Origin of the sequence: Psychromonas ingrahamii 37, from assembly GCF_000015285.1 — a bacterium.
GTDB lineage: Bacteria > Pseudomonadota > Gammaproteobacteria > Enterobacterales > Psychromonadaceae > Psychromonas > Psychromonas ingrahamii.
The window spans coordinates 3,979,333-4,037,003 of sequence record NC_008709.1 but is presented as its reverse complement, the minus strand read 5'-3'; the positions used below and the strand labels follow the sequence as shown (position 1 = coordinate 4,037,003).

Genomic DNA, 57,671 nt, shown 5'->3' with positions numbered 1-57,671 from the left:
GCTCTATCAAATTGAATCACAGTTACCCGCATTGCTGGAGACATAAAACGCCGATTATTTTTCGCGCTACGCCACAGTGGTTTATCGCCATGGATCAAAAAAGTTTACGCGCTGATGCGCTCGCTGAGATTCAAGCTGTTAAATGGATCCCAAGTTGGGGTCAACAACGTATCGAAAAAATGGTTGAGAACCGTCCTGACTGGTGTATCTCTCGTCAACGTACATGGGGTGTCCCTATTACCCTGTTTGTACATAAAGAAACCGATGAACTGCACCCAAACAGTGTTGAAATGATGGAGCTTATTGCGCGTAAAATTGAAATCGATGGCATTCAAGCATGGTGGGATTTAGAGCCGGAAACCCTGTTAGGTTTTGAAGCTGAAGAATACCGCAAAGTAACAGATACCTTAGATGTGTGGTTTGATTCCGGTACAACCCATGCTTCGGTTGTAGCAAAACGTGAAGAGTATACGTTAGAATCGGGTGAGCAAGCGGCAGCTGATATGTATCTTGAAGGTTCAGATCAACATCGGGGCTGGTTCCAGTCATCGTTAATGACCAGTATGGCAATTAACAATAAAGCACCTTACAAAGAAGTATTGACCCACGGTTTTGTGGTTGACGGCAACGGCAAAAAAATGTCCAAGTCGTTAGGCAATGTGATGTCTCCACAAACCGTTATGAATAATCTTGGCGCCGATATTCTGCGTTTATGGGTTGCTTCAACGGATTACACCGGTGAGATGACGGTTTCTGATGAAATACTTAATCGCAGTGCAGACAGTTACCGTCGTATCCGTAATACATCACGTTTCTTACTGGCTAACTTAAACGGTTTTGATCCAACCACTGATTTAGTGCCTAATGAAGAAATGGTTGCGCTGGATCGCTGGATTGTAGCGCAAACATTAATATTACAAAATGACGTTATTGAAGCCTACGAAAGTTATAGTCTGCATGCGGTTTATCAAAAGTTGACCCATTTCTGCTCTATCGAATTAGGTAGCTTCTACCTGGATATCATTAAAGATCGTCAGTACACAGCTAAAGCGGACAGTAACGCGCATCGCAGTTGTCAAACCGCATTGTTCCATATTGCAGAAGCGCTGGTACGTTTGATGGCACCCATTCTAAGTTTTACCGCCGATGAAATTTGGGCGCGTCTGCCGGGCGCACGTGATGAATTTGTATTCACCACGGTTTGGTATGATGGTTTATTTAGCCTGTCTGATAATGAAGCCTTGAGCAGTGCTGCATGGTCGAAGTTAACGTTAGTCCGTGCCGAGGTGAATAAGGCCTTAGAAATCGCCCGTAAAGAGAATGCTATTGGGGGTGGTTTGGAAGCCGAAGTTATCCTTTATGCGTCCGATGAAATAGCGACTTTATTAACCACCTTAGAAGATGAATTGCGTTTTGTTCTAATCACATCGCAAGCGCAGGTTAAACCCTTAGCAGATGCCCCGCAATTGGCTCTTAAAACTGAAGTGACTGGTTTATTGGTCTCTGTTGTTAAGAGTGCGGCGCCTAAGTGTGAGCGTTGTTGGCATCACCGGGAAGAGGTTGGACAAAATAAACAGCATCCTGAATTATGTGGTCGCTGCGTGACCAATATTGAAGGGCAGGGTGAAATCCGTAAATTTGCGTAATCGCATTATCTAACATAGACCCAAACTATTTGAATCTGCATCTTCGAGCAGTTTGGGTCTAAACGCCTTACTACTTTAAGGCGTTTTTTAATTGGGATTTAGAATGGCAGAAATAATAGAAAAATCAGGTTTGCGCTGGTTATGGCTCGCCGCAATCATGTTAGCGCTTGACCAAGTAACTAAGTATTGGACAATACAATCATTAGATTTATATGAATCTTATGAGATTTTTTCATTCTTTAGCTTTACCTACGCAAGAAATTACGGTGCAGCGTTTAGCTTTTTAGGTGATGCAGGAGGGTGGCAAAGATATCTGTTTACGGCCATTGCAATCGTCGTTTCAAGTTATTTAGTTTACTTATTAAAGAAAAATGCTTCGACAGATCGTTGGATTAACTGTGCTTATGCATTGATCTTATCGGGTGCGCTTGGCAATGTAGTCGATCGTATGATGTTTGGTTATGTCATCGATTTTTTAGATTTTGATTTAGGTTTTTATCGCTGGCCAACCTTTAATATTGCAGATAGTGCTATTTTTACGGGGGCTGTAATAATGATTTTTGAGTCTTTTTTTGCCAAACAGGCAAAACCAATTAAACAACCAAAGGGAAATAAAAATGTCTGAAGTTAAGAACCTGTCTATTATAGAAAAAAGTGAAGTACTGATGCATTTTTCGATTCGTTTATCCGATGGATCTGCCGTTGACAGTACTAAAATTTCCAACAAACCTGCAAAGTTTGTTATGGGTGATGGCAGTTTAACGGCTGGTTTTGAAGATTGTTTGCTTGGTTTACAGGTTGGGCAATCAGAAACCTTTACGCTGGCGCCTGAGTCTGCCTTTGGGTTGTCTAATCCGGATAATATTCATCACCTTGAATTAAATAAATTCAGCAGTGATGTGCCTGCAGAAATCGGTTCAATTATTACCTTTACGCAGCCAAATGGTGAGGAACTTCCTGGTATTATTCGTGAAATTATCGCCGACAGTGTTACTGTTGATTTTAACCATCCACTTGCCGGTCAAACGGTTACCTTTGAAGTGGATGTATTAGAAGTTTTAAACTAAATAGCTTTGAGCTTTGAGCTTCGAGCTTCTTAAATAAAGGTTATTTATGGAAATCATTTTAGCGAATCCGCGTGGTTTTTGTGCGGGTGTCCATCGTGCTATTTCAATTGTTGATCGTGCCTTAGATATTTTTACACCCCCCATTTATGTGCGTCATGAAGTTGTTCATAACCAGTATGTGGTTGATGACTTAAGAGCCCGTGGCGCCGTATTTGTCGAAGAGTTAGATGAAGTACCTGAGAACAGTATTGTTATTTTTAGTGCACATGGTGTCGCACAATCGGTGCGCGCAGAAGCCAAACGGCGCGATCTTAAAATCTTTGATGCAACTTGTCCGTTAGTAACTAAAGTGCATATGGAAGTGACGCGTGCCAGTCGTCGCGGGCAGGAATGTATTTTAATAGGTCATCAAGGCCATCCTGAGGTCGTTGGTACTATGGGGCAATATGATAACCCACAGGGTGGGATTTATTTGATTGAATCGCCTGAAGATATCAAAAAATTAGAGGTTAAAAATCCCAACAGTCTTTGTTTTAGTTCTCAAACGACTCTGTCGGTTGATGATACCGCAAATATTATCAAGGCATTGCGCGAGAAATTTCCTAAGATTGATGGGCCACGTAAAGATGATATCTGTTATGCAACACAAAATCGTCAGGATGCCGTTAAAGCGCTTGCTGAAAGAAGTGATCTTGTTTTAGTGGTTGGCTCGACCAATTCTTCGAATTCCAATCGTTTACAGGAAAAAGCAAGTTGTGTCGGTGTGAATGCCTATCTTATTGACAGTGAAAAAGATATTAAAACTGAGTGGCTTGAAAATGTAAAAGTGGTTGGCGTTACTGCGGGGGCCTCTGCCCCGGAAGTGCTGGTGAAAGAGGTGATTGCCAGGCTCAAAAAACTAGGTGGTACTGTGGTGACTGAAAATTTGGGTGTTGAAGAAAATATTATCTTTGAAGTGCCCGCCGAGCTGCGCATTAAGCAGATCGATTGATTTTTATAAAATGACTTTTCTTTTTTAGAGTGGAATACATTTGAAAATACAACTGGCGTAGCATTTTTTGCATTTTCTATCTGTATATTTACCGTCATTAGTATTAAAGTGGTGGGATATATTTTCGTTTAAAAACAACATAAAGAGATTTCGATGAAAAAAATAGAAGCAATAATTAAACCATTTAAAATGGATGATGTTCGTGAAGCGCTTGCTGATATCGATATCACTGGTATGACTGTTTCTGAAGTGAAGGGATTTGGTCGTCAGAAAGGGCATACTGAGCTTTATCGCGGTGCTGAATACATGGTTGATTTTTTACCCAAAGTAAAAATAGAGTTAGTCGTTAAAAAAGAAGACGTTGACCGCTGTATTGAAGCCATTATGGGTACTGCACAAACAGGTAAAATAGGCGATGGTAAAATTTTCGTTATGCCGGTTGAACGTGTTATTCGAATCCGTACTGGTGAAGAAGATAACGAAGCCGTTTAGTCTTATAGGCCGAATATAAAAAAAGGAGAACTTAGTTCTCCTTTTTTTATATTCGTTACATTGATATTTTACAGCTATAAGGCATTTTTAGCCACGCACCTTTTTCCAATGATAATGTGTCAGGATAAAATTAATTCTAAGGTTTAACATCTATCAGCGTCAGGTTTTTCGGGTAGTTTAATTTTAATACGGCCAAGGCATTCATTTTAGGCTCTTCAATACCTAAGACATTATAACTTGCAATCATAATCTCTAGCGCCTGTTCAACAGCCGGCATATCGGGGTAATTATTTAAGACTATTTTGCAACGATTAATGGCGGCAATATAAGCTTCACGTTTGAGATACCACTGCGCAATCCCAATTTCATAGCGTGCTAAACGATCTTTTAGATCTATTATCCTTTGTTGCGCATCGACAGCATATTCGCTGCTTGGGTAATATTTGATAATTCTTGATAAGTCTTTGAAGGCTTGGATTGCATTGTTTGGATCTCGGTTATAACGATCGATACCAAACAAGTCCTGGAAAAATTGCTGATCTGCGCTGATATAGGTTAAACCACGCATATAATAAATATAATCAAGGTCGGGATGTGTTGGGTTCAGGCGAAGAAACCGGTCAATGTTGGCCAGTGTAAAGGCTGTTTCACCACGTTTGTAATAAGCGTAAATAAGATCCAATTGCACCTGATCTGAATGTGGGCCAAAGGGGTAACGGGTATCCAAGGCCTCTAAAATATCAGATGCTTTTTCAAAACTTGCAGACTCTAATGCTTGTTTTGCTTGTTCATAAAGTACCATGGGTGGTTTATCATCCACTTTAGGTTTTTCAGCTTTTTTAGATGAACAACCGGTGCTTAATAAAACAATCATAAGAGAGGAGGTTATTAGTCTGAGGATCTTTTTCATAAGTGTTATAATGCCAATGCAGATAAAGGGACAGTATCTTCTATCAATCCATAAAAGAAAAGTTAAAAAAGATAAAATGTGACTGTATCACAGCTAAATAAATTTTATTTATAACGGTTTGATTAAATTACTCTCATCCAGGGAAAAGAATTAATCCATTTGCTATCAAACAATAGTGTAGAAAAAGAGAACAATATATGAGTCAAGAGTTAAACCTTAGCGCAGAAGTCACTGATCAACAACTCGGCTTTCGATTAGATCAGGCAGTAGCGTCACTATTCCCTGACTATTCCCGTACGCGAATTAAAGAATGGATTTTGGCTGATATGGTCAAAATTGATGGCGAAGTCATTAATCGTCCTCGCGAAAAAGTTTATACCGGGCAAACGGTAGGAGTTCAAGCTGTACTCGAAGATGAAGTCGTTTTTAAAGCGCAAAAGATCAAATTAGAGATCGTTTATGAAGATGACGATATTTTAGTGATTAACAAACCGGCCGGTTTAGTTGTGCATCCCGGTGCAGGTAATCCCGATGGTACTGTTCTAAATGCACTGTTGCATCATTTTCCGCAAATTATTGAAGTACCTAGAGCGGGTATTGTGCATCGTTTAGATAAAGACACAACTGGACTGATGGTTGTGGCCAAAACGGTACCGGCACAAACACATTTAGTGACCAGCTTACAAGCGCGTGAAATTACTCGTGAGTATGAAGCGATTGCCATGGGAGGCTTTACTGCTGGTGGATTTGTCGAAGCTCCAATTGGGCGAGATAAAGTACATCGTGTTAAAATGGCGGTTAATTCAACGGGTGGTAAACATGCTCTGACTCATTATCGTGTCTCTGAGAAATATCGTGCTCATACACGGTTGCGATTACGCCTTGAAACCGGTCGTACACACCAAATTCGAGTCCATATGATGCATATAGGTCATGTACTGACAGGTGATCCGGTTTATGGTGGTCGTCCTCGTCCACCTAAAGGTGCTTCCGAGGCATTATTAGCAACGTTACGTGGTTTTAGACGTCAGGCATTACATGCAACTATGTTACGTTTAGCGCACCCTATTACCGGTGAAATAATGGAATGGCATGCGCCACTGCCTGCAGATATGGCCGAATTAGCAGAGGCGTTACGCCAAGATATGATTCTGCACGGTGGTTAATAAGGATTCTGATGTGCAGTTGCTAAAACCAAACTGGTCTGCTCCTGCACATATTCAAGCATTTTCCAGCACCCGTCTTGGTGGAGTTAGCTCAGGCCTTTATTCTGAGCTGAATTTAGGTTTACATGTTGGCGATGATCCCCTTATTGTCGGCAAAAATCGCAGCACTTTAGCCAATACTTTGTCCTTAACCGGGGATATTTGCTGGTTAAATCAGGTTCACAGTACTATTTTACTCGAGCTTAAAGAAAACACTGCAGGTCCTCTGACCGCTGATGCGGCATGGAGTCATTGTAATAACACCCCCTGTATTATTATGACGGCAGATTGTTTGCCGGTGCTTATTACCAATAAGCTGGGTACTTTTGTTTGTGCTATCCATGCCGGTTGGCGAGGTTTATGTGATGGTATTATTGAAAAATCAATTAAGATTATTTGTGCTCAGTTAGCCGTCAATGCAAATGATTTACTGGTTTGGTTGGGGCCCTGTATTGGTAAAAGTGCTTTTCAGGTCGGTAGTGAGGTACGGGCTGCGTTTATTGCTGAAAACGGACAAGCTAGCTTAGCCTTTAGCGCTTTTGGGGATCGTTGGTTGGCTGATTTACAGCAGTTGGCGCGTTTACGTTTAGCCCCCTTTAATGTCTTTGAAATCACAGCCAGTGAATACTGCACCTTTAACCGAGCCGACCTTTTTTATTCCTATCGTCGCGATGGTGTCACGGGGCGAATGGCCACCTTAATCTGGATTAATAAGTAGACAAAATAGTAGGGCTCTTAAAAAACCATCCTTTTCATCAAAAATTGCAGCTGTTTTATCTTTCCTCCTTGAAATTGTTCAATTAACCACCATTCTTTATGTCTATATTATTATTGAGGGTTTTCCTATGCGCATGGATAAATTAACCAGTAAGTTTCAATTAGCAGTTGCCGATGCTCAATCCTTAGCACTCGGGCATGATAACCAATATATTGAACCCATTCATATTATGCTTACTCTCCTAAATCAAGATGGTGGTTCACTGCGGCCAATATTTGCAGATTTGGAGGTGAACCTGAGTGCCTTACGATTAGAACTTTCCACTGAGCTGGATCGCCTTCCAAAAGTAACCGGTATCGGCGGTGATATTCAGATATCCGCTCAACTTAATACGTTGTTTAATCTGTGCGACAAATATGTCCAAAAATCCCAGGATAAATTTATTTCTTCAGAACTTTTTTTAGTCGCGGCTTGTGAAGATAAGGGGCGTTTAGGTGACATTTTAAAAAAATTCGGTTTGAATAAACAAAAAGTTGAAAAATCGATTGAAAAAATTCGCAATGGCCAAAATGTCACGGATCAGGATGCTGAGGGGGTAGAGAAAGCATTAGTTAAATATACGATTGATTTAACCGAGCAGGCTGAGCAGGGCAAGTTGGATCCGGTCATTGGTCGCGATGATGAAGTACGTCGTATGATTCAGGTGCTGCAACGCCGGACTAAAAATAATCCGGTTATTATCGGTGAGCCGGGTGTGGGTAAAACCGCTATTGTCGAAGGTCTGGCCCAGCGTATTATTAATGGCGAAGTGCCGGAAGGTTTAAAAAATAAACGGGTATTGTCACTGGATATGGGGGCATTAATTGCCGGCGCAAAATACCGCGGTGAATTTGAAGAAAGATTAAAAGCGGTATTGAGTGAGTTATCTAAAGAAGAGGGAAAAATCATTCTCTTTATTGATGAATTACATACTATGGTGGGTGCGGGCAAAGCGGATGGTGCGATGGACGCGGGTAATATGTTAAAACCGGCCCTGGCGCGGGGAGATCTGCACTGTGTAGGGGCAACTACTCTGGATGAATACCGTAAATATATTGAAAAAGATGCCGCCCTTGAACGCCGTTTCCAAAAAGTGCTGGTCGATGAACCAACGGTTGAAGATACTATTGCCATTTTACGTGGTTTAAAAGAGCGTTATGAACTCCATCATAAGGTCGAAATTACCGATCCTGCGATCGTAGCGGCAGCGACACTTTCCCATCGTTATATTGCCGATCGCCAGCTCCCCGATAAAGCGATTGACCTGATTGATGAAGCGGCATCAAGCATCCGTCTGCAGATGGACTCTAAGCCAGAAGAGTTAGATAAGTTAGAGCGGAAAATCATCCAGTTAAAGTTAGAAGAAAAGGCGCTGCAAAACGATACTGATGAAGCCAGTATTAAACGTCTAGCTGATTTAGAAAGCGCTCTAGCGGAAAAAGAACAGGCATTTTTGGCCTTAGATAAAGTATGGCGCGCCGAAAAAGCCGCTCTGTCAGGTACGCAGAATATTAAACAATCCATCGAACAGGCACGTTTAGATCTTGAAGTTGCCAGCCGGGCAGTCGATTTAACCCGAATGTCTGAATTGCAGTACGGTGTAATCCCTGCATTGGAAAAACAGTTAGTACAAGCAGCACAAGCTGAAATGCAGGAGACTACCCTATTAAAACATGCGGTAACCGAAAATGAAATTGCTGAAATCCTTGCTCATTGGACGGGTATTCCGGTGGCTAAAATGCTTGAAGGGGAACGCGATAAACTCCTTAAAATGGAAACGCATCTGCATTCCCGGGTGATAGGCCAAAACGAAGCCATTGACGCTATCGCTAATGCTATTCGCCGCAGCCGAGCGGGGTTAAGCGATCCCAATCGTCCGATCGGCTCTTTCCTCTTTTTAGGGCCAACGGGGGTGGGTAAAACTGAATCCTGTAAAGCATTAGCTAATTTCCTCTTTGACAGTGAGGACAATATGGTGCGCATTGATATGTCTGAGTTTATGGAAAAATTTTCAGTGTCCCGTTTAGTGGGGGCACCTCCCGGATATGTAGGATATGAAGAGGGTGGATATTTAACGGAAGCTGTGCGTCGTAAACCTTATTCAGTGATTTTATTAGATGAGATAGAAAAAGCCCACCCAGACGTGTTTAATATTTTATTACAGGTATTAGATGACGGACGTTTAACCGATGGACAAGGGCGTACCGTTAGTTTCCGTAATACCGTTATTATCATGACCTCAAATATCGGTTCAGATATTATTCAGGAGAAGTTTGATAAAGTCAGCTATGATGAAATTAAATCTTATCTGCTGGATATATTAGCGAGCCAATTTAAACCCGAATTTTTAAATAGAATAGATGAAACCGTGGTTTTCCATCCATTAGGCAGGGAGCACATTAAATCGATTGCAGAGATTCAATTACGATCTTTACAAAAACGTCTTACTGATAAAGATTATCTGGTCACCTTTACTGACCAAGCTATCCAATTGTTAGTGGACGCGGGTTATGATCCCGTTTATGGCGCCAGACCTTTAAAACGTGCCATTCAGCAATTGCTGGAAAACTCCTTAGCGCAGGATATCCTGTCTGGACGTTTGCAAACGGGTAAAGAGATACGGGCGGAGGTTATTGATGGAAAAATTGAATTTGTGCAATAAATAGCGCAGGCAGATGCAGCTTGAAGTACATAGAAAACCACCGCCAATTTAATTAGCGGTGGTTTTCTGGTTTATGCGTTTAGTTTAAAAAGGCACAGGGTAGGTTTTAAAGACAGACTCTATATCAATGAGCGCTTGTTGGTTTAAGGGCATTGAAAATGCCTTAATATCGTCCTGTAATTGGTTGATATTTGTCGCGCCAATAATAGTTGAGGTGACACCATCAACTTGATTGCACCAGGCGAGCGCTAATTGAGCGGGCGTAAAGCCGTTTTGTTTCGCTATCTCGGCATAGGCTGAAATTGCTTTTTGTGCCGCCGGTGTATCGCGGAATAAACCATTACGCTGCTCCAATGTCCAGCGACTGCCCTCTGGACGGGCACCATTGAGATATTTACCGCTTAGCATCCCACCCGCAAGCGGGGACCATGGTAAATAAGCAATATCTTCATGGATACAGTTTTCTATTAAATAAGGCCAGTCCTTAGCATGCAGTAAGCTAAATTCATTTTGTATTGAAACCATTCTTGGCAGATCGTGTTTTTCGCTTAATTTAAGGTAGGTATTAATGCCCCAAGGGGTGTCGTCAGATAATCCGCAATGACGTATTTTCCCGGCTTTAACGCAGCGGTTAAGCCCTTGTAAAATATCTAACATTTGTGCAGTGTGATCCTCTGCGCTGACCTCACTGAATGTTAATTGATTTGGCCAGTGTTTGTTAAAATGGGGAGAAGTTCGATTTGGCCAATGCAGCTGATAAAGATCGATATAATCAGTCTGTAAACGTTTCAGAGAAGCATCTACCGCTGCCACAACTGCATCACCCGTAATAGGTCCACCATCACGTATCCAGGGCACACCGGCACCGGCTATTTTAGTGGCAATGATCAGATCTTTACGCTTATTTTTATTTTCCGCCAGCCAGTTACCCAGAATGCTTTCTGTTTTTCCATAGGTATCGGGCGAGGGCGGCACTGCATACATTTCAGCTGTATCAATAAAATTAATACCCTGGCTAATGGCATAGTCTATTTGCTGATTTGCATCCTGTTGATTATTTTGTAATCCCCAAGTCATCGATCCTAAACAGACTTTTGATATTGGAAGTCCACTGCTTCCCAACGTTGTAAACTCCATACTGATTCCTTAAATAGATGTTAATATCACAAGCTAAAAATAAATTATATTGGTTGTCGTAAATAACAGTATTCAAATACTATACTGTTTAAATGACTGACGAAGTAAAGCTACCTTATATAAATTAATAAATCTCACAATTTTTAATGTTTTTTTGAATATTAATAAACCTGTAACGGTGAAGCTGTGATTGAAGAACAGCCAATAATTGTCAATAATAGTCCAATAAAAGCGGATCTGAATAAAGATTTAAACGACTATTTTTATGCTGGTGGGCATTCTAAAAACCGCCGTTTTACGATTCTTAAGGACAGTTTTTTATGCGAATGAGGCTGCGGGATAGTGATATAGTTATGCTATCAATTGATCCGCCATTGCAAGGGAAAATATGTTAGATGCAATTTGTAATTATGATCCTGACAATCCTAAAACCTATTCTATTTTTGAGTTTAAGATTTTAGCTGCGAGTGAGCTTGATAAATTACGCCATTTTCTAATCTGCCCTGTCTGTCAACAAAAAGCTTACTTTCGCAAAGCCTCTATTGATGGCAGACAAGCTTGTTTCGGCTCCCGTTACCATAAAATTGATTGTGCCGAGTTTAACCCCTCAGTGCGTAAAAAAGAGGAAGAAAAGCAGCTGCTTGAAGTTGAAAAAGTACTGCTTGAAAGCGATTCCTTAGTGATTGATTTTAGTGCTCCACTTGTTAAAGCTAAAAATATTCCAGAAAAAGCATCGAAGAGCGTCAAAAAAATCCCCAATAAAGTACTTAATACACAGCCTGCAGAAGTTCAAGAAGCTGCTAAATCAGAGTCAAAAGTCAGTAAGCAGGGGTTAAAAAAACTGCTGATGAGTTTATTGCGCGGTAGTTCGTTGGCGGATTCTGATCTTTGGATTTATACCAGTGAGAAACATAAATGGCGTGCTAAAAACCTGTTCGTCAATATTAGAGATGCGCAGCCCATGGAAAATAATGCTCCGCGTATCTATTGGGGAACTATTTCTAATGCGGATAAAACCTTAAATTGGCTTAATCCTGTGGAAAATTCCAGTGCTGCTTTACCGATTTCAAAGTATCGGGATGAGCTGTTAAGCCATTTTGATATTAAGGAGGCGGTTGATCTAGAAAGTGCAGGTTTTATCTTATTTGGAAAATGTGTATTAAGTAAGGACAAAAAACGTCGCTTTATTCATTTATGGGGTAATGACCTGCAGTATCTCTATTTATTAAAAAAGTAAGCTGATCATGTCATTCCATAACAACAAAAAAAGGGCACTAGGCCCTTTTTTTAATGCCCATGTTTTGCATGGGAGATTATATTAACCCTATTAAGCGGATACAACACCTTGGCTATTAAGGTATTCACTGTAGGTGCCGTGGAAATCAATAATTTTATCTGCTTTGATTTCGATAATACGCGTTGCTAATGAAGAGACAAACTCACGGTCATGACTGACAAATAAGAGTGTTCCTTTATAATTATCAAGCGCTAAGTTTAACGACTCAATAGATTCCATATCCAAGTGATTGGTGGGTTCATCCATTAATAGTATATTGGGCAAGTCCATCATTAATTTACCAAATAACATTCTGCCTTGCTCACCACCGGAAATGATTTTCACGGATTTACCGATGTCGTTTGAGCCAAACAGTAAACGCCCTAATGTACCGCGGATAGATTGTTCGTCATCGCCGGGTTTCATCCATTGACTCATCCATTCCATTAAAGTTTGGTCTTTTTCAAAAGCGTAAGCATGATCCTGCGCGTAATAACCTAAGTGCGCATTTTCAGACCACTTAAACTGACCTGAATCTAATTGAGTGTGGTCCATTAAAGTGCGTAATAATGTTGTTTTACCTACACCATTTTGGCCAATAATAGCAATACGTTCACCCACTTCAACCATCAGGTTAAAGTCCTTAAACAGGACTTTATCAAAAGATTTACAGGCCTTAGTGACTTCCAGTGCAGTACGAAACAGTTTTTTCTCTTGTTTGAAAACAATATAAGGATTAACACGGCTTGATGGTTTAACTTCATCGAGTACGATTTTATCCATCTGTTTTGCACGAGAGGTCGCTTGTTTGGCTTTTGATGCATTGGCAGAAAAACGGCTAACAAAATCCTGTAGTTCAGAAAGCTGCGCTTTTTTCTTGGCATTATCGGACAATAGACGATCACGAACCTGTGTTGCTGCCGTCATGTATTCATCATAGTTGCCGGGATATAAACGCAGTTCGCCATAATCAATATCGGCCATATGAGAACACACTGAGTTTAAGAAATGACGGTCATGTGAGATGATAACCATAGTACATTGACGTGCTTTTAACTCGTCTTCCAACCAGCGGATAGTATCAATGTCCAGGTTATTGGTTGGCTCATCAAGTAACATAATTTCTGGATTTGAGAATAAGACTTGTGCAAGCAGTACACGCAGTTTCCAACCCGGTGCTACTTCTGACATTAAGCCGTAGTGCAAGTCCAGCGGGATACCAACGCTCAGTAATAATTCTCCGGCGCGGGCGTCGGCAGTATAACCGTCCATCTCGGCGAATTCAGTTTCAAGATTGGCAACTTTCATGCCGTCTTCTTCGCTCATTTCAGGCAGACTGTAGATGCGATTACGTTCAGCCATCACAGCCCACATCTCTTTGTGACCCATTAATACGGTATCAAGTACCGAGAATTCTTCGAAAGCGAACTGGTCTTGATGCAGTTTTGCAATACGTTCGTTAGGATCTTTGGCAACATTACCGGCACTTGGCTCTAAGTCGCCAGTTAAAATTTTCATGAACGTTGATTTACCACAACCGTTGGCACCAATCAGGCCATAACGGTTACCATTACCAAATTTAACTGAGATATTTTCGAATAAAGGTTTTGCACCAAACTGCATGGTGATGTTGTTCGTACTTAACAAGGCGATTTTCCTAATTCAAGGCGAGGTTTATTTGTAAACCCCGCTATGTTTATATGGTTTGTGTTAGGGCTGTTAACCCTACAGTTTTATAGTGATACCATTATACAGAAAACGTGAGGTTAATCACGTTGCATTTGTACGAATTTCACACATTAATTTGCCAACTGGGTTGTGGCACTTAATCTAGGCTTACTGTAAGCTACGCCCTTTTCCAACTTTCCAACCAAGAGATTAATTATGAGCTTTGATTTATTAGGTTTACCCGATTCGCTGCTTAAGGCGGTCAAAGAGCAAGGTTATACAGAGCCTTCGCCGATTCAAGCTCAGGCCATTCCCGCCATATTAGAAGGCAAGGATGTGATGGCCGCAGCACAAACGGGGACAGGTAAAACCGCCGGTTTTACGCTGCCGTTATTAACCCTGTTAGAAAAAGGTAACCGTCCAAAACCGAATCAGGTGCGCGCACTAGTGTTAACACCAACGCGTGAACTGGCTGCCCAAGTTCATGCCAGCGTGGCAACTTACGGTAAAAATATGCCATTACGCAGCGCAGTCGTCTTTGGCGGGGTGAAAATTAATCCGCAAATGCAAATCCTGCGTCAGGGTGTTGATGTCTTAGTGGCTACTCCAGGTCGTTTAATCGATCTTTACAACCAAAATGCAGTGAGCTTTAAACAATTAGAAGTCTTAATATTAGATGAAGCCGACCGTATGCTGGATATGGGATTTATTCACGACATCAAACGTATTTTGGCCGTATTGCCGAAACAACGTCAGAACTTACTGTTCTCCGCAACCTTCTCCCCCGATATTCGCCGGCTGGCAAAAGGGTTAGTCAATAACCCTGTTGAAATTTCAGTCAGTCCGCGTAATACCACTGCAGAAAATGTGACTCAGACTGTTTATGAAGTCGATAAAACTAAAAAATCAATTGTCCTGAGTACCCTGATAAAACAAAATGACTGGCAACAGGTATTAGTTTTTGTAAAAACAAAACATGGCGCTAACCGCTTGGTCAAAAGCCTGGAGGGACGTGGTATTACTGCTGCTGCTATTCATGGTAACAAAAGCCAGGCAGCACGCACTAGAGCTTTAGCCGGATTTAAAGAAGGTCAGGTACGTGCTTTAGTCGCAACAGATATTGCCGCGCGTGGTATTGATATTGATCAATTACCACAGGTTGTTAATTTTGATTTACCCCATGTATCAGAAGATTATGTCCACCGAATAGGCCGTACGGGTCGTGCGGGTAACGAAGGACAGGCGCTATCATTGGTGTGTAATGAAGAGTTTAAACTGCTTAAAGACATTGAAAAATTAATTAAAAAAGTGATTCCGCGTAAAATCCTTGCAGGTTTTGAACCGGGAGAGCCGTTGTCGCCTTCAGTCTTAGATGGTCGTGACCCTAAACCTCAAAAGCCGAAAAAACCACATTCTGATCATCGTGATGGTCAACGCTCTGCAGCCAACACAGCGGCTAACAAAAAACATCGCTCAGCACGCAGCAATTTTGTTAGCGGCAAATAGTGACTGCTAAGCTAAAAAATTAGTTTGATAAAAAACCTTAAGTAATTAAGGTTTTTTTTTGCCGGTTTTTTACACCGCCGGGCAACAACTCGATAAGGTATACAAACACGTGAATAAAATTGCTGTATTTGCCGATGTGCAAAATATTTACTACACCACCCGCCAGGCTTATGGGAAACAGTTTAACTACCGCAAATTATGGCAACAGCTCGAGCAGCAGGGAGATATTGTCAGCGCTTATGCCTATGCTATTGAGCGCGGGGATAACCAGCAGAAGAAATTTCAAGATGTATTAACGCACTTAGGTTTTGAGGTGAAACTTAAACCTTTTATTCAGCGCAGTGATGGCACCGCCAAAGGTGATTGGGATGTGGGTATTACCATCGATATTATGGAAACCGCGCCGCAGGTAGATACTATTATTTTACTTTCAGGTGATGGCGATTTTGCGATTTTATTCGATAAAGTGAAACAGGCTTACGGCGTTAAAACAGAAGCTTATGGCGTGCCTAAATTAACCGCCAAAGCATTGATTGACGCATCTACTGTATTTCACCCGATTGAGGGTGAATTGTTGTTGTAGGGTTGATACCAAGTAGACTCTTCACGCCCCAGCTGATGGTTATTTATTTGCTTCTAATAAGCTCGCTTGTTTAACCGGCAAGGGTTTTGATTTAGATGAAATAATTAATTAAAATCCAATAGGGCAAATAAAATCAGTAAATATTTCGTTTTGCCGACAAATTTAGTAAAGTTAATTTTTTATTATTTAAAAGGGTTTTATTGTGTCAAAAATCATTCTTCTTATCGTATTTTTAGTGGCTGCATTTTTTGTTTTTCAGCGTATGAATGCCGGAAATAATGCACCAAAAAATATTCAAATAGGCTCCGCCTTTCTGGCTGCTAACGAAGCTGAAGATGGCATTTTCAGCACAGCCTCTGGTCTGCAATATAAGGTATTAGAAAAAGGCGCTGGTCAAGTGCATCCAACGGCTAATAGCGAGGTAAAAGTGCATTACCACGGCAGTTTAATAAACGGCACTGTTTTTGATAGTTCGGTGGAGCGCGGTACGCCAATTTCATTTGGTTTGAATCAAGTTATTCCCGGTTGGACTGAGGGAGTACAGTTGATGGTGGAAGGTGATAAATTCCGTTTTTATATTCCCAGTCGTTTAGCCTATGGTAACCGTGCTACAGGGAAAATCCCAGCGGGCTCATTATTGATTTTTGATGTTGAGTTAATTGCGATTAACTAATTTTAAATATAACTTCGACAATCTAAAACGGCCACCATTAACTTATCAAGGTGACCGTTTTATTAATGCAGAAAACTATTTAAAACTATTTAAAACTATTCACAGGGTGGGCCCCTGTGAATCATCGCTAACCCGCCCAGTGATGTTTCCCGGTAGTTTCTGTGCATATCTTTGCCTGTCTGATACATAGTCTCAATAACATTATCTAAAGAGATAATTGATTTGCTGTTGCGTTTTAATGCCATACGGGACGCATTAATGGCTTTCATTGCCCCCATTGCATTACGTTCAATGCAGGGGATCTGTACTAAACCACCGACCGGATCGCAGGTCATGCCCAGCGAATGTTCCATGGCAATTTCAGCTGCCATGCAGATTTGCTCATTACTGCCGCCTCGAATAGCCGTTAGACCCGCTGCCGCCATCGATGATGAAACCCCTATTTCTCCCTGACAGCCGACCTCGGCACCAGAAATTGAGGCATTCATTTTATAAAGCACGCCGATCGCCGCTGATACACCGAGGAAGTCTTTTAATTGTTTGGTATCTAATTCATGGATAAATCTATGGTAGTAGGTTAAGACCGCTGGAATAACACCCGCAGCACCGTTGGTTGGCGATGTAACTACCTGACCGCCAGCTGCATTTTCTTCACTGACGGCGAAAGCAAAGAGGTTAACCCAATCAATAATAGTCATCGGATCGCTATCGGTTGCCTGGTTCGCTTCCAGTGTTTTTAATAACGCCGGTGCACGCCGTGTGACGTTTAATCCTCCTTCAAGTATGCCTTCGGTTTGCAAACCGCGTTGTAAACACAAACACATTACTTTCCAAAGTTGATCGGTTTTTTTATCTATCTCTTTTTGGCTGCGAAAAGCTAATTCATTTTTCTGTACTAAGCCGCCAATACTTAAACCTTGTTGCTCTGCTTTGTTTAATAACTCCTGCGCAGAATGAAATTCAAAAGGCAGTTTAATTTTATTCGGGGCGTCACCACTGGTTAATTCTGCCGCTGTTTTAATAAATCCGCCACCAATAGAATAATAGGTTTCACTGCACAGCATGGCCCCGTTAATATCAAAAGCACTGATCGACATACCATTCTCGTGCAGAGGAAGATTTTCAAAATGGAATTTAATTTGTTCTTCAGGATCAAAGTCGATTAATTTTTCATTCGAAAGTGGCATTTTTAATGTTTTTTTCACTTTTTCAATAAGTTGATTCGCACTTTTTACTTTAATCGTTTCGGGCTGAAATCCTAATAAACCTAATAATACCGCCTTGTCAGTATGGTGGCCTTTACCTGTCAACGCTAAAGATCCAAACAGATCTACCTTAATTTCATTTACCAAAGGCAGACTGTCTTTGAGTAATAAAGTAAACTGATAACCTGCAATCATAGGACCATTAGTGTGTGAGCTTGACGGGCCAATACCGATTTTATAGATGTCAAAAATTGAAAGCATAAGGGAATTCCTAATGATTGTTGCATAAAAAGATTGTTTTGTAGTAAATCAAAACGCGCTTCGAATATGCATTAAAGCGTAAATAATAGCGAATCTATTTTAATGATACGCCTATCACAGCCCTTATTTTTCAATATTAGTGGCGCAGACAATGACCTTCGAACAAATTTAAGGCGCTCTATAACGGATAAAATTCACCTTGTTTTTATAACATTTAACTTCTATAACTGGGTTTTAACTGTTATGATTTAATTCTAATTGCTTGACATTTACTTGGTTATGATGTAGAAGTGATCTCAGTTAAATTACCCTTGTTAAGGTGTTGAATGGAATTTCCTTCTTATTTTTGCTTTTTCTTTATGTACTGTTAGTCCCGTTTTAACCCTTTAAATTACAATATGGTCTCCAATAAAATGGGGCTGCATGCTTATACCCAAACACTGTCAAGAGACACTATTCCGTGCTTTGTGAAGTAATCTAACTTAAGATAATTAATTTATTTTTCATAATAAAAATCAGTATGTTAGTTTGTTTTGGTAATTCGTTATGTACTTTAAGTGATTTTGGATATTACACTTAGACGAATATAATGAAATCCGTAAATTTTAATGGAATATGACTATTCTTAGCAGACTCCGGCATAATCTTATTTCGGAAGACATCTAGAATAACATCCGAAATAAGGTAATTTAAAGCACCTCTTTAATGTAACAGAATGGTTTCTTTTATGAAAAAAAATAAAGGTTTTACGCTCATTGAATTATTGATTGTGATCGCAATTATCGGGATCTTGACTGCTATTGTTGTACCCTCCTACCAAGAGCATATCCGCACCGCTAACCGAACTGCCGCACAACTTGCCTTAACTAAAATTGCACAAGAGTTTGAGCGAACCAGTGCGCGTCAGGGAGGGTACCCTACAGCCTTAACGGTTCCCACAGACACTGCTGTGATCGCAGCTGTTGATAGCCCCGATGTTTATACTATTACTCCTTCGCCTGTTCCATCAGAGCGTAGTTCATCAACATTTAAACTTTTCGCAACGCCTATCACTGGATTTGTAAACGACGGTGATGAGTGTGGTGAGATGACTATTGATCAGGCAGGTGCTACCACGCCTGCGGATTGTTGGAATTAAGATGAAATTTTCTTCAACAAAAAATTCACAGGGCATGACCTTACTGGAATTGTTAATTACTCTTGCGATCATTATTATTTTATCCTCAATCGCCGTCCCTAGCTATCGTACTTTTATGGCCAATGAGCGTTTTGCCATCGCCAGCAATGAACTGTATAACGCCTACCGCTTTGCGCGCAATGAAGCTATTAAAACCTCGAGTTCAATGACCCTGAAGCCAAAAACGGGGGGGTGGGTCAATGGCTGGCAGGTGACTGACAGCAGTGGCACTGTGCTTTTGGTCAGCAAAAAACCCCATGACAGCATCACTGTCACTGGTGTTGCTGTGACGGTCAAGGGAATGGGGGCATTATCTGGCGGTGGTGTAACATTTTTGGTTGAAGGACTCGATGGAAAAAGCAGTTGTTTATCGGTGTTATCCAGCGGACAAAGCCAATTAACCGACGAGGCCTGTCCATGAAAATAGCTGAAAAAGGATTTACCTTATTTGAAGTGCTGGTGTCTATGTTTATCACCGGCGTGGCGCTACTCGGGCTTGCAAAGATGGAGTTGTATATTCTAAAGTCATCGCAGTCGAGTTTTGACTATACGGTCGCGACAATCCGGGCTAACAATTTTGTGGATGCAGTGTGGGCAGGATGTTATACACAAAGCGCATCTTCCGGTACCTATGCGGGTATTATCAATCCTTGGAAAGATGAAATAAGCGCAGCGGGCATGATTACCTATGAAGGTTACCCGCCTGCTTCATATGCACAGGAGACAACAGTAAAAATTTCTTGGACAGATCCGCGCTTCGCGGATCATGTTACTTCCAATAGTACCTTAACCCTAAACGTGAAATTCCCTGATGATAATTGCGGGGCTCCATAGGATGCAGACTAATAATTTGAATTTCAACAAAAAAAAAGCACAGCAAGTCGGGTTTTCGCTGATTGAACTGCTGGTTGCTATGGTGATTAGTTTAACCCTGATTTTTGCCTGCACTGCACTGTACAGCTCATTAAAAGGCAGCATGACCACTGCTCAGAGTTTGGCAACTGCACAGGAGTCATTACGGGGGACGTTTTATTTAATGTCACGTTCTGTTTATCAGGCTGATAGTGTCAGCATTAACGGAGCCAATGACGAACTGACAGTTACTTATAACCCGCCTCCGACGGGGCAGATATACAGTTGTTTGGGAAACGCTATTGCTTCTGCTGCTACTGATACTTATTCCTCGGACGGTACCGGATTATATTGTGATGATGATGGCATAGGTACTGGTAGTGCTGCGGAGTTGATTGCATTAGATATTCAAAGCTTAAATTTCACAACTATTAGCGATGCTAGTGGCACTGTTAATGGTTTAACAGTAACAATAAAAATAGAGGGGATGCCTGCTTCGTTATCTGATGGGCTGACGTTCACTTTAGCACTACGGCAAAAAATATTATTGGATTTGGCTCAATAATAAGTTCAAAAAGAACCGGAAAATATATGAAAAAGCACAAAGGTTTTGTACTGATACCCATACTTATAATTACTACTATTAGCGCTATGTTGGCATTTTCTCAACTCAGTGATAATCGTCTGCAGGAGCGGGTTGCGGGTAATCAGCAAAAAGAAATCAGTGCGCGGCTTGCTGCGGAAAAAGGTATTTTTAAGGCTTTTAACGATATCAAAGTTCAAAGTGACCTCGGCCAGACAAATGATCAGATCATCAGTGCACTGATTGACTCTGGAAAGGTTGATTTGTCTGCTCGGGAGTCTTATTCCTTTCCTTCAGATAATAATGGTGCCTCGCCTGAGGCAACAATTATTACCTTGGTAAGTAAAGGCGAATTTAGCGGTGCGACTGCTTATTTAAAAGCGGTCATTAAAATCATTGATGGTCCTAGCGGCTTGGGAAAAACGGTCTCATACTGTTCTATTTATTATTACTACCCTCAACAAGATACTGCCGTTGCTGCGTTAGACAGCGGATACAGTGAATACTGCGGCGAGATATCCCCGTTTAAATCCTATGCTGCAATATCGGGTGACTATATAACTATAGCCGCAAACTCCACAGTAAATGGAGACCTCGCTGCACAAGGGTACGTTACTATCGGTGCTAATTCTGTAGTTCACAACATCTATGCTGGCGCTGCTGTGACCACAGGTGATGGGTCTATCGTTGAAAACACCTTTTCAGGTGATGCCACTACTATCGCAGCTAACGCTATTGCCCAAAATATCTATGCCGGAGCCGCCATTACCGTAGGCGCGGATGGTGATGTCCAGGCGGTCTATGCTGGCGCAGCCATCACCTTGGGCGCGAACGCTTCGACGAATGGCGTTTTAGCCGAGGATGCCAACTCAGATGACTATGTTGAAGCGGGCGATATACATAATGCTGGTAATATGACAGACATGATGGCGCTGATAGTGGACACACAGTCCGCTTTATTTGCCCTCGAGCCATCCCCTGAAAATGGACCATTACCTACCACTATGGGAACACGCATGTTAGCGCCTGGTGTGTGGGAAGGCAGTGCCCTGAGTATAACTGCAAGCTCAACCATTACCTTTGATGCGGATGTGTCTACTGATAATGAGGACCACGTTTGGGTTATTAATCTTAGTGATGCGCTAACGGTGGGTGCGTCGACTAATTTCGAGATAATTGGTTTGGATGACACCGATACCGCTACTATCATTTGGAATGTAGGCGCTGCACTCACCATGGGTGCAGGCACCTCTTTCCGTGGTACCGCATTTGTAGTGGGGCCCATTACCGCGGCGACTTCATCGGTTAGTTGTGGTAACTTGTATGCAAGGGGCCTCATTAGTATCGGTAGCATTGGTGTCGATAGTGCAGGTAATGCAGTCACTTGCGAAAATTATGATGCCGTCTTCACTTATCTGGGGGCACTCAATTAATTAGCCATCATTATGCACCGTAATAGGTGCAATTTCTCAGAGTAAATGGTCGGTTGTTATAGCCCGGCCATTTTTTTGCCCAATAAAAGTAATAAACAATAAAACCATTAAATAGTTACTGGTGCGCAGTACCTGAATAGGTTTGTACTTTAGACAATTTAACACAACAACCATGCCACCCATTTTTCTACCGGTAAAGGCGGTCGCAATAGCGGCAGCGGCGGCACATAATGCGGCAGTGACAGCGGCGGCAATAGAGATAGCCGGGATAGCGATTTGATCCTCACTTTGCTAAAAAATTCAATTCACAGCTGATTTATAATGATCTTGCCGTGGGTCTTTAACCTTTCATTAATGCGCTGCTTTAACCTGAAGCCGATGCCCATTAAGACGTCAGGCGACCCCCTGTTCAGTGATTAATTTGGCTGGCGGCTTATTATTTAGATTCTTTTTTAGGCGTTATCAGTATACTATTCGCACTATAACTATAACTATCACTGCCACTTATTCCTCGGACGGTGCCGGATTAAGATGTTAACGGTTTAACAGTGACAATGAAAATAGAAGGAATGCCCGCTTCGTTACTTGATGATGGGGGGCTGACGTTCACTTTAGCACTACGGCAAAAAATATTATTGGATTTGGCTCAATAATAAGTTCAAAGAGAACCAGAAAATATATGAAAAAGCACAAAGGTTTTGTACTGATACCCATACTTATAATTACTACTATTAGCGCTATGTTGGCATTTTCTCAACTCAGTGATAATCGTCTGCAGGAGCGGGTTGCGGGTAATCAGCAAAAAGAAATCAGTGCGCGGCTTGCTGCGGAAAAAGGTATTTTTAAGGCTTTTAACGATATAAAAGTTCAAGGTGACCTTGGGATGACAAATGCTGAGATTATAGGCGGACTGATTGACTCTGGAAAGGTTGATTTGTCTGCTCGGGAGTCTTATTCCTTTCCTTCAGATAATAATGGTGCCTCGCCTGAGGCAACAATTATTACCTTGGTCAGTAAAGGTGAATTTGGCGGTGCCACTGCTTATTTAAAAGCGGTCATTAAAACCATTGATGATCCTGGTGGCTTGGGAAAAGTGGTCTCATACTGCTCTATTTATTATTACTATCCGGAACAAGATACCACCGTTGCTGGGCTGGAAAGTGGATACAGTGAATACTGCGGAGCCGTTCATATATCCCCGTTTCAATCCTATGCTGCAATATCGGGTGCTGCGATGAGTATAGCCGCAAGCTCCACAGTAAATGGAGATCTCGCTGCACAAGCGGCACTTGCTATAGGGGCTAACGCTGAAGTTCACAACATTTATGCAGGCGCTGCCGTTAGCACAGGTGCTCTTTCTAGCGTTGAAAATATCTTTTCAGGTGCTGCCGCGAGTATCGGGGCTGACGCTATTGCCCAAAATATCCATGCCGGAGCGGCCATTACCGTAGGCGCGGATGGTGATGTCCAGGCGGTCTATGCTGGCGGAGACATCACTCTGGGCGCGAACGCTTCGACGAATGGCGTTTTAGCCGAGGATGCCAACTCAGATGACTATGTTGAAGCGGGCGATATACATAATGCTGGTAATATGACAGAGATGATCGCGCTGATAATGGACACACAGTCTGCTTTATTTGCCCTCGAGCCATCCCCTGAAAATGGACCATTACTTACCAATATAGGTACAAGCACCTTAGCGCCTGGCGTATGGGAAGGCAGTGCCGTGACTATAGCTGCAAGCTCAACCATTACCTTTGATGCGGATGTGTCTACTAATAATGAGGACCATGTTTGGGTTATTAACCTTAGTGATGCGCTGACGGTGGGTGCGTCGACTAATTTCGAGGTAATTGGTTTAGATGACACCGATACTGCTACTATCATTTGGAATGTAGGCGCTGCACTCACCATGGGTGCAGGCACCTCTTTCCGTGGCACCGCATTTGTAAAGGGCGCCGTTACCGGGGGGACTTCATCGGTTAGTTGTGGTCACTTGTATGCAACGGCCGCCATTAGTATCGGTAGCATTGGAGTCGATAGTGCAGGTAATGCAGTCACTTGCGAAAATTATGATGCCGTCTTCACTTATCTGGGGGCACTCATGAATTAGCCATCATTACGCACCGTAATAGGTGCAATTTCTCAGAGTAAATAGTCGGTTGTTATAGCCCGGCCATTTTTTTTGCCCAATAAAAGTAATAAACAATAAAGCCATTAAATAGTTACTGGTGCGCAGTACCTGAATAGGTTTGTACTTTAGACAATTTAACACAACAACCATGCCACCCATTTTTCTACCGGTAAAGGCGGTCGCAATAGCGGCAGCGGCGGCACATAATGCGGCAGTGACAGCGGCGGCAATAGAGATAGCCGGGATAGCGATTTGATCCTCACTTTGCTAAAAAATTCAATTCACAGCTGATTTATAATGATCTTGCCGTGGGTCTTTAACCTTTCATTAATGCGCCGCTTTAACCTAAAGCCGATGCCCATTAAGACGTCAGGCGACCCCCTGTTCAGTGATTAATTTGGCTGGCGGCTTATTATTTAGATTCTTTTTTAGGCGTTATAAGTATACTATTCGCACTATCACTATCACTATCACTATCACTGCCACTTATTCCTCGGACGGTGCCGGATTAAGATGTTAACGGTTTAACAGTAACAATAAAAATAGAGGGGATGCCTGCTTCGTTATCTGATGGGCTGACGTTCACTTTAGCACTACGGCAAAAAATATTATTGGATTTGGCCAAATAATAAGTTCAAAAAGAACAGGAAAAAAGATGATAAAGCACAAAGGTTTTGTACTGGTACCCATACTTATAATTACTACTATTAGCGCTATGTTGGCATTTGCTCAACTCAGTGATAATCGTCTGCAGGAGCGGGTTGCGGGTAATCAGCAAAAAGAAATCAGTGCGCGGCTTGCTGCGGAAAAAGGTATTTTTAAGGCTTTTAACGATATAAAAGTTCAAAGTGACCTTGGCCAGACAAATGATCAGATCATCAGTGCACTGATTGACTCTGGAAAGGTTGATTTGTCTGCTCGGGAGTCTTATTCTTTTCCTTCAGATAATAATGGTGCTTCGCCTGAGGCAACAATTATTACCTTGGTAAGTAAAGGCGAATTTAGCGGTGCGACTGCTTATTTAAAAGCGGTCATTAAAACCATTGATGGTCCTGGCGGCTTGGGAAAAACGGTCTCATACTGCTCTATTTATTATTACTACCCGCAACAAGATACCGCAGTTGCTGCGTTAGACAGCGGATATAGTGAATACTGCGGAGTCAGTGCAGTGGTAGCAGCCGAGCCATTCTGTGGATATGTTCAGCGTAGCTTTGACGACCAATACAGCGAATATAAAGGAGCGGCAGAGGAGGCAAGGATAGCTGTTGAAACAGCCGCATTGGCAGCATCCACTGCTGTCGCTTTAGCGGCATCGGAGGCAGTACGAATAGCGGGGCTAACAGCGGGAGAGGCGACGATAGCAACAGCAGAGGTAGCCTACCAGGCAGCCAGAATGACTCGTTGCACCGCGTATGCCGCGGGAGCGGAGACAAGATGGGCAGGAGTCGCGTATGCAGCGCAAACCGTAGCAGTTACAGTCGCGACTGCCTTGGCGGTAGCGGAGGCAGCAAACGCGACGGATGCAGAGAAAATCGCGACGCTTGCGATAGTGACGGCAGCGGCAATCGCCGCAGCAGCGCCATGGAAAGCTGTCCATATAGCGGCAACGGCAGCAGCGGTGGCTGTTGATGTAGCGGCATTGGCGGCACATAATGCGGTAGTCACAGCGGCAGCGGCGGCAATAGAGATAGCTGGAATAACAGATGCAGTGGCTAAAGCTGATCGGGTAGCTGATGTAGCGGCAGCGTTAGTATTGTATAATGCGGCGGTAGCAGATGCGTTAACTGCGAAAAATGCGGAAACAGCAGCAGCGGCAGCGGCGGCAGAAGTATTGAGAGTAGAGACGGCAGCGGCGGTATTAGCACAAGTAGCGGCGGATGCTGCTGCAGCCTTGGCTGCCGGGTAATACTAAAATTACGCTGGAGACGCTGATTACGACGGACAGTTTTTAACCTTAAGCCGTAAAATCAATAAGCTGTGACATTTTCTATATTTTTAAGCAGTTAAAATGTATAGGGTTAAAGACTTCCGAAATTTTTGCTAATAATATAAAGCAGACTAGCGCAAATTTAAAAGGCATGTTATCGGGCCTTTTAAAGCTTTAATTAATGATCAGATTTCCTCATTTCCTTTAGCAGAGTATTTTTTACCTGCTCTACCTGATGCCTAACGTTATACCGAACGTATTAATAAAGCCCCCAGGGTGTGCTCCGCGCACCGATTACCGCTGCTTGCGGTGTATAGAATGCACTCTACCGATAACATAATACTAAAAGAAATAATTAAATGATCAGATTTGCTATTCAAATTCATCCTGACGGCTTTGTGAGCGTATATTTTGCCTTTGAAGCAAGTGCTTATAAACTTAACGCTTTTGGTATTATCATCTATTAATGGTAGGCAAGTTCGTTACCATTCTCTGCTGTGATTGTTAACAGTGCATCTTTAAACGCTGCTAACAAATCAATCTCCCCATCATAAATTCTACTTCAATAACTTGTGGCGCTTATTAATACTTAATTTCGATTCCGGCGTTTTTTTATTGCATCTTTGACATGCAATTTTACTTGTTTGAAATTCAAATTGTGACATAATTTTTATTTTTAAAAAATAGTCTTTTATCTTCCATCTGAACCATAAAGATATCTTATTGATATTAAAATCCGAAAAATTTTTATGCCATTTTTAAAATTAAAAACGGTGGAATCGAGTTATAGGTCTCTTTATAAATCCTTTTTTTGCTTGCTTATCTTTACGGTGTAATGGGCAAGTCTTTCTTTTTGCTTGATTATCTTTACGGTACGATAGTTAAGTCTTTCTTTTTATACGTGTTATGCATAGATTTTTGAATCATTTTTCTTATGTTAATGACTTTAATTTGTGCTGTTCTACTGATTGTTGATCTTGCTTAATATAATAATCATATTGATTTGTATTATAAGAAAGATTTCTGCTGAACCTTGATTGGCTCATATTAATATTTTATTTTATTTTATTTTTTTTGATTATATTGTGTTTAATTTACAGCCTAAATATGACATGGTCATTTACAGATCAATTTTTTATCTGATTTGTCTATTTTTTATTGTTGTATCCATTGCCGGATAAAAATAATTAGCCAAGTATTTTTATCCCTATTCAAGTTATGTGCCTGTTATTTGAATCTAAAAAATTAAAGAGGGAAGTATGAAACAAAAAGGATTTGTACTGGTATCCGTGCTTATTATTACGACCATCACAACTATGCTGGCATTTTCGCAACTCAAAACTAATAGTCTGCAAGAACGGATGGCCGGCAATCAACAAAAAGAAATCAATGCGCGGTTGGCTGCAGAAAAAGGTATTTTTAAAGGTTTTGACGATATTAAGTCGGGAGGTACAACTGAGCAGATGCTTAGCGACTTAAACGATTTTGCGTCTGATGAAGATAAAGATTACTCTTTTAGTTCACTCGATTCTTATGGCAATAATCTTTTTGCCTTGGTAAGTACAGGAAAATTTGGCGGTGCCACTGCTCATTTAAAAGCAGTAATAAAAAGTCCAGAAGGAGATGCAATCATTGCTTGTGAGAGTGTAAATGTGTCGGGAAATGGATCCATTGAAGGCGATGTAACTGTTATCGAAGGGAATGCTACTTTTAGCGGAAATGGATCTATTGCAGGGTATGTTACGGCTTCTGGTAGTGTAACTGGGGTACCGGAAGATTATTACAGCGTAATATCAAGGGCAGAGCTTGGTGAATGTAATCCGCTTGGTATTACTGGTGAAATAGCTGATATGGCAACTCAGGTGACCATCACTCCTAATGATTATGCTACAAGTACATATACTAGTTTTGACGGTGTGAATGCTGCTGGAGGGGTTGCTCCTGTAGCACTCGATGTTTTAGGTCAAAGTAAAAACGTTTACGTTTTTAATAACTTTAATACCGGGCAGGGGGCGCAAAAAGAAGTGGTAATAACGGGTGATGTAACCCTTTATATAAAAAATAATATGACCACAAAAAACACAATATTTACTCTCGCAGATAATAGTTCATTAACTATCTTTATCGAAGGAAAGATGGATATTGAGACAGGCTCTGATATTTTTTCCGATCAGTCTGTCAGTGCTCATGGCAAAGCCCCGTTAACAGTATACTCCTCTAATAACACTTATGATGCGGTGACGCTTAGTGGTAACGGCGAGATTTATATGAACCTTTATGCGCCTTTGGGAACCATTGCTTACAATGGCAATGGAAATATTATGGGAGCGCTACGTGGAGAAGTTGTTGATATTTCCGGAGGTGGGGACATACATTACGATCAAGGTCTTGGCGAACCAGCCTCATACTGTGCTATTTATTATTACTATCCGGAAAATCCCGGTACCGTGGAGACTTTGGAAGCTGAGGACTACAGGGTCTACTGCGGCGATGATCTTGATATATCCCCGTTTATATCCCCGTTTCAATCCTATGCTGCAATAGCCGGTGGCTATATAAGTATAGCCGCAAACTCCACAGTAAACGGTGATCTCGCTGCACAAGGGTACGTTAGTATCTATGATAATTCTGTAGTTCACAACATCTATGCTGGCGGTTATGTGAGCACAGCTAATCCGTCTACCGTTGAAAACATCTATGCTGGCGATTATGTGACCATAGGTGCTAACGCTATTGCCCAAAACATCCATGCCGGAGCCGCCATTACCGTATACGCGAATGGTGATGTCCAGGCGGTCTATGCTGGCGCAGCCATCACCTTGAGCGCGGGCGCTTCGACGAATGGCGTTTTAGCTGAGGATGCCAACTCAGATGACTATGTTGAAGCGGGCGATATACATAATGCTGGTAATATGACAGAAATGATAACGCTGATAACGGAGACACAGTCCGCTTTATCTGACCTCGTGCTATCCCCTTCTAATGGACAATTACCACCTCCCACTATGGGAACACGCACGTTAGCGCCTGGTGTATGGGAAGAAGACAGTGCCCTGAGTATAACTGCAAGCTCAACCATTACCTTTGATGCGGATAAGTTTACTGATAATGAGGACCATGTTTGGGTTATTAACCTTAGTGGGGCGCTGAAGGTTAGTGATTCGACTAATATCAAGATAATTGGTTTGGATAAAGGCGATACCGCTACTATCATTTGGAATGTAGGCACTGCGCTCGATCTCGTTGCTGACACTTCTTTGGATGACACCGATACCGCTACTATCATTTGGAATGTAGGCACTGCGCTCACCATGGGTGCTCGCACCTCTTTCCGTGGCACCGCATTTGTAGGGGGACCCATTACCGCGGCGACTTCATCGGTTAGTTGTGGTCACTTGTATGCAACGGGCCTCATTAGTATCGGTAGCATCGGGGTCGATAGTGCAGGTAGTCCAGTCACTTGCGAAAATTCAGATGCTGTCTTCACTTATCTGGAGACACTCAATTAATTAGCCGTAATTACGCACCGTAATACGTGCAATTTCTCAGGGTAAATGGTCGACTGTTATAGTTAGGCCATTTTTTTTGCCCAATAAAAGTAATAAACAATAAAGCCATTAAATAGTTACTGGCGCGCAGTACCTGAATAGGTTTGTACTTTAGACAATTTAACACAACAACCATGCCACTCATTTTTCTAACTTTACTACGGTTACTACGGAGCAGACCTGGAATACTAACAATAACAAGTTTATGGGAAACTCGACGATAACTGATTCAAAGACTGTTACTACTGCAATTGATGCGGTGGGTAATATGACGACGGGTTAACGGCTGCTAATCTTAATAATACCAGCAGCTAAGTGTAAATTAACAAGGCCTGTGATCAGGCCTTGTTAACATTTAATCAATGCTTTATTGGCTATCAGCATCTCACGAAGCATTTTTAAGGCTTTACCCTGATTAACCACTTTCCAGGCTAAATATAAGGGAACCGCAGGCCGGGTGGGGGTTATCTGCAATTCAAGCAACTGGCCGTTTTGTAAAAATTCCTGAATACGACAACGGGGTAAAAACCCGCAACCGATACCCGCTATTTGCGCCCTGATTTTATAGTCCATACTGGGCACATAAAAATACTTATCTTCACTGATCACCGATTGCGTCTGCGCTATCCAGTTGCGCGCCGTATCGTGGGCAACCACCGCACGGTACTCGGCAATCAATGCATTGCTTAAGGGCTGCGCTTGTTTGGCTAAGGGGTGAGTTGGACTGACGGCAAAAACAGGTTCAAAATCACAGAGATGCAGCGTTTGTATGCCTTTCTGTTTGGGAGCCGGCCCCGGAACACCGATAATCATATCTATTTTATCCTCCGCTAATGCCTCCCAGGCACCGTTTAAAATCTCTTCGCTGATGTCCATTTCCACATTTGGACAGGCCGTTAAAAAATCGTTAACCACAGAAAAAATAACCGTAGTTTGTAAAATAGAATCGATCGCAATATTTAACTTGGGCTCCCAGCCATTGGCGATGGTTTGCGTTTTGACGGTGAGTCGCTCAACGGCTTCAAGGATCACGCGTCCCTCGTTAAGCAGGTTTTTACCCGCCGGGGTGAGTACTGAACGCCTGCCCTGTTTTTGGAAGATGGTGACCTGCAGCTGATCTTCTAATTTTTGCACTATATAGGAGAGTGCCGAGGGAACCTTATTAAGCTGCTCTGCCGCAGCGGCATAACTGCCGCGTTTTTCAATTGCATCTAATACTGTGATGGCTTCAAGGGTGATGGTTGACCGCTGCATAGTAGGCTCCTTTTAGTGGGTAAGAAGTAGTTGGGAAGAAGTTTATTGTTCAACTAATTTGAACAGATGGATTGGATTTTAGCGCTTATTAAATAAGAATCAATCCTTATACTTGAAGAACGTGCAATTAGTGGAAAGTGATAGAGCGTGGAAAGGCGGTGCAATTAAATATATTATCAGCAGATAAGCTCAGTTATACCAAAGCATTAAATTTATGATCAGTTGCTTTAAAGGAAAAATTTATGCTCACAAAGCCGTCGGTATGACTTTGAATAGTAAATCTGATTATTTTATGAATGTATTTGATATGGTGTTATCGGTAGGGTGCATTCTATGCACCGCGGGCAGCGACAATCGGTGCATAGAATGCACCCTACGAGCTATGCGTTTGTTGTCATGGTTGGCGTTCAAATAAGACAGCCATTAAATTTATGATCAATTTTAAATAGTAAATTGGATCACTTTCTTAATGCGTTTGGTATTATTAGCCTTTCAGGGAGAGTATGTGTTGGTCATAATAGGGGCAAACTTATACGGGGTGATGGATATTAAAGCGTTAAGTGATTAAAGAAACCCGCTCAGATTATCGGGTTTCTTTATAACAGATTGTTAATGACGTTTTTTAGCGCGTGTTTTTTTCGCCTGCTGCTGCAGTTCATAATCAAACTCGTCGGGGAAGAAAATCAATCCTTCATTATTCTGATTTGGAAAAACCACAATGGCGAGTTCATCTCCCTCCAGACCATGTGTCCAACGACTATGCCATTTTGCCAGAGAAATAGATTCTGGTTTGCAGTGTGACCATTCTTCAGTCGCCCAGGATTCGGCAAATTCTTTATTCGGCCAAACCGGCACACAGTCTTCTTCTTCGGTATTTAGCATTACGCAACCATGCTCATCAACCAGTAACCAAATTTGCCCATTATTAATGACTTCTTTAAGTAAATAGTCGTAACGCTGCTGCGCATCATATTGTTGAATTTTTTGAATCTGCTGTATATCTAACACGTTACTCATTTTAAATGTCCTGTTTAATGGCTAAAAACCTTTGTCTTATGGTCAAAAATTTAGTTTATGGGTGTTATTTGCAACGTCATATAGCCTCATCATTTGGCAGGGCATGGTCATTTTATAAATGCGACTGCGGCTGCGCGGGATCTATAACGACTGCATTATCTAAAACCGGCACCATCACTATCGGTGGATAGGTTTTGGTGATTGCACTGACCATTTTAATACGTGCCTCTTCGTGCTGATCATGTATCGTTTGTGCGCGCTTAAAATGTACTTCGCTGAGCCACTTGCTATAAGATATCCACTGATTGTCTTTGGTTTTATGCAAACGCGATCCAAGGGCACCGTGTTTTTCGATATTGCGATGAATTATTTCTGTCCAGCCCTCTTTAAAAGATTGCTCGGTCCCAGCTTTAAGGTCCCAGCGAAAAAGTACATAGATCATAATCTCTCCAATGTTATTGTGATAGTTATCTACAAGCTTTTTCGAAAATTAGGTTTATGTCAATAGGAAGCACGCTAACGCGTTAACTTAGACAGTATTTTTTTATATTTAACCCTAATCATTATGCATCTCTGGGCAGACCTTTTTCAACGCTATTAATTAAACGTTTTTTAAGGCGCTCATTAAATACCGGGATTTGACCCTGGTGTTGGTCAAGTGCCCATTGCAGATGCTCATTTAACATCTCAGAGAGATTTAAAGCGAGTTTGTTTTTTAACGTATCAACTATTGCCTCACTGGCTGGCGCATTACCTAATGCCACGCTTATATTACGCAGCCAGCGCTGATAACCAATACGGCGAATGGGGGAGCCTTCGCTATAGGTTAGAAACTCATCTTCAGTCCAATTAAATAATTCTAATAAGGATTTGTTTTCCAGCTGCTGACGAACCTGATAATCACTTTCCTCGGTGGTATCGGCAAAACGGTTCCAGGGACAAATCAGTTGGCAATCATCACAACCGTAGATACGGTTACCAATGGCTTTGCGAAATTCAACCGGAATGGGCCCCTGCAGTTCGATGGTCAAGTAGGAGATACAGCGGCGTCCATCAACCACATAGGGTGCAACGATCGCCTGTGTCGGGCAGATAGTCAAACAGGCAACACATTTTCCACATTTATTTTCGACGGGTTGATCAACGGGTAAAGGTAAATCGACCAGCAGTTCGCCGATAAAAAACCAGGAGCCAGCCTTGGCATCAAGCAAAAGTGAGTGTTTGCCAACCCAGCCTAATCCTGCTTTTGCAGCAAGGGGACGTTCCAATATTGGCGCGCTGTCAACAAAAGGACGGTAACCCAATTGCCCGACTTCTAATTCAATTTTTTGCCCCAGCTTTTTAAGTCTTTTGCGCAGCACTTTGTGGTAATCCCGGCCAAGTGCATAACGACTGATATAAGCGTTATCTTTGTTTTTTAATGTACTGGCAAATTGGGCATTATCCGGTAAATAATCCATGCGCACGGAAATTACCCTTAACGTGCCGGGGAGCAGTTCATCAGGGCGGGCACGTTTCATACCATGCTTGCTCATATACTCCATTTCGCCGTGGTAATTGTTATCCAACCACGACTGTAATTTACTTTCCTGGTCTTTTAGATCAATATCTGAGATACCTACCTTCTGAAAACCGAGCTCTTTACCCCATAATTTGATATTTTGAGATAAACTTAATAAATCGAGTGTTTCAGTGGGGTCAATTAAATTTTTTTGATTTATCATTTTAATACTTAACTCTCAGAGGATGATCGATATGCTTAACGATCAGATAAAAACTGCCAGCAGTTTACCACATTCTTTATATCGTGCTCAGCAGATCAAAGAATTTGAAGGCGCTGCTGCAGAATTAGCCGGAATGACCCTTTATGACCTGATGAAATCCGCTGGACAGGCTTGTTATCAGGTTTTTAAAGTGCGTTTTCCGAATGCCATAAAAGTACTGGTTTTTACCGGTTGTGGTAATAATGGCGGCGATGGTTACATTTTTGCCGGTATGGCTAAAAATGCGGGACTCGATGTGCAGCTTTGCCAAATCGGGGAGCCTACCCATTTGTCTAATGAGGCGCAACGGGCCAAAAAAACATGGCAACAAGGGCAAGGTAAAATAGAAAATACTGCACAGGCAAATATTGCCGGTGCAGATGTTATTGTTGATGCCCTATTGGGGACGGGGCTCTCGGGCACAATGCGTCCTGAATTTAAATCCTTAATTGATAAAATCAATCAGGCTGGTAAACCCGTTTTGAGTGTTGATATTCCATCGGGCCTTAATGCCGATAGCGGTGCAGTAAACGCGGTGGCGATAAAAGCCGATGCAACTATTACCTTTGTGGGTTTAAAGCCGGGTTTATTGACCGGCGCTGCGGCGGAGCATTGCGGACAACTGTATTTTTCAGATTTAGGTATTAGCAAGCAGTTTGGAGATTTAGCGGTCAGTGACAGCACACGAGTGTCCTATCAAGATCTGACTCATTTATTAAAAAAACGTCGACGCAGCAGCCATAAAGGCCAATTTGGAAAAACCTTAGTGATCGGTGGTAATTTTGGTATGCCTGGTGCGGTACGTTTAGCGGCAGAATCTGCACTGCGCAGCGGATCGGGATTAGTTAAAGTACTTACCCGGTTCGATAATCAAAGCGCTGTTATTGCCGGGCGTCCGGAACTGATGCTGCAAAATTTTTCTGAAAATACCGCTCAGCAGGATCCGTTTGGTGATTGGCCCAGTACACTGGTCATAGGACCTGGGCTGGGGTTTGATGATTGGGCACAGGGGTTATTCGACAGGGTAATAAGCAGTGAGTTAAACTGCGTGGTGGACGCCGATGCATTAACTTTATTAGCTCGGAAAGCGGCTTATAAAGATAATTGGATTTTAACACCCCACCCCGGTGAAGCGGCTAAATTATTAGGCGTATCTATTGCTGAAATTGAAATGGATCGCTTTAGTGCCGTGCGCCGGTTACAAGCCATTTATGGTGGAATTGTGATTTTAAAGGGAGCTGGAACCTTAATTTGTGATGGAAATAAAATATTTGTCGCAAATGTCGGCAATCCTGGTATGGCAAGTGGTGGCATGGGTGATGTGCTTTCTGGTATTATAGGCGGCCTGTTAGCGCAAGGTTTAAATTCGCTTGATGCTGCAAGGCTTGCGGTCTGTATCCACGGGGATGCAGCTGACCTTGCTGCGCGACAAGGTGAACGTGGATTATTAGCCAGTGATCTGTTCTCTTATATTAGGAAATTAGTTAATCCATCATGTTAAATTTTTTTAAAGAAGAGTTACTTAATGCCGAACAAACCGTTGCTTTCGGCGGGCGTTTAAGCGCCGCTTGCAAACAACCTGTCTGTATCTATTTACACGGAGACTTGGGGGCGGGTAAAACCACATTAACCCGCGGTTTTATTCAAGGACTCGGGCATATAGGGCATGTAAAAAGCCCGACTTATACGTTAGTTGAACCCTATGAATTGGCAGACTGGCAAGTGTATCATTTTGATTTATACCGTTTGGGAGATCCCGAAGAGTTAGAATTTATGGGGATTCGTGATTATTTTACTGCAACAAGCCATTGTTTAGTTGAATGGCCTGAGCGAGGAGAGGGGATTTTACCCTCTCCTGATATCGACTTAACATTACGCTATGTCGATCAGCAAAGAATCGTCGAGTTACAGGCTAATACAGAAGTTGGACAGCAGGTTTTAAATAAATTATGAAATTAACAACACGGTTTTTTATGCGCTTGGTTTTTTTGTCTGTGCTGCTTATACAGGGTATGTTAACTGTTGCAATGGCAACGGCAGTTCCAACAAACCAATTAAATGAGGTGCGCACTTGGCCTTCTCCGGATAATACTCGTGTTGTTTTAGAATTTTTGCATAAACCCAGCTATAAAACGCATTATTTAAAATACCCGGATCGACTGGTTATCGATCTTCAGTCAACCTCAACGGACGTTAATTTAACCAAAATTAAGCACAAAGGTCCATTGGTTAATAATCTTCGTGAAAGTGCCAGCATATCTAAAAGCAGCTATCGGATCGTAGTCGATTTGAATAAAGCCAGTCAGGCTAAAATGTTCGTTTTGCCGAAGGCTAAGCCTTACGGTCACCGTCTGGTTATTGACTTGCCGCATAATCAACTCAGCACGATAATCGTCACCAAACCAAAACAACCAGCGCAAGGGCGCAATATTATTATTGCGATTGATGCCGGGCATGGGGGGGATGATCCCGGTGCATCGGGCCGCTATAGTCATGAAAAAAAAATCACCCTACAGATAGCTAAACGCTTACTGAAAAAAATTAATCAACAAGTTGGGATGAGCGCTTTTTTGATTCGTGAAGGTGATTATTTTGTTGGTTTGCATCAACGCACGGCCATTGCACGTAAAGGTGAGGCTGATTTTTTGGTGTCTATTCATGCAGATGGATTTACCTCTGCTCGCCCTCGAGGCGCATCGGTTTTAGTCTTATCAAAAAGAAGAGCGACCACAGAACAGGGCCGCTGGATGGAAAATAATGAAGCACATTCTGAGTTGATCGGGGGGGCGGGTAAAATGATGCAGGGTTCTAGCAACCGGCCTTATCTGCAAAAAATGGTTTTAGATATGTCCATGGGTAACTCCATGGCAGTTGGTTTTAAGGTCGGTTACCGGGTTGTTAATGAATTAAAAAAAGTGACCCCTTTGCACCAGGCGGCACCCGTTCATGCCAGCCTCGCGGTGTTAAAATCCCCTGATATACCTTCTATCTTAGTGGAAGCCGGTTTTATTACTAACCGCACTGAAGAGAAGTTGTTAAATCAAGCCTCGCATCAAAACAAAATTACCAATGCGGTGTTTAACGGCATTTATAAACATTTTATTCAATCTCCTCCGCAAAACACATTATTTGCGCAAAAAAAACGTGTTATTAAACATACGGTCCGCAGTGGCGAATCCTTATCAATACTGTCTGAACGTTATAGCGTAAGCTTGAGCCACTTGAAAGCATATAATCATTTAGGGTCAAACTCTCTGCTCGTTGATCAGGTATTAAATATACCGCCCAACTACAAGTTGGCTGTCACCCCGGAAGCGCCTAAACAGTTTCTTCGTACCGAGCCGTCGGCACGTGTTCACCGGGTTCGCAGTGGCGAGTCGTTGTCTGTGATTGCGGAGCAATACGGTACAACAACACAAACCCTTAAAAGCTTTAATAATTTGCCTTCAATGACACTTGCGATCGGACAAAAAGTAAAAATTCCCAGCGCTGATCTTGACGTGCCGGTTGTGCTAGCTGCGAGTGTTCACAGGGTCCGTGGTGGCGAGGCTTTGTCTGTGATTGCAGAGCAATACGGCACAACAACGCAAACCCTTAAAAGCTTTAACAATTTATCTTCAATGACGCTTGCGATAGGGCAAAAAATAAAGATACCGGGAGATAATGAGGTGATACCGGTTAGACCAAGTTCACATAAGGTCAGCAGCGGCGAGTCTCTGTCGGTCATTGCCGAGCGTTATGGGGTCACTTCAGATAACTTAAAAGCCTACAACAAGCTGAACTCAAGTTCATTATTGATAGGTCAGGTTCTGCAAATTCCAAGAAGCGATTATGTCGCCTCTATACCGTTAGTCGTGCGTGTACATAAGGTTGAAGCGGGGGAGTCGCTATCGGTGATAGCGCAGCGTTATGACACTTCTAGTATACGATTAAAAGCGTATAACGGGCTAAGTTCCAGCACTGTTTTTATTGGCCAACAGATGAAAATACCATTACCTGATTATGTTATAAAAGAGCAACTGCATAAGGTTAAAGTGGGAGAGTCGCTGTCGGTGATAGCGCAAGGTTATGACACTTCTAGCGCACGATTAAAAGCCTATAATGGACTAAGTTCCAGCACCGTTTTTATTGGCCAACAGATTAAAATACCAGCACCTGATTATGTTGTAAAAGAGCAGCTGCATAAGGTTAAAGCAGGAGAGTCGCTATCGGTGATAGCGCAGCGTTATGATACAACCAGCGCACGATTAAAGGCGTATAACAGGCTAAGTTCCAGCATTGTTTTTATTGGTCAAAATATTAAAATACCATCACCTGGTTATTTTATAAAAGAGCATAAAGTACGCAGTGGTGAATCACTTTCAGTGATCGCCAGTCGTTATGGTACAACCAGTGATGTTATTAAAGAATTTAATAAACTCAGTTCAACTTTGCTTAGGGTTGGTCAAGTTTTAACCATTCCTGTTAGTTAATCGATTTCGGATACCCGTTTTTATGCCTATTCAAATTTTAGCTGCTCGCCTGGCTAACCAAATTGCTGCGGGTGAGGTCGTTGAACGCCCGGCTTCGGTGGTTAAAGAGCTGATTGAAAACAGCTTAGATGCCGGGGCGACAAAAATTGAGATCGATATTGAAAAGGGCGGCGCAAAATGTATCCGTGTCAAAGACAATGGTGCAGGCGTTTGTCAAGAACAGCTGACCCTGGCATTAAGCCGTCATGCAACCAGTAAAATAAGCCATTTAGACGATCTCGAAGCGATTGTCAGCTTGGGTTTTCGCGGAGAAGCCTTAGCCAGTGTCAGCTCTGTCTCGCGTCTGACATTTACTTCTAAACCCGCCGATCAGGAGCAGGCCTGGCAAGCGATCGCTGAAGGCCGGGATATGCAGGTGACTATTCAACCTGCCGCACATCCCCAGGGAACAACGGTGGAGGTTTTGGATCTGTTTTTTAATACCCCCGCCAGGCGGCGGTTTTTAAAAACAGAAAAAACGGAATTTCAGCATATTGACGAGTTGATTCGGCGCATCGCATTAAGCCGTTTTGAAATTACTTTTGTACTGAAACATAATCATAAAATTGTTCATCAGTATCGCGCCACACAAACACAAAGTCAGCAGGAAAAACGTCTTGCTTCTATCTGCAGTGAAAGTTTTGTCAGCAGCGCCTTATATTTTCAAAATAGCGATAATGCGTTAAAAATATCCGGTTGGGTTTCAGATAAGCTCTCCGCACGGTCATCAAACGATGTGCAGTACTGCTATATTAATGGCAGAGTGATCCGCGATAAATTAATTAACCATGCGATCAAGCAGGTTTATGCTTACTCCTTACCTCAGGGGAAATTCCCCGCTTATGTTATCTATATTGAATGTGATCCGGATCAAGTGGATGTAAATGTGCACCCCTCAAAACATGAGGTACGTTTTCATCAGGCGCGTTGGGTACATGATTTTATCGTCAGCACCTTAACGGTGACACTAAATGAATCCCCCTTGTCGGCATCAGAACCACAATCACAACCAAAACCAAGTGAACACGCTTATTTACCCGCCAACCGCGGGGAGGAAAAAACTGATTCTCAGTATGAGCCAAAAGAAAAAAATAAAAGTGCCGGGCGGGTTAATGAGCAAACAGCAGCGCCATCTTCAGGTTATGCTAAGCGCGAAACAAACCCACAACTGGATCAGGCTAAAATGGCGGCCTATTGCGATTTTGTCGCGGAAGCTCACTTACCTTTCTCGGCAGACGAACAACAATCATCTACTTTATCTGATCTGACTTTTGCGACTGTCGTGTGTTTGATCGACAGGCAATATTTATTAATTAAGCTCAATGCAAAGCAGCAGCTGCTCAATATTGACTCGCCTTTTTTAGTGTTGTCCTTGGAAAACGTTGATTTAATGATTAAGCAAATGGAATTATTTGCTGCCTGGTCCGATGGAGAAGTAATAGCACAACCTTTGTTATTACCCGTGCGTGTGGAGCTTGATGCGCTTTTATTGAAAACTAGCGAAGACTTTAATGAGTTATTTATGCGCTTAGGTTTTGTTTTTAAAATACAGGGCAGCAAGCTGATTATTAGTAAAGTGCCCGCGCTACTCAGGCAGGCACCGGTTGCGAAAATTATACCTGAGTTATTAACCTTTTTAAGTCAAACAGATAACAATATGGATGCACAACAGGTTAATCTCTTTTGTGTCTTTTTAGTCAACACATTAAAACAGCAGCAAGCAGAAAATATTAACTGGACTGAGCAAAGTGCCAAAGCGCTTTTTGACTTATTACTTTCGTTGTTCTCGGAAAAGCTTAGTGACTGGCAGAAACAATTATTTAGAGTGCCCGATTTATCATTATTAGTACAAGGTTTTTCACATGAATAACTATCCGACCGCCCTGTTTTTAATGGGGCCTACGGCTTCTGGAAAAACCGATTTAGCCATAAAATTAGCCTTGCAATGTGACTGTGAAATTATCAGTGTTGATTCCGCGTTAATTTATAAAGGAATGGATATTGGTACGGCCAAACCAAGCAATCACGAGCTGCAACAAGTGCCGCATGCTTTGGTTGATATTATTGACCCGCTTGAGTCCTACTCTGCCGGTGATTTTCGTGAAGATGCATTAAGTTTAATGCAGGAGATCACCGATCGTGGTCATACTCCTTTATTAGTGGGGGGGACTATGCTGTATTACAAAGCCTTAGTCGACGGATTATCTCCGCTGCCCAGTGCCAATCCAAAAGTACGTGCGCAAATAGAGAAAGAAGCGCTGGAAAATGGCTGGCAGGCTTTACATGATAAGCTTGAGCAGATAGACCCCGTTTCAGCTGCACGTATCCATGTGAATGATCCTCAGCGTTTAGCGCGTGCCCTTGAGGTTTTCCGCATATCAGGCAAAAGCTTAACTGAACTGACAAAAGTGAAAAGTGATCCTATTCCCTATAATATTAAACAATTTGCCATCGCACCCCTTGAAAAAAGCGTCTTACATGCGCGTATCGAGCAACGTTTTGAACTAATGCTTGAATCCGGGTTTGAGCAGGAAGTACGCAAACTTTATCAACGTGGTGATTTGCATTTAGATTTACCCTCAATGCGCTGTGTTGGTTACCGGCAAATGTGGGAATATTTACAAGGCACAATGGATTATGAGGAAATGCGCTTTCGTGGCATTGTAGCAACGAGACAACTCGCTAAACGGCAAATGACCTGGTTACGCGGCTGGCAAAATGTAACTTGGCTTGAAACAGGTCATGCTGATAATTTTGAACGCATCAAGGCGATGTTATAAGCCGTAATTAAGCCATTTTCCCTACGGCAAAACTTCTTATTAAAAAGACTGGGGTTACGCGGCTGGCAGGATGTGATCTGGCTTGAAACTAACGATGCGAATAATTTTGAGTGAATAAAAGCCATATTATAAGTGGTTCTAAACCGACATTAGAGCAGTGTTGTTATCACCGAAGGTACTTGTTAAAGCCTTATTTTGTGAATTTCAAGTGAAATTTTAAAAGCAAATCCAAAATCAAGCGTCAGTTTTGACTGTTTGGCGATGCTAGAAAGTGTTACGGATCAAAATTTTGAGCAATCAAATCGGTTTTTATTTGACCATTGTTTATACTGAGCAGGTATTAATAACTATTGAGTAACAGTGCATTAAAACTATCTAATAATAATAATAATAGGGAAACCCAATGGCAAAAGGACAGTCACTTCAAGACCCATTTTTAAATGCGTTACGCAAAGAGCATATTCCAGTTGCAATTTATTTAGTAAATGGCATCAAGTTACAGGGACAAATTGAGTCTTTTGATCAATTTGTTATTCTGTTGAAAAATACGGTGAGTCAAATGGTCTACAAACATGCTATTTCAACCGTTGTTCCTGCGCGGGCGATCGCGGCTATTCCACATGTTGAAAGTGATTAAGCATAAAAACAGTTTATCACTCAATTTTGGCTTGCTTTGCGCAGGCCTTTTTTTATAATATTCATTCCCCTTATATAAACTTTATTTTTATCCTATCCTTAAGTGGCTTATGTTAGGATGATAATTGTTACTTTTCTTGTAAATTGGAGATTTATTTGTTTGATCGTTACGAAGCCGGAGAACTGGCTGTTTTAGTTCATATCACTTTTTCTGATGAGAATAAAAAAGAAGACCTTGATGAGCTAAAACACTTAGTGAGTTCTGCCGGTGTAAATACGCTTGATACTGTTACTGGTTCCCGCCAAGCCCCCCATGCTCGTTACTTTGTCGGCACGGGTAAAGCACAGGAAATTGCTGATGCTGTCAAAACATTGGGTGCTAATGTGGTTGTCTTTAATCATGCATTGACCCCGGCTCAACAACGTAATTTAGAAGCATTATGCGAATGCTTAGTCTTAGACAGAACTGCGTTGATTTTAGATATCTTTGCCCAACGCGCGCGGACTTATGAGGGCAGACTGCAGGTAGAATTAGCGCAATTACGTTACCTTTCTACGCGACTTATTCGTGGCTGGACGCATTTGGAACGACAAAAAGGGGGCATCGGATTACGTGGGCCAGGTGAAACTCAATTAGAAACCGATAGACGTTTATTGCGGGCACGTATCAGCACCATTAAATCGCGTTTAGCAAAAGTGGAAAAACAGCGTGAGCAGGGGCGTCGAGCTCGTAAACGTAATGAAGTGCCAACTGTTGCACTGGTTGGCTATACCAATGCGGGCAAATCTACACTATTTAATCACCTTACCGATGCAGGCGTTTACGCCGCCGATCAACTATTTGCAACACTTGACCCTACGCTACGTAAAGTTGATGTTGTGGATGTTGGCACTTGTATTTTAGCCGATACCGTCGGCTTTATTCGTCACTTACCGCATGATTTGGTCGCGGCCTTTAAAGCCACGCTGCAGGAAACCCGTGACGCTACATTATTATTACATATTGTAGATTGTGCAGATCCCAGTCACCACGATAATATCGTGGCTGTACAAACAGTCTTAGATGAGATTGATGCCGGTGATGTGCCGCAACTTATGATCATGAATAAAATTGATGACGTTGATGGTATCGAGCCATATGTTGATTTTGATGAGTTGGGAAAACCTGTGAAGGTGTGGTTATCTGCACAAACGGGTATAGGTGTAGAGCTGTTATTTGAGTCATTAACCACACTCTTATCGGGACAGATTCGTTCGCTGCAACTTGCTATACCATCAGAGGAGGGGAAATTACGCGCTTTATTTTACCAGTTGGACTGTATTGAACATGAGTCCTATTCTGACAATGGTGATTGTATATTGGACATTCGTTTAAATGCTATTGAGTGGCAGCGCTTGATAAAACAGCAGGGTGCCTCCATAGAGGAGTATGTGGTTAACGCTAAATAGCTTTTTTTAATCAACTCACCGCATATTATGTCATGTTTTCTTTATTATTCGAGAGAACATTGCTACATTGCTTAACACTTTTTTGTATTATTAAATCGGGAGCTATATATGGCTTGGAACGAACCGGGAAAAGATAAAGACCCGTGGAAAAACAATGATAAAAAGAAAGATCAGGGACCGCCTGATCTTGATGTCGTTTTCCAGAAATTATCAAAATTACTCGGTGGTTTGTTTGGTAAAAAGCCTTCTTCAGACGACAGCGGCAATAAGGGTGGCGGTAATATTGCCATTATTGCCGTGTTTGCAATAATTGCTATTGTTTGGTTTGTCAGTGGTTGGTATACGATTAAAGAATCTGATCGTGGTGTCGTATTACGTTTTGGTGCTTACCATTCTCAAGTTGAAGCGGGTTTGCATTGGAATCCGAAGTTTATTGATCAAATTATTCCGATTAACGTTGAAGCATTTCGTACTATGCCAACAACGGGGTTCATGCTGACGGAAGATGAAAATATTGTTAAGGTTGGCATGGAAGTGCAGTACCGTATTATTGCACCTGAAAAATACCTGTTTAGTGTCACTAATGCGGATAACAGTTTATTACAAGCATTAGATAGTTCATTGCGTTTTGTTGTTGGTCATTCGACTATGGATGATGTGTTAACAACAGGCCGTGAAGTGGTGCGCCAGGAAACATGGGTAATGATCGACGATATTATCGAATCATACGATTTAGGTATCGATGTTGTGGATGTTAACTTACAACAAACACGTCCGCCTGAAGAAGTTAAAGATGCCTTTGATGATGCTATTGCCGCGCAGGAAGATGAACAGCGTTTTATACGTGAAGCTGAAGCTTATGAACGTGAAAAAGCACCGATCGCTCGTGGTCAAGTAAAACGTATTGAACAGCAGGCCCTAGCTTATAAAGAAGGTCTTATTTTAAAAGCGCAGGGTGAAGTTGCCCGTTTTAATCAATTATTACCTCAATATCAAGCCAACCCTGAAGTGACTCGTCAACGTCTCTATCTGGAAACCATGGAAAAGGTATTGGATAGCACCTCTAAAGTGCTTATTGATAATAATGCTGGTGGTAATTTAACTTTTCTTCCATTGGATAAATTGATGGGCGGAAGCACAGATAAAGTAGGGCTGGATAAAAGTGTTTCAGAAATTGAAACACGTTCACGTGCCGATGAAAAAGCAGACCAAGATGAACGAGCGGGCGGAACTACTTCGCCGAGTCGTAGTAGTAACAGAAGCTCTGGGAGAGACTACTAATGAATAAATTATTAATACTTCCAGTACTGATTATTGCGATGCTTTTCAGCAGCGCATTTGTTATCACGGAAGGGCAGCATGGAATAGTAATGCAATTTAGTAAAGTTAAACGTGATGCAGCGGGTGATCCTGTTGCTTATCCGCCTGGCTTACACTTTAAAATTCCTTTTATTGATTCCGTGCGCAGCATGGACACGCGTATCCAAACCTTGGATGATAAAGCAGATCGCTTTGTGACTTCTGAGAAAAAAGATTTAATCATCGACTCTTACGTGAAATGGCAGATTGATGATTTAGCGGTTTACTTTTTGGCAACAGGCGGCAATAAAATGCAGGCTGAATCCTTACTTAAGCGTAAAATTAATAATGGATTACGCAGTGAGATAGGTTCGCATACTATTACCGATATTGTCTCGGGTAAACGTGGTCAAGTGATGGAAACAGCACTGAAACGTATGGCTCGTTCAAGTGAATTAGGTATTAAGGTTGTTGATGTTCGGATCAAAAGAATCAATCTACCTGACGAAGTCAGCAACAGTGTTTACAAACGGATGCGTGCTGAGCGATTAGCAGTAGCAAAAGAGCATCGCTCTAAAGGTCAAGAGCAATCAGAAGTCATTCGCGCTAATATTGACCGGAAAGTCTCTATCATGCTCGCCCAAGCTAATAAAGAATCTTTGGAGATTCGCGGGGTGGGTGATGCTGAGTCTTCACAAATATATGGCGACTCTTATTCACAAGATGCTGAATTCTTCTCTTTTTTACGCAGTATGAAAGCGTATGAGAAAAGTTTTACAGGGAAAGATGATGTCATGGTGTTAAGCCCGGACTCGGACTTCTTTAAGTACATGAACAACAAAGATTAATTTTATTTTTCTTATTGAAAAAGGGCGGTTTACCGCCCTTTTTTGTGTCCTCAATAAAGCCGTAAATGGGTTAGTTCGTAAAGATCTGAACATCGTGCTTGAAATGCAGGTTTAATGTTTGCTAAAATCTGCGTTTAATTCGCTAGAGATATGTAATTCTGATGGGAAATAATGTAGTAGTACTTGGCACTCAATGGGGTGACGAAGGTAAAGGCAAGGTCGTAGACCTGCTAACTGACAAAGCACAATGGGTTGTTCGCTATCAAGGTGGACACAATGCTGGTCACACACTTGTAATTGATGGTGAGAAAACAGTTCTTCATCTTATCCCATCGGGAATCCTGCGCGATAACGTAAAATGTGTTATCGGAAACGGCGTGGTGTTATCACCTGAAGCTCTATTAGAAGAGCTGAAAATGCTGGAAGATCGGGGTGTGCCTGCAAAAGAACGTCTGCATATTAGTGAAGGCTGTCCTTTAATTCTCCCGTATCATATTGCTCTTGATGCTGCACGAGAACTTGCTCGTGGTGATAAAGCCATTGGTACAACAGGCCGTGGTATTGGTCCTGCATATGAAGATAAAGTTGCTCGTCGCGGATTGCGCGTTGATGATTTATTTAATATGGAAACTTTTGCAGTTAAGCTAAAGGAAGTAATTGATTACCATAATTTCCAATTAGTGAATTACTACAAAGTAGAAGCGGTTAACTTTGATGAAGTATTAAAACAGGTGCAAAGTGTTGCAGACCTGCTTATTAGTCTGGTTATCGATGTAACGGACGAACTTGATAAAGCTCGTTTACGTGGTGAAAATATTCTGTTTGAAGGTGCTCAGGGCACGCTGCTTGATATTGACCACGGTACCTACCCGTATGTAACCTCTTCAAATACAACCGCTGGTGGTGTTGCGACGGGAAGTGGTTTTGGTCCTGCTCATATCGATTATGTATTAGGTATTGTCAAAGCTTATACGACGCGTGTCGGATCGGGCCCTTTCCCAACTGAATTGTATGATGGTGTCGATAAACTTGATCCGGCTGGTAAACATCTTGGTACTGTCGGGCATGAGTTTGGCGCGACAACAGGTCGTTTACGTCGGACAGGCTGGTTTGATGCAGTTGCCATTAAACGTGCGGTGCAATTAAACAGTATTACCGGTTTTTGCTTAACTAAACTTGATGTTTTAGATGGTTTGGAAGAAATTAAAATCTGTACTGCCTACAAAATGCCCGGTGATAAACTGGTAGACGTTCCACCTATGTCTGCAGAGGGTTATGAGCAAGCGGTACCTGTTTATGAAACAGTGCCTGGCTGGACGGAAAGTTCATTTGGGGTAACCTCATTTGATGCGCTGCCAAAAAATGCTCAAGCTTATGTTCGACGTTTGGAAGAGATAACAGGTATCCCAATGGATATTATCTCGACAGGCCCGGATCGTAATGAAACTATGATTCAGGTTAACCCGTTTAATTAATCAAACGGTCAGCTGTTAATAAAAAGCCTTTATACTTGTAAAGTGATAAAGGCTTTTTTTAATTATTGATATTCACGCCACTCTGTAAAATCATTAAAATCCCTCCCATCACAGAGATAATAAACAAGTCTTTTTCAACTCGAATAAACTTATGACAAAAAAATTAACTATTCTTGATATCGCAAAGTTAGCCGGGGTTGGAAAATCGACCGTTTCCCGTGTCTTAACTAACGACCCTAAAGTAAAGGCGAGTACCCGAGAAAAAGTGCAGCGACTTATTCAGGAATCTGGTTTTGTGCCATCGAAATCAGCCCAAATTATGGGTGGCGGGCGTACCAACGTTATCGGTATTATTTTATCTCGTTTGGATTCTGCCTCCGAAAATAAAGTGGTGAGTGCTATTCTGGAAGTGATCTATGCAGCGGGTTACGATGCGCTGATTATGGAAGGGCAATTTAGTGCAGCAAAAACCGATGAGCATTTAGCCGTTTTACAAAAAAAAGATGTTGATGGTGTTATTTTATTTGGTTTTACCGGCTGTGATTTATCAAGCGTTGAAAAGTTAGCCCATAAAGCCGTGGTTATTGCCGTTGATAGTAAGCGTGTTTCATCTGTTGGTTATGATAATGATGGCATTATTAAACAGGCAATGAACTATATGCAGGCACAGGGAAAGCAGCATATTAGTTTTATCGGTGTCGATATTAAGGATAAAACAACGGGCTTAATGCGTCTTAATGCTTATTTGGATTATTGTCAGTCTGCCAATATAAAACCGCACTATCAAACAGGGTTACTGAATTATCACAGTGCTTATGAACTCACTGATTTGGTGCTGATGCCTGAAACAGAGGCAATTGTTTGTGCCAGTGATACCTTAGCGATGGGGGTTGCTAAACGTCTTCAGGAACTTGGCCGCAGCGAAATACTGGTATCAGGTGTGGGGGCAACAGATTTATTAGCCTTTATTTTTCCAAATACATTCAGTATCGATCCCGGTTATTACGCGGTAGGCAAAACTTCTGCAGATTTACTTATCAAACAGTTAGAGGGCGGACGCGAAGTGATGCACATTACCCAACAGGCCTTCCTAGCTAACCCATCTTAATAAGCACTCATAAAAAAAGCACTAAAAAGGTGATAATGCTTGCAGGTTAAAATTATTCCTAACTGGGTTGTGAGTTTTATTTGGAATGTTCTGTTCGTCACCATTTTATGGTCAGCTAAAGTGGTTCAGAATAGTACTGGATTATTTGCTGAAGTGATAATAATATTCGAATGCAGCTTACGTCTTGTTATACCAATTCCACTAATTAAGAGATCTATTTAGGCACCGGAAAAACGCATGAAAGCAAGGCATTGATTGCACTAACTAGTTGTTCTAATTATAAAATCAATCACGAAGCTAGTATGTGTTTTAACACGTATAAATGAGCAGAAAATTAATGGATTTGGTATTAGTGCTCATTTCCCTTCGCAATTATTGACGACTTTATTATTTTTTTTGGTCTTCTACCCTCAAAGTTGAATCTGCTTTTTGATATATCCTTATTTCCTTCATAATCTTCTCAGACTTATTTTATACAATAAATTGCAGTCTGATTTTACTCAATTATGACTTAATGCCAGTAAATTTCACCATGAATTATTTGAAATGCGCTGATTGTTAAGGACTGTTAACCTTTCAAATACAAATTTCATTCAATATAAAAGTGTTCTGAGTAAGGCATGAGAAGATTGTTCTTTTTGGATAGAAAAAAATTATTACCCTGCATTGATATAGTCTGAGATTAAAATAACTTAACAAATTTATTACCAACTAGGGTTGCTCAGTTGGTTTTTTGTTTTGACTGCTGCTAGTTATTCTTTATTTTCTCAACTAACTCATTAACTCGCGATCATATTTTGTCAGTAATCTGCTAATAATCATATTAATTAGAACGACTATATGCTCTAATGTGAGCGGAAACGAACATTATTGTGAGCTATCGAACATTTAAATCAAGGATTCCGAAATGAGCCTCAATCGAATAAACAATATTAAGCAACTGGCTGAAGATGAGCTAGATGTACTTATTTTAGGCGGTGGTATCAATGGTGCTGTTGCAGCTGCATCTTTGGCTGCTAAAGGTGCTAAAGTTGGCCTTATTGATAAGGGAGATTTTGCAGGAGCAACGAGCTCTAATTCATCGAATCTTGCATGGGGTGGTATCAAATACCTGGAGAGCCATGAATATTTATTAGTTAATAAGCTTTGTAAAAGCCGTAACAACCTTATGAGACATTATCCGTCATCGGTTACTGAGGTTCGTTTCTTAACAACTATTCAAAAAGGTTTTCGTTTTCCTGTCTGGTTTGTGTTTATGGGGACTTTGGCTTATTGGTTATTTGGACGATTATTTACGATGGCACCTAAGTATCTTACTCGAAATGCTATCAAGAAATTAGAGCCAAGCATTAAGACAGAGGGCGCACAAGCAGGTTTTGAATATTCAGATGCATTCTTAAAAGATAATGACTCACGTTTTGTTTTTAATTTTATAACGGCTGCTGCAAAAAAATCGGCGGCTGTTGCTAACTATGTAGAATCGGTAAATGCCGTTCGTGAAAACGGACTATGGGTAATACAAGCGAAAGATACTACCAATAATAAAATATTCACTATTAAAGCGAAAACACTGATCAATGCCTGTGGTCCTTTGGTTGACCAAGTTAATAAAGGGTCTGAGCAGAAAACATCACATCATCATTTATTTTCTAAGGGTGTTCATTTAACCGTTGATCGTATTTCAAAAGAACACCGTGTATTGGCATTTTTTGCCAGTGATGGGCGTTTATTCTTTGTCTTACCTATGGGAAATAAAACCTGTATTGGCACAACAGATAATCAAGTTGAGAGTCATCAAACATCGGTAACCGACGAAGATCGTCAATTTATTCTCGATAATGCCAATGCCTTATTAGAATTAGATAAGCCGCTAACCAAAGCTGACATTATTGCAGAGCGGTGTGGTGTACGACCATTAGCGATTGAAGCCGAAGAAGGTGTTGCTGATTGGGTTGCCTTGTCACGTAAGCATGCAATAGATGTTAATAAAGCCGATAAACACATTAGTATTTTTGGTGGTAAGCTGACGGATTGTATTAACGTAGGTGAAGAAATTGCAGAGATAGTTAAAAGTTTATCTATTCCACTGCCAAAATCAGAATCAATCTGGTATGGCGAGCCAGCTGACTCAGTTAAAGCAAAATTTATGAGCGCTATTGAAGAATTTAATATTGATAAATTGACTCCAAAAGGAGCTATTGAGCCTTTATCGGGTCGTTTCTGGCGTCGTTATGGTGAAGATGCTTTTATTCTATTGGAAGCTATTAAGCAGAACCCTGAAAAGGCAAATCTAGCACTTGAACATACAGAGTTTACTTGGGCTGAAATCGATTGGGTAGCCGACCATGAAATGATTGTTAACCTCGATGATCTATTGCGTAGACGTTCAAAAGCAACCCTTGTTATTCGTAAAGAATATTTAGATAATGCAAAAGGACTGGAAGCTGTCAGCGAACGTATTTTTGGTGAAAACGCGCAGCAAAAAGTCGCCGAGTTTCGCAGTACAGCCAACTTCAATTGAGTATAAATTTAATAGCCACTTGCTCAGCTTGTGTACTAACGTTAAAGAGTAACCTTACCTAGAGTAACTAGGCAAGGTTACTCTTTAACTATCAATTTATTAGGGAAGTAGTTTTAATGCTACATCCCTAATGTTCGTTTATCTTTCGTTGCGAACATAATGAATAAATTGACGTTATTTCATAACTGACTAAATAACAGTCATTTAATTTCAGCTAGAGCGACCTATTAGAAAGCTTATTGGCTGTGATTCTTACCTTCCACACAATTAAGAAACAGGCTCTTATTTAATCGAAATAAGCGGGAAATCTTCGGGAATATCTGTTTGGTTAGTATGGATTTGATCAAATTTCGATAACGAAGCTACTCTGCGACCTTTCTACTAGAGGTTGGACTTGATAAGCATGATGAATTTTAATTTCAAGATGCATATTCAAATCACTTTCCATAAAAAACGCTAACGCTTGCTCAAGTGTAAGAATTTTTCCTCCAGAAAATTCCTTAGAAAATCAACTACCAGCGCATCTAAAGCTAACCTTGAGTCAGTTGTAAATGGTGCTGATTGGATTGCTGTTGAAGATTTAAGCTATCTTGGCGAATATTCAAAGTGATTTTTATATCTGCATACCATCAATTTTCTTCTAAAAAAGAGATTCTATCTTTATTGTTTTAACTCGTACTCTGTTTATTTATTGTTAAAATTCAGAAGCCAGGGGAGTAACATCATCCATGAACAGAATAGAAGAGAGCAGTTGGAGGCTGCGTCTTTCGATACCATCACGGAGAGAAGATAGCTTTTTCGGTTAAGGCTGAAAGGAAGTGGTACTGTCTTTTAGATGGACAACTGATAATGCAGAGGAAGTCCTAAAGCCCTCTGGATGCTACTAGATGAAATAAAAAACTTCAAGATGCTGAGGGCATCATAACGAGGTATATAACAATAGTGAGCTTTTTTTTCTGAAAATTTTACCGGTGAGTTATTGGCCATTGATTATTGCTTCGGCTGACCTTCATTCAATGTTATTATTTGTTTTATTTTTTAAACATCAGATAATTGATTGGATTTTCGATGAAACATCAACAAGCGCTTTATTTACAGGAGATGGGGATAACCCGTTGGCAAGTCCGTAAACCTGATTTGTTCCCTCTTTCTCTAAATTTATGCACTATTGATTTAAGTCATTATAAATTGTTGCTGGTGGCCTCGACAGCCGACTTTGCACACCCTCTTATGCCCAGCATACTCAATGCCTTTAATTTAAAATTAAGCGAAGTATACTGCTGCTCAACGGATCAATTTGAAAACCTGCAGGGACAGTTACCCGAACTTATCTGGTCAACTCTGGGTGAAATTAATCAACCCCATGGTCATAAGTTATTAACATCATCAACCCTTGTACAGTTGGCTGCTGACGCAAATGCAAAAAAGGCATTATGGAAACAGTTTTGTGCTTTTAATCAATAAGAGTGAGCTGCGGGCTACGAGCTACGAGTCACGAGCTCGAAGCTCGAATGCTCGAGGTTCGAAAGCTATGAGTAACGAGTAACGAGTAATGAATACGAAATCAATATGGAAGCAATTATGCCTGCACCTTTAATCATCAATAAAGAAAAATTACAAATAGTGCCCATGGGACTCGCCGATATAGAGGATGTCTTTAACATTGAATCTCGTTGCCATAGCCATCCCTGGTCAAAAAAATTGTTTTTGAGTAATTTTGGCACAAGGTATTTTAGTCATATTTTACTCGCTGACGAGCAGGTAATCGGTTATTTTGTTGCCAGTTCAGTTGCTGGAGAGGTAACTTTAATGAATATTGCTATTGAGCCTGAAGTGCAGGGGCAGGGATTGGGGAATATTTTATTACAGTTTCTAAAAGACTACTCACAAGCAAAGGATGAAGAGGAAGTCTGGTTAGAGGTACGCGCTTCTAATCTTTATGCGCTAAAACTTTATCAAAAACTGGGTTTTGTTGAGCTTGATAGACGTAAAGATTATTATCCTTGTAAAAATGGCAGAGAAGATGCTGTTATTATGTGTTGCTACCTATCACTTTGAAGAACGAGAAATAAATTATGATTTCAAAAAATCAGCTAAAACTTATTCATGCACTTGAGCAAAAAAAACAGCGTAAAAAAAATGGTCTGTTTTTAGTGCAGGGTGAAAAAAATGTGGGTGAATTGTTTAATTCTGATTTTACGGTAAAACAACTTTTTGCAACCAGCAGTTATATCAATAAAAATAGCAGGGCACTTAACGAGTTTGGCCTTGTTAGTCTTACTATTGAAGCCACAGAAGATGAGTTAAAAAAAGCAGGGACTTTAATATCAAATAACAGCGTGCTTGCTGTGGTCGAGTGCAAAATAATGCCGCTTCCACAAATCCAAAAAGATGAATTGATTCTGGTATTGGATCAGGTAGGTGATCCCGGAAACTTAGGGACTATTATTCGTGTTGCCGACTGGTACGGGATTAAACATATTATTTGCAGCCCGGACTGTGCTGATTTTTATAATCCTAAAGTGATCGCTGCCAGTATGGGATCATTTGCACGAGTACAGGTGAGTCACACAGATTTGTCTGAATATCTGAGTCAACAATCAATGGCGATTTATGGGGCTTTTCTGGAAGGGGAAAATATTCATAAAGCAAATTTAAATAAAAGTGCTTTTATTGTGATGGGCAGTGAATCACACGGTATTTCGCCAGAGATTGAAAAATTTATCAGCCATAAAATGACGATCCCCAGTTTTGGAGGTGCGGAGTCATTAAATGTGGCTATGGCAACGGGTATTATTGTCGATAATTTTAAACGTTAAATGGGCTCTGCATCCCTTTTTACATCCAGAGGGCAGAGTCTTCAATCTGGTCATGGCAGCGGGTATTATAACCCCTTAATTTTCAATTCTCCCTGACACTTTTGACACCGGTATTTAAGACCTTTTAAAATTTTGTTATGGCGTCTTATGGTCAGTTGATGGGTGGTGCAATCACATTGATAAGCAAACTGCCTGCCAATAACATCACTAATATTCAATGAATGCGTCGTATCTGCAGGGCAGTTAAAGATGTTTTGCATTACAAATTGCCACTCTTTGCCATGCGGGCGGACTTTTCCATAATATTGATAGGCGACCAGATGGGCAACCTCGTGAGGTACTACCTGTGCAAAAAAATCAGCTGAATTTTGTTTAAACAAGATGGGGTGATATTTGATCAGATTAAGCTGTAAATGTGCGCTACCGGCACTTTTCCCCCGTTGGTTAAACAGGTAAGCTGGGCGTTTGAAAGCACGATCAAAAAAGCACTCGGCCAAAATGAAAAATTTTTCACTTCGGCTAATGAGTGCTTTTTTATCTGCGTCATTTACCATGTTTAATTTAACTAAGCGCTAAAATGCGCCCGCTTTTAACGCTTCAACTTTATCTAAGGCTTCCCATGGGAATTCATTACGACCAAAGTGCCCATAAGCGGCTGTTGATTGGTAAATGGGCTGAATAAGATTCAACATCTCGATCAGTCCATAAGGACGTAAGTCAAAATGCTCACGAATCAATTGGATGATTAAATCTTTTTTTACTTTTTCTGTGCCGAATGTTTCGACACTGATCGAGGTTGGCTCTGCAACACCTATGGCATAAGAAACCTGAATTTCACAACGATCAGCAAGACCCGCTGCAACGATGTTTTTTGCCACATAACGGGCTGCATATGCCGCGCTGCGGTCAACTTTTGAGGGATCTTTACCGGAGAATGCACCACCACCATGGCGTGCTGAACCACCATAAGTATCAACAATAATTTTACGCCCGGTAAGGCCACAATCACCAACAGGTCCGCCAATGACGAAGCGGCCCGTTGGATTAATAAAGTATTTGGTGCGCTCAGAAAGCCACTCGGCGGGTAATACGGGTTTGATTATCTCTTCCATTACCGCTTCAACTAAATCTTCTTGTTTGATATCTTCTGAGTGTTGAGTGGAAAGGACGACCGCATCAATACCAACAATTTTGCCATGATCATAAGCAAAGGTCACCTGACTTTTAGCGTCGGGGCGTAACCATGGAAGCGTCTTATTTTTACGCACTTTTGCTTGTCGTTTAACCAGGTGGTGCGCATAAGTAATAGGTGCCGGCATAAAAACGTCTGTTTCATTCGTGGCATAACCGAACATTAAACCTTGGTCTCCAGCGCCCTGCTCGCGAGGATCACTACGGTCAACACCCTGATTAATGTCTGGCGATTGTTTGCCTATTACATTTAAAATGGCGCATGAGTCAGCGTCAAAGCCCATTTCTGAACTGGTGTAACCTATGTTGCGTACGGTATTACGGGTGATCTCTTCGATATCAACCCAGGCATCAGTGGTGATTTCACCACCAACCATTACCATGCCGGTTTTTACATAAGTCTCACAAGCAACACGTGCTTTTTTATCTTGTTTTAAAATTGCATCAAGTACCGCATCGGAAATTTGATCGGCGATTTTATCGGGATGACCTTCAGAGACGGATTCTGAAGTAAATAAGTCACGTGACATGTGAGCTCCTAACTGGTTACAAGGTAAATTTTTTGGATGTTTTTACATCTAGACGTCTATCTTACATTTTTTTGTGATGGAAAACACCTTAATTATTTAAGCAATCCGCATAAAAAATGAAAAATAAGAGTTGTTTTTTATAAATAAAATAAAAAACTGATATACTTTATTATTTTATTTTGATTGATCACTTTCCCTGTATGAGTTGTATTAAGTTATGCCATTGTTATTACGTTTAAAGGCGTTTTTTAAAGCGTCCATTGCCGTTGTGAATATTCTTCCCCGGAAACATTTTGTCGCCTTGATTCTATTATCTATCTTTCTGCTTGTTGTGTCCTTGGTTCCTGTGCCGCCAAAAACTCCAAAAAAAATTTACCACTCATTAGAACTACCCGATAGAGTTGTTGTCGAAGATAAGCATGCGGCTACCGACCCTGCTGTTATAATAAAAAACGAATTAAAATGAGATCTATTTTTTTTATAAAAAAATAAAAAACTTGGTATACTTCTCCGTTTTATTTTCATTACTCCCTTTCCCTGCTTGAGTTGTACTAAGTTATGCTATTTTTGTTACCTTTAAAGGCGTTTTTTAAAGCGTCTATCGCCGTTGTGAATAATCTTCCCCGGAAACATTTTTTCGCTTTGATTTTATTATTTGTATTTCTTTTGGTTATTTCCCTGGTTCCCATGCAGCCGAAAACCAAAAAAACAATTTACCGCTCATTAGAACTACCTGAGGGAGTTGTTGTTAAAGATGAGCATGCGGCTGCCGAACCGCTTGCTGCAATAAAAGATGAATATGCAAAAGTATTTCCTGATTTTTCGGGAAACAAAGAAGTTGAATTTGAGGTTAACGATGGTGACTCTCTCAGCAATATTTTTGAAAAAGAGAGCTTGTCGGCAGGTGCATTACAGCTTTTGTTAGATGCCGATAAAGAACATCTGCGCTTAGCCAACCTAATCCCAGGGCAAAGGATTAAGTTATTGATTGGTCCTGACAACAATCTGCTCTCCTTAAAAGTATTTTTGGATCTTGCCAATACGTTAACCTTTACTCTGAAAGAGGATCAATATGATGCACTTTTGGAAACTAAAGCGGGGAAATGGCGCGAAAGTTTATACCAAGGTCGTATCATAGGAAGCTTCTATAAGACAGCCAAAGCTTCAGGTCTTACGGCGGCGCAGATTCAACAAGTATCAGCGACTCTGCAGGATAAAATTAACTTTAACCGTCTTTATGCTGGAGATACTTTCCGTGTGTTAGTGTCAAAACAATATATTGATGGACAATATAGTTCAGAAAGTGACGTATTGGCTATTTTGATTAAAAACAGGAATAAAACTTATACCGCTTTTCTGCATGAAGACGGGCGTTATTATGATAAAAATAGGCAAGGCTTAAGTAAAGCTTATCGACGCTTTCCTGTGAATGGAAAGTTCCGCATCAGTTCTAACTTTAATCGAAAACGTTTACATCCAATCACCAAAAGAGTAAGTCCCCATAACGGTACTGATTTTGCTGTATCAACGGGCACAAAAGTTTATAGCATTGGTGATGGTGTTGTTTTGCGGGCAGGTTATCATCCCGCAGCTGGCAATTATATTGTTATGCAGCATAGCCGGAAATACACCACACGTTATTTGCATTTAAGTAAAATTTTGGTTCGTAAAGGGCAGAGAGTAGAAAGGGGCGCTGTGATAGCTAGAAGTGGTAATACCGGGCGTTCAACCGGGGCGCATCTGCATTATGAATTTCAAATAAATAATCGCCCGGTAGATGCAATGAAAGTGTCGTTACCTCTTTCAACAGCAGTCTCTAAAAAAGAGGAGCGTGCTTTTGATAAAAGACGCGATCTTTACCTGCAGGAGATGGGCATTAATAATATCTAAGATAGATATGATAGGAGTAATAATAGCGCTGAGTATTAAGTTAATAGCGCTATTATTATTGATGCCGGTGTATTTGACTCAGGCAGTGTCATTTCGCTGCCTATTTTTAACACTCTGACTAAAAACACATAAATATATTATTTTTTATGCCAATGTATGGTGCAGGTGTACAACTTCAAGCAGCTGGTCTTCACGTTCAAAACGCTCTTCCATTAGCTGACCTAAGTTAGAAAGATCGCGGTCAAAATCAACTAAGGCTTGCTCATTGGCTGATTCTGCATACTTATCGTTAAAACTCAACGCTGCATCTGTGGTTGTCGTAATGCGTGAATATAACTCCTGAGCAATTTTTAAATTGTTTTCCCCATCTAATTTGCATTGTGTAATTATCTGCTCGTAGATTTCGAAGTGTCCGGTGGATGCATAGTCAAGCAGAAGTTGGCAAAAATGAGTAATTTTTTCTTGTGCGGGTAAGCTGTGATTTGTCTCTTGGTAAGGTGGTAATCCTGCCAGTTTGCAATATACAACCACTAGTGTCTGACGTTCTTCGAGCCAATTATCAATAACTGAAAGTCTGCCACCCCATTCTTCTTTTGCGCGTTCTAATTTGGTTAGCATATCGTGCACCTCGTTATTAGTAGACTGGAACTGTTAAATAAAAATAGATAAAATTGCACTTAGCGTCAACATGAATTTGAATTTGTAGATAATCTTACTGTATAACTGTGAAGTAATCCCAGTCCCTAGAATTAAATTTCCGATAAATAAGGAAGCATAATGCAGCCGGAAAAAAATAACGTTAGCAAGCAAGAGAATGCTTGGTGGTTTATTATCGCGAGAGATCAAATTGTATTACAGCCGCAAGGGAATTTCATTCCCTACGGTAA

The 57,671-nt window shown here is 41.4% G+C and carries 51 protein-coding genes and 2 pseudogenes (2 of these 53 only partly in view); 42 read left to right on the top strand and 11 right to left on the bottom strand.

Features of this window, described 5'->3' with window-relative positions; translation table 11 throughout:
* The 5 genes from ileS to glnB all read left to right on the top strand — a co-directional run.
* Positions 1–1,646, top strand: the 3' portion of a protein-coding gene (gene ileS, locus PING_RS16860) for an isoleucine--tRNA ligase (RefSeq protein ID WP_011771510.1). Its footprint begins 1,189 nt before the window's first position; only the last 1,646 of its 2,835 coding nucleotides appear in the window; the start codon falls outside the window, past its left edge; its stop codon occupies positions 1,644–1,646.
* A 103-nt stretch (positions 1,647–1,749) separates the two neighbouring features.
* Entirely contained in the window at positions 1,750–2,271 is a 522-nt protein-coding gene (lspA, locus tag PING_RS16855; RefSeq protein ID WP_011771509.1) for a signal peptidase II, read from the top strand.
* Positions 2,264–2,713, top strand: coding sequence for an FKBP-type peptidyl-prolyl cis-trans isomerase (fkpB, locus tag PING_RS16850; RefSeq protein WP_011771508.1), 450 nt, complete (start codon positions 2,264–2,266; stop codon positions 2,711–2,713). Before lspA ends, fkpB begins: the two co-directional genes overlap by 8 nt.
* Before the next feature lie 46 nt (positions 2,714–2,759).
* Entirely contained in the window at positions 2,760–3,704 is a 945-nt protein-coding gene (gene ispH / locus PING_RS16845; RefSeq protein ID WP_011771507.1) for a 4-hydroxy-3-methylbut-2-enyl diphosphate reductase, read from the top strand.
* Positions 3,705–3,857: 153 nt separating this feature from the next.
* Positions 3,858–4,196: a nitrogen regulatory protein P-II gene (gene glnB, locus PING_RS16840; RefSeq protein WP_011771506.1), complete on the top strand. Its 339-nt coding sequence runs from the start codon at positions 3,858–3,860 to the stop codon at positions 4,194–4,196.
* A 136-nt stretch (positions 4,197–4,332) separates the two neighbouring features.
* On the opposite strand, the gene PING_RS16835 is transcribed toward glnB, so the two are convergent.
* The gene (locus PING_RS16835; protein WP_011771505.1) at positions 4,333–5,106 is read right to left on the bottom strand and encodes an outer membrane protein assembly factor BamD; all 774 of its coding nucleotides are present in this window, start codon (positions 5,104–5,106) and stop codon (positions 4,333–4,335) included.
* A gap of 197 nt (positions 5,107–5,303) precedes the next feature.
* Between PING_RS16835 and rluD the strand changes: the two genes are divergently transcribed.
* From rluD to clpB, 3 genes are all read left to right on the top strand, one after another.
* Positions 5,304–6,272 carry a 23S rRNA pseudouridine(1911/1915/1917) synthase RluD gene (gene rluD, locus PING_RS16830; protein WP_011771504.1) on the top strand — a complete coding sequence of 323 codons (969 nt, stop codon included), beginning with the start codon at positions 5,304–5,306 and terminating at the stop codon, positions 6,270–6,272.
* A gap of 13 nt (positions 6,273–6,285) precedes the next feature.
* Complete coding sequence (pgeF, locus tag PING_RS16825; RefSeq protein WP_011771503.1) at positions 6,286–7,029, top strand: peptidoglycan editing factor PgeF; 744 nt, start codon at positions 6,286–6,288, stop codon at positions 7,027–7,029.
* Between the two features lie 127 nt (positions 7,030–7,156).
* Positions 7,157–9,730, top strand: coding sequence for an ATP-dependent chaperone ClpB (gene clpB / locus PING_RS16820; protein ID WP_011771502.1), 2,574 nt, complete (start codon positions 7,157–7,159; stop codon positions 9,728–9,730).
* Positions 9,731–9,814: 84 nt separating this feature from the next.
* On the opposite strand, the gene PING_RS16815 is transcribed toward clpB, so the two are convergent.
* On the bottom strand, positions 9,815–10,867 hold the full coding sequence (locus PING_RS16815) for an aldo/keto reductase (RefSeq protein WP_011771501.1): 1,053 nt from the start codon (positions 10,865–10,867) through the stop codon (positions 9,815–9,817).
* Between the two features lie 186 nt (positions 10,868–11,053).
* Between PING_RS16815 and PING_RS20770 the strand changes: the two genes are divergently transcribed.
* Both PING_RS20770 and PING_RS16810 read left to right on the top strand, forming a co-directional pair.
* Positions 11,054–11,197 carry a hypothetical protein gene (locus PING_RS20770; RefSeq protein ID WP_157035395.1) on the top strand — a complete coding sequence of 48 codons (144 nt, stop codon included), beginning with the start codon at positions 11,054–11,056 and terminating at the stop codon, positions 11,195–11,197.
* 58 nt (positions 11,198–11,255) lie between these two features.
* Positions 11,256–12,104: a hypothetical protein gene (locus tag PING_RS16810; protein WP_011771500.1), complete on the top strand. Its 849-nt coding sequence runs from the start codon at positions 11,256–11,258 to the stop codon at positions 12,102–12,104.
* A 90-nt stretch (positions 12,105–12,194) separates the two neighbouring features.
* Here PING_RS16810 and PING_RS16805 read toward each other — a convergent pair whose 3' ends face one another.
* Positions 12,195–13,790, bottom strand: coding sequence for an ABC-F family ATPase (locus PING_RS16805; protein ID WP_041766651.1), 1,596 nt, complete (start codon positions 13,788–13,790; stop codon positions 12,195–12,197).
* A gap of 237 nt (positions 13,791–14,027) precedes the next feature.
* On the opposite strand from PING_RS16805, the gene PING_RS16800 reads away from it, so the two are divergent.
* From PING_RS16800 to PING_RS16790, 3 genes are all read left to right on the top strand, one after another.
* Positions 14,028–15,317 carry a DEAD/DEAH box helicase gene (locus tag PING_RS16800; protein ID WP_011771498.1) on the top strand — a complete coding sequence of 430 codons (1,290 nt, stop codon included), beginning with the start codon at positions 14,028–14,030 and terminating at the stop codon, positions 15,315–15,317.
* Between the two features lie 109 nt (positions 15,318–15,426).
* Positions 15,427–15,900, top strand: coding sequence for a LabA-like NYN domain-containing protein (locus PING_RS16795; RefSeq protein ID WP_011771497.1), 474 nt, complete (start codon positions 15,427–15,429; stop codon positions 15,898–15,900).
* Between the two features lie 262 nt (positions 15,901–16,162).
* Complete coding sequence (locus tag PING_RS16790; protein WP_049753041.1) at positions 16,163–16,573, top strand: FKBP-type peptidyl-prolyl cis-trans isomerase; 411 nt, start codon at positions 16,163–16,165, stop codon at positions 16,571–16,573.
* Positions 16,574–16,668: 95 nt separating this feature from the next.
* On the opposite strand, the gene PING_RS16785 is transcribed toward PING_RS16790, so the two are convergent.
* Positions 16,669–18,039, bottom strand: a complete 1,371-nt coding sequence (locus PING_RS16785; RefSeq protein ID WP_011771495.1) for an L-serine ammonia-lyase — start codon at positions 18,037–18,039, stop codon at positions 16,669–16,671.
* Between the two features lie 727 nt (positions 18,040–18,766).
* Between PING_RS16785 and PING_RS16780 the strand changes: the two genes are divergently transcribed.
* The 10 genes from PING_RS16780 to PING_RS21515 all read left to right on the top strand — a co-directional run bounded on the left by PING_RS16780 (position 18,767) and on the right by PING_RS21515 (position 29,654).
* Positions 18,767–19,177, top strand: coding sequence for a type IV pilin protein (locus tag PING_RS16780; protein ID WP_157035394.1), 411 nt, complete (start codon positions 18,767–18,769; stop codon positions 19,175–19,177).
* A 1-nt stretch (position 19,178) separates the two neighbouring features.
* Positions 19,179–19,637 (top strand): GspH/FimT family protein, encoded by a 459-nt coding sequence (locus PING_RS16775; protein ID WP_011771493.1) that lies wholly within the window; start codon positions 19,179–19,181, stop codon positions 19,635–19,637.
* Positions 19,634–20,050, top strand: coding sequence for a type IV pilus modification PilV family protein (locus PING_RS16770; protein WP_011771492.1), 417 nt, complete (start codon positions 19,634–19,636; stop codon positions 20,048–20,050). Before PING_RS16775 ends, PING_RS16770 begins: the two co-directional genes overlap by 4 nt.
* Before the next feature lies 1 nt (position 20,051).
* A complete protein-coding gene (locus PING_RS16765; protein ID WP_011771491.1) occupies positions 20,052–20,633 on the top strand; it encodes a PilW family protein in 582 nt (193 codons plus the stop codon).
* A gap of 26 nt (positions 20,634–20,659) precedes the next feature.
* The gene (locus tag PING_RS19625; RefSeq protein ID WP_011771490.1) at positions 20,660–22,084 is read left to right on the top strand and encodes an ice-binding family protein; all 1,425 of its coding nucleotides are present in this window, start codon (positions 20,660–20,662) and stop codon (positions 22,082–22,084) included.
* 142 nt (positions 22,085–22,226) lie between these two features.
* Positions 22,227–22,364 (top strand): hypothetical protein, encoded by a 138-nt coding sequence (locus tag PING_RS20765; protein ID WP_157035392.1) that lies wholly within the window; start codon positions 22,227–22,229, stop codon positions 22,362–22,364.
* Positions 22,365–22,763: 399 nt separating this feature from the next.
* Positions 22,764–24,197 (top strand): ice-binding family protein, encoded by a 1,434-nt coding sequence (locus PING_RS19620; RefSeq protein ID WP_011771489.1) that lies wholly within the window; start codon positions 22,764–22,766, stop codon positions 24,195–24,197.
* Positions 24,198–24,336: 139 nt separating this feature from the next.
* A complete protein-coding gene (locus tag PING_RS20760) occupies positions 24,337–24,474 on the top strand; it encodes a hypothetical protein (protein ID WP_157035392.1) in 138 nt (45 codons plus the stop codon).
* A gap of 399 nt (positions 24,475–24,873) precedes the next feature.
* Positions 24,874–26,124, top strand: a complete 1,251-nt coding sequence (locus PING_RS21520) for a ferredoxin-type 4Fe-4S protein (protein WP_011771488.1) — start codon at positions 24,874–24,876, stop codon at positions 26,122–26,124.
* A gap of 1,280 nt (positions 26,125–27,404) precedes the next feature.
* A complete protein-coding gene (locus PING_RS21515) occupies positions 27,405–29,654 on the top strand; it encodes an ice-binding family protein (protein ID WP_011771487.1) in 2,250 nt (749 codons plus the stop codon).
* Positions 29,655–30,041: 387 nt separating this feature from the next.
* Here the strand turns inward: PING_RS21515 and PING_RS16735 are convergent, their stop codons facing one another.
* The 4 genes from PING_RS16735 to queG form a co-directional block, all read right to left on the bottom strand.
* Positions 30,042–30,947 carry a LysR family transcriptional regulator gene (locus tag PING_RS16735; RefSeq protein ID WP_011771486.1) on the bottom strand — a complete coding sequence of 302 codons (906 nt, stop codon included), beginning with the start codon at positions 30,945–30,947 and terminating at the stop codon, positions 30,042–30,044.
* A 609-nt stretch (positions 30,948–31,556) separates the two neighbouring features.
* Positions 31,557–31,964 (bottom strand): DUF2750 domain-containing protein, encoded by a 408-nt coding sequence (locus tag PING_RS16730; protein ID WP_011771485.1) that lies wholly within the window; start codon positions 31,962–31,964, stop codon positions 31,557–31,559.
* 112 nt (positions 31,965–32,076) lie between these two features.
* Positions 32,077–32,406 carry an antibiotic biosynthesis monooxygenase family protein gene (locus PING_RS16725; RefSeq protein WP_011771484.1) on the bottom strand — a complete coding sequence of 110 codons (330 nt, stop codon included), beginning with the start codon at positions 32,404–32,406 and terminating at the stop codon, positions 32,077–32,079.
* Positions 32,407–32,527: 121 nt separating this feature from the next.
* Positions 32,528–33,688 (bottom strand): tRNA epoxyqueuosine(34) reductase QueG, encoded by a 1,161-nt coding sequence (queG, locus tag PING_RS16720; protein WP_011771483.1) that lies wholly within the window; start codon positions 33,686–33,688, stop codon positions 32,528–32,530.
* Positions 33,689–33,719: 31 nt separating this feature from the next.
* On the opposite strand from queG, the gene PING_RS16715 reads away from it, so the two are divergent.
* From PING_RS16715 to PING_RS16640, 16 genes and pseudogenes are all read left to right on the top strand, one after another.
* The gene (locus PING_RS16715; RefSeq protein WP_011771482.1) at positions 33,720–35,228 is read left to right on the top strand and encodes a bifunctional ADP-dependent NAD(P)H-hydrate dehydratase/NAD(P)H-hydrate epimerase; all 1,509 of its coding nucleotides are present in this window, start codon (positions 33,720–33,722) and stop codon (positions 35,226–35,228) included.
* Positions 35,222–35,680, top strand: coding sequence for a tRNA (adenosine(37)-N6)-threonylcarbamoyltransferase complex ATPase subunit type 1 TsaE (tsaE, locus tag PING_RS16710; RefSeq protein WP_011771481.1), 459 nt, complete (start codon positions 35,222–35,224; stop codon positions 35,678–35,680). The genes PING_RS16715 and tsaE overlap by 7 nt, the downstream gene beginning before the upstream one ends.
* Positions 35,677–36,804 (top strand): annotated as a pseudogene (locus PING_RS21935) (N-acetylmuramoyl-L-alanine amidase); the annotation flags it as partial. The gene tsaE and the pseudogene PING_RS21935, both read left to right, overlap by 4 nt.
* Before the next feature lie 1,254 nt (positions 36,805–38,058).
* A pseudogene (locus PING_RS21930) lies at positions 38,059–38,199 on the top strand (LysM peptidoglycan-binding domain-containing protein); the annotation flags it as partial.
* Positions 38,200–38,221: 22 nt separating this feature from the next.
* A complete protein-coding gene (gene mutL / locus PING_RS16700) occupies positions 38,222–40,108 on the top strand; it encodes a DNA mismatch repair endonuclease MutL (RefSeq protein WP_011771479.1) in 1,887 nt (628 codons plus the stop codon).
* The gene (gene miaA / locus PING_RS16695) at positions 40,101–41,018 is read left to right on the top strand and encodes a tRNA (adenosine(37)-N6)-dimethylallyltransferase MiaA (protein WP_011771478.1); all 918 of its coding nucleotides are present in this window, start codon (positions 40,101–40,103) and stop codon (positions 41,016–41,018) included. The genes mutL and miaA overlap by 8 nt, the downstream gene beginning before the upstream one ends.
* A gap of 403 nt (positions 41,019–41,421) precedes the next feature.
* Positions 41,422–41,655: an RNA chaperone Hfq gene (hfq, locus tag PING_RS16690; RefSeq protein ID WP_011771477.1), complete on the top strand. Its 234-nt coding sequence runs from the start codon at positions 41,422–41,424 to the stop codon at positions 41,653–41,655.
* A 155-nt stretch (positions 41,656–41,810) separates the two neighbouring features.
* Positions 41,811–43,103, top strand: coding sequence for a ribosome rescue GTPase HflX (gene hflX, locus PING_RS16685; protein WP_011771476.1), 1,293 nt, complete (start codon positions 41,811–41,813; stop codon positions 43,101–43,103).
* 108 nt (positions 43,104–43,211) lie between these two features.
* On the top strand, positions 43,212–44,384 hold the full coding sequence (gene hflK / locus PING_RS16680; protein ID WP_011771475.1) for an FtsH protease activity modulator HflK: 1,173 nt from the start codon (positions 43,212–43,214) through the stop codon (positions 44,382–44,384).
* The gene (gene hflC / locus PING_RS16675; RefSeq protein ID WP_011771474.1) at positions 44,384–45,250 is read left to right on the top strand and encodes a protease modulator HflC; all 867 of its coding nucleotides are present in this window, start codon (positions 44,384–44,386) and stop codon (positions 45,248–45,250) included. The genes hflK and hflC overlap by 1 nt, the downstream gene beginning before the upstream one ends.
* A 161-nt stretch (positions 45,251–45,411) precedes the next feature.
* Positions 45,412–46,725: an adenylosuccinate synthase gene (locus PING_RS16670; protein WP_011771473.1), complete on the top strand. Its 1,314-nt coding sequence runs from the start codon at positions 45,412–45,414 to the stop codon at positions 46,723–46,725.
* 151 nt (positions 46,726–46,876) lie between these two features.
* Positions 46,877–47,833, top strand: coding sequence for a trehalose operon repressor TreR (gene treR, locus PING_RS16665; protein ID WP_011771472.1), 957 nt, complete (start codon positions 46,877–46,879; stop codon positions 47,831–47,833).
* A 907-nt stretch (positions 47,834–48,740) separates the two neighbouring features.
* A complete protein-coding gene (locus PING_RS16655) occupies positions 48,741–50,354 on the top strand; it encodes a glycerol-3-phosphate dehydrogenase/oxidase (RefSeq protein WP_011771471.1) in 1,614 nt (537 codons plus the stop codon).
* Between the two features lie 1,068 nt (positions 50,355–51,422).
* Positions 51,423–51,818 carry a DNA polymerase III subunit psi gene (locus PING_RS16650; RefSeq protein ID WP_011771470.1) on the top strand — a complete coding sequence of 132 codons (396 nt, stop codon included), beginning with the start codon at positions 51,423–51,425 and terminating at the stop codon, positions 51,816–51,818.
* Between the two features lie 117 nt (positions 51,819–51,935).
* Complete coding sequence (gene rimI / locus PING_RS16645; RefSeq protein ID WP_157035390.1) at positions 51,936–52,412, top strand: ribosomal protein S18-alanine N-acetyltransferase; 477 nt, start codon at positions 51,936–51,938, stop codon at positions 52,410–52,412.
* Between the two features lie 17 nt (positions 52,413–52,429).
* The gene (locus tag PING_RS16640) at positions 52,430–53,173 is read left to right on the top strand and encodes an RNA methyltransferase (protein ID WP_011771468.1); all 744 of its coding nucleotides are present in this window, start codon (positions 52,430–52,432) and stop codon (positions 53,171–53,173) included.
* 65 nt (positions 53,174–53,238) lie between these two features.
* Here the strand turns inward: PING_RS16640 and PING_RS16635 are convergent, their stop codons facing one another.
* Together PING_RS16635 and metK are read right to left on the bottom strand one after the other, a co-directional pair.
* Positions 53,239–53,727, bottom strand: a complete 489-nt coding sequence (locus PING_RS16635; RefSeq protein ID WP_011771467.1) for a SprT family zinc-dependent metalloprotease — start codon at positions 53,725–53,727, stop codon at positions 53,239–53,241.
* A gap of 18 nt (positions 53,728–53,745) precedes the next feature.
* Positions 53,746–54,894, bottom strand: a complete 1,149-nt coding sequence (metK, locus tag PING_RS16630) for a methionine adenosyltransferase (RefSeq protein ID WP_011771466.1) — start codon at positions 54,892–54,894, stop codon at positions 53,746–53,748.
* Between the two features lie 217 nt (positions 54,895–55,111).
* Here metK and PING_RS16625 point away from each other — a divergent pair, with 217 nt between their 5' ends.
* Positions 55,112–55,360, top strand: a complete 249-nt coding sequence (locus PING_RS16625; protein WP_011771465.1) for a hypothetical protein — start codon at positions 55,112–55,114, stop codon at positions 55,358–55,360.
* Between the two features lie 221 nt (positions 55,361–55,581).
* On the top strand, positions 55,582–56,784 hold the full coding sequence (locus PING_RS16620; protein WP_232279380.1) for a peptidoglycan DD-metalloendopeptidase family protein: 1,203 nt from the start codon (positions 55,582–55,584) through the stop codon (positions 56,782–56,784).
* Between the two features lie 144 nt (positions 56,785–56,928).
* Here PING_RS16620 and PING_RS16615 read toward each other — a convergent pair whose 3' ends face one another.
* The gene (locus tag PING_RS16615) at positions 56,929–57,402 is read right to left on the bottom strand and encodes an Rsd/AlgQ family anti-sigma factor (protein WP_011771463.1); all 474 of its coding nucleotides are present in this window, start codon (positions 57,400–57,402) and stop codon (positions 56,929–56,931) included.
* A 159-nt stretch (positions 57,403–57,561) separates the two neighbouring features.
* Here PING_RS16615 and nudC point away from each other — a divergent pair, with 159 nt between their 5' ends.
* Positions 57,562–57,671, top strand: partial view of an NAD(+) diphosphatase gene (gene nudC / locus PING_RS16610; protein WP_011771462.1) — the beginning only. 712 nt of this gene lie beyond the right edge of the window; only the first 110 of its 822 coding nucleotides appear in the window; the start codon lies at positions 57,562–57,564; its stop codon lies beyond the right edge, outside the window.

Excerpts from the sequence above, each read along its gene's own strand:
- mutL (WP_011771479.1), top strand. The coding sequence starts at position 38,222 with ATGCCTATTCAAATTTTAGCTGCTCGCCTGGCTAACCAAATTGCTGCG.
- ispH (WP_011771507.1), top strand. The coding sequence starts at position 2,760 with ATGGAAATCATTTTAGCGAATCCGCGTGGTTTTTGTGCGGGTGTCCAT.
- PING_RS16655 (WP_011771471.1), top strand. The coding sequence starts at position 48,741 with ATGAGCCTCAATCGAATAAACAATATTAAGCAACTGGCTGAAGATGAG.
- PING_RS16730 (WP_011771485.1), bottom strand. The coding sequence starts at position 31,964 with ATGAGTAACGTGTTAGATATACAGCAGATTCAAAAAATTCAACAATAT.
- PING_RS16620 (WP_232279380.1), top strand. The coding sequence starts at position 55,582 with ATGCAGCCGAAAACCAAAAAAACAATTTACCGCTCATTAGAACTACCT.
- PING_RS16635 (WP_011771467.1), bottom strand. The coding sequence starts at position 53,727 with ATGGTAAATGACGCAGATAAAAAAGCACTCATTAGCCGAAGTGAAAAA.
- hflK (WP_011771475.1), top strand. The coding sequence starts at position 43,212 with ATGGCTTGGAACGAACCGGGAAAAGATAAAGACCCGTGGAAAAACAAT.
- rluD (WP_011771504.1), top strand. The coding sequence starts at position 5,304 with ATGAGTCAAGAGTTAAACCTTAGCGCAGAAGTCACTGATCAACAACTC.
- PING_RS16800 (WP_011771498.1), top strand. The coding sequence starts at position 14,028 with ATGAGCTTTGATTTATTAGGTTTACCCGATTCGCTGCTTAAGGCGGTC.
- metK (WP_011771466.1), bottom strand. The coding sequence starts at position 54,894 with ATGTCACGTGACTTATTTACTTCAGAATCCGTCTCTGAAGGTCATCCC.
- hflC (WP_011771474.1), top strand. The coding sequence starts at position 44,384 with ATGAATAAATTATTAATACTTCCAGTACTGATTATTGCGATGCTTTTC.
- PING_RS16790 (WP_049753041.1), top strand. The coding sequence starts at position 16,163 with ATGAATGCCGGAAATAATGCACCAAAAAATATTCAAATAGGCTCCGCC.
- PING_RS16640 (WP_011771468.1), top strand. The coding sequence starts at position 52,430 with ATGATTTCAAAAAATCAGCTAAAACTTATTCATGCACTTGAGCAAAAA.
- PING_RS16735 (WP_011771486.1), bottom strand. The coding sequence starts at position 30,947 with ATGCAGCGGTCAACCATCACCCTTGAAGCCATCACAGTATTAGATGCA.
- PING_RS16715 (WP_011771482.1), top strand. The coding sequence starts at position 33,720 with ATGCTTAACGATCAGATAAAAACTGCCAGCAGTTTACCACATTCTTTA.
- rimI (WP_157035390.1), top strand. The coding sequence starts at position 51,936 with ATGCCTGCACCTTTAATCATCAATAAAGAAAAATTACAAATAGTGCCC.
- clpB (WP_011771502.1), top strand. The coding sequence starts at position 7,157 with ATGCGCATGGATAAATTAACCAGTAAGTTTCAATTAGCAGTTGCCGAT.
- PING_RS16810 (WP_011771500.1), top strand. The coding sequence starts at position 11,256 with ATGTTAGATGCAATTTGTAATTATGATCCTGACAATCCTAAAACCTAT.
- PING_RS16670 (WP_011771473.1), top strand. The coding sequence starts at position 45,412 with ATGGGAAATAATGTAGTAGTACTTGGCACTCAATGGGGTGACGAAGGT.
- lspA (WP_011771509.1), top strand. The coding sequence starts at position 1,750 with ATGGCAGAAATAATAGAAAAATCAGGTTTGCGCTGGTTATGGCTCGCC.
- treR (WP_011771472.1), top strand. The coding sequence starts at position 46,877 with ATGACAAAAAAATTAACTATTCTTGATATCGCAAAGTTAGCCGGGGTT.
- PING_RS19625 (WP_011771490.1), top strand. The coding sequence starts at position 20,660 with ATGAAAAAGCACAAAGGTTTTGTACTGATACCCATACTTATAATTACT.
- queG (WP_011771483.1), bottom strand. The coding sequence starts at position 33,688 with ATGATAAATCAAAAAAATTTAATTGACCCCACTGAAACACTCGATTTA.
- PING_RS16815 (WP_011771501.1), bottom strand. The coding sequence starts at position 10,867 with ATGGAGTTTACAACGTTGGGAAGCAGTGGACTTCCAATATCAAAAGTC.
- PING_RS21520 (WP_011771488.1), top strand. The coding sequence starts at position 24,874 with ATGATAAAGCACAAAGGTTTTGTACTGGTACCCATACTTATAATTACT.
- PING_RS21515 (WP_011771487.1), top strand. The coding sequence starts at position 27,405 with ATGAAACAAAAAGGATTTGTACTGGTATCCGTGCTTATTATTACGACC.
- hfq (WP_011771477.1), top strand. The coding sequence starts at position 41,422 with ATGGCAAAAGGACAGTCACTTCAAGACCCATTTTTAAATGCGTTACGC.
- PING_RS16780 (WP_157035394.1), top strand. The coding sequence starts at position 18,767 with ATGAAAAAAAATAAAGGTTTTACGCTCATTGAATTATTGATTGTGATC.
- fkpB (WP_011771508.1), top strand. The coding sequence starts at position 2,264 with ATGTCTGAAGTTAAGAACCTGTCTATTATAGAAAAAAGTGAAGTACTG.
- glnB (WP_011771506.1), top strand. The coding sequence starts at position 3,858 with ATGAAAAAAATAGAAGCAATAATTAAACCATTTAAAATGGATGATGTT.
- miaA (WP_011771478.1), top strand. The coding sequence starts at position 40,101 with ATGAATAACTATCCGACCGCCCTGTTTTTAATGGGGCCTACGGCTTCT.
- tsaE (WP_011771481.1), top strand. The coding sequence starts at position 35,222 with ATGTTAAATTTTTTTAAAGAAGAGTTACTTAATGCCGAACAAACCGTT.
- PING_RS16835 (WP_011771505.1), bottom strand. The coding sequence starts at position 5,106 with ATGAAAAAGATCCTCAGACTAATAACCTCCTCTCTTATGATTGTTTTA.
- PING_RS16775 (WP_011771493.1), top strand. The coding sequence starts at position 19,179 with ATGAAATTTTCTTCAACAAAAAATTCACAGGGCATGACCTTACTGGAA.
- PING_RS16625 (WP_011771465.1), top strand. The coding sequence starts at position 55,112 with ATGCCATTGTTATTACGTTTAAAGGCGTTTTTTAAAGCGTCCATTGCC.
- PING_RS19620 (WP_011771489.1), top strand. The coding sequence starts at position 22,764 with ATGAAAAAGCACAAAGGTTTTGTACTGATACCCATACTTATAATTACT.
- PING_RS16725 (WP_011771484.1), bottom strand. The coding sequence starts at position 32,406 with ATGATCTATGTACTTTTTCGCTGGGACCTTAAAGCTGGGACCGAGCAA.
- PING_RS16765 (WP_011771491.1), top strand. The coding sequence starts at position 20,052 with ATGCAGACTAATAATTTGAATTTCAACAAAAAAAAAGCACAGCAAGTC.
- PING_RS16650 (WP_011771470.1), top strand. The coding sequence starts at position 51,423 with ATGAAACATCAACAAGCGCTTTATTTACAGGAGATGGGGATAACCCGT.
- PING_RS16770 (WP_011771492.1), top strand. The coding sequence starts at position 19,634 with ATGAAAATAGCTGAAAAAGGATTTACCTTATTTGAAGTGCTGGTGTCT.
- PING_RS16615 (WP_011771463.1), bottom strand. The coding sequence starts at position 57,402 with ATGCTAACCAAATTAGAACGCGCAAAAGAAGAATGGGGTGGCAGACTT.
- PING_RS16785 (WP_011771495.1), bottom strand. The coding sequence starts at position 18,039 with ATGCTTTCAATTTTTGACATCTATAAAATCGGTATTGGCCCGTCAAGC.